A 56,012-nucleotide genomic window follows, 5' to 3' on the forward strand; every position below is an offset into this window, starting at 1 on the left:
AGTCGCCTCCGATCTCGAAAAACCGCATGGGTTTTCGGTGATTGGCAAGGGGGACACAGACGCGTTCCTGCGCGACAAGCCGGTGCGCCTGATCTGGGGCATTGGCCCTGCGGCACAGGCCTCGCTCGACAAGGCCGGGATTCTGCACCTTTTCCGATCTGCTGCGCTGGGATCAGACCGATCTGATCGCGCGGTTCGGGTCGATGGGCGACCGGCTCTGGCATCTGGCGCGCGGGCAGGACAAGCGCCGCGTGTCGCGCGATGCTCCGATGAAATCGATCAGCAACGAAACCACCTTTCACGACGACACGAACGATCCCGACATCCTTGACGGGCACCTGTGGCGCATGGCCGAAAAAGTGTCGGACCGGGCCAAGGCCAAGGGGTTGGCGGGGCGCGTGGTGACGCTGAAACTCAAGCGGCACGACCACACATCCCTGACCCGCCGTGTGTCCTTGCGCGATCCGGCGCAACTGGCTGACACGGTTTATCGCATTGCGCGCGGGCTGTTCGATCAGGTCGGGGATGAGGGGCCCTATCGCCTTCTGGGCTGTGGCCTGAGCGATCTGTGCAACGAGGATGAGGCCGAAGTTTCCGGCGATCTGCTGGATCCCGAGGCGCGCAAACGCGGGCAGGCCGAACGGGCCGCAGACGCGATCCGGGATCGGTTCGGACATGATGCGATCCTGAAAGGGCGCGCGCTGCGCTAGATCATTCCGCCGCCAGCGGCACCCGCATCTGGCCAATCTCGGCAATCTCGGCGATCACGGACTGCAGCCGCGTGCGCAGGGACTCAAAGCTGCCATTTGGTTTGATCAGCCGTTCGTCCATGTAAAGGGACCGGTCAATCTCGACCTGGATGGCGTGCTGGTTGCGCGACGGACGGCCATAGGCCTGCGTGATATAGGCCCCGGCAAAGGGCGCGTTGCGCGCCACGGTGAACCCGGCAGCGGCAAACGCCGCCTCGACATGATCCATCACATCGCCGCCCGCCGCAGCCCCGAACCGGTCACCCAGAACCACATCCGGGCGGGCCATACCGCCGCGTGCAATGCCATCCATCGCCTCATGCGGCATCGAATGGCAATCGATCAAAATCGCCTGCCCATGGTGCTGATGGGCACCATCCAGCAGCTTTTGCAGCATGTGGTGATAGGGGCGCCAATAAAGATCGATGCGACGATCCGCTTCGGCGCGGGTCAGTTTGCCTCGATAAATGGCGCGCCCATTGGCCACCACACGGGGGATGACGCCGAGGCCGCTGGCAATGCGCGGATTGTGCCCCTGTCGCCGGACCCCTTCGATCAGGCCCGGGTCCAACTCGTCCGCGCTGCGATTGAGGTCGATATAAGCGCGCGGCGCGCCCGCCTTGAGCAGTGGGGCACCCAGACGCGGTGCTGATGCAAACAACTGATCGACAAACGCATCCTCGGACGAACGCACTGTCATCTCGTCCAGAACTGTCTTGCGCAGAAAGCTCCACGGGTAGTCGCGCCCGGAATGGGGCGACGCGAAAACGACGCAACTTGTGCGACGCTCCGGGTGGACGACTTCGTAGGCGACTTTCGGCATGTGGCCTCCTCTTGTCGACCAACATAGCCTATCCAAGTCCAAAGCCAAAAGCCCTTGATCCCGGGATCGACTCCTTTTATAGCCCCCCTACCCGGCGCGGATTTCCGCGCCCGCTTTTATTGTGGGCCGTAAAAATGCGCAGGGGCAACGTGGGGGATTAGCTCAGCGGTAGAGCACTTCGTTGACATCGAAGGGGTCACAAGTTCGATCCTTGTATCTCCCACCACCGCATTCCGCCAGACGGGCCTTCCCGCCCCACGGCACCTACACCGGCGCGTCTCGTGCCAAAACGCAACCCGGCGCTGCTTCGCGCCATTGATAATGAGGAAGAAGCGCCATGAAGGTTCGCAACTCGCTCCGTTCGCTCAAGAACCGGCACCGTGATTGCCGCGTTGTGCGTCGCAAAGGCCGCGTATACGTCATCAACAAGACGCAACGCCGGTTCAAAGCCCGCCAGGGCTAAGGTCCAAGCGATAGAAGTCGAAAAAGCCGTTCCGGGATCCGGGGCGGCTTTTTTCGTTGGCGGGACGTTGTTGCGTGGGCGAGTGTCGGTGAGCGGTCAGTGTAGCGGAGCATAGTTGGCGTTCGCCACGGCTGGACGCGGCCATGTGGCCTATGTCCATGGGGGTGAATGTCACGCTGTCGCCGGGATCAGTGCCAGGCAGCGCAGATTCAAAGCAGTTCACCACATTGCATTGGCGTCGTTGCGATTGACGTTGAGGATCAGATCGTCTTTCCAGCCAACGATTTTGTCGAATGGATTCCATCGGTTGGGGGGCGACCGCATACATCATGCGGCCCTCACCCGGAATGATCGTGTCCGGCATTTCAGACAGCGTCACTTCGCACCCGGCGATATTACTCAGTGTCACGGCTTCAGCAGATGCATCAGGGGCTGATGCGATCATGGTCGCACTGACTGCTATGGCAAATGCGAAACCATGCACACGTTTCGTGTGGAACGCGGGCTTCTTTCAAGTGTGCGGTGGCGGAAACCGGCCACATTGATGTGATCTCTCAATATCTGACCAAAATAGTCAATTACTCTGTTGCTTTTTCTGACTGTTTCACTCAGTTTATTGTCACAGCCAGCCGGAACTGAGTCTTAGGCAAGCCAATCACCCGACATCCTGAAGGGAGTTGGACCATGCAATTTGCCAATGACGATGCGGCGCTGTGCCGACACGAATTGAACGAAACCCTCTATGCGGCGGTGTCTATGTGCCTGCCACAGCTGTTCAATCTGGAATGGCTGATCGATCGGGCCGAGCATGGTGAGTGGAGCGGGCTATGGTGGTAAACGTCGCCCGCGAAGCCACCGAACGACCCGAAGACAGGTTGCCGATCTACGAGGCAACGGATCTGACCAAGGGGGTGAACTGGCCCGGATCAAGCTGGACGACCAGATTTACACGCTCCGCATCACGCGGGCCAGCAAGCTGATACTCACCAAATGAATGCGATGACCCCACCACACCGTGGCGGTGCGCCCGTCGGCTTTGTCAGTGAACTGGGCCCGATCGAGGCCGGAGCGGTTCTGTACCTTCGGCTTTGGTGCGAAGACGCGGATGCCCGCACAGCCGTCTGGAATGACTTGGCCACCGCTCTTGGACCGGCACACGGACGCAAGGCTCTCAAGTCCTTCGAGACGTTGTGCGACCTGTGCGTCCGGCACGGGCGACGCCCACTCATGCGCCATCACGTGACCTGCAAGTGTCTCGGCGCGGACGAATCCTGTTTTGCGAATTTTGTAGGCTATGCCGCCGAGGGCGCGCGCGAGGACGCATTGCTGATCGCAACAACCATCGTACGCCCGGACATCGCACCCTGTCTTGTCGGGGTCGCGCAGGACTTTGGTCTGGCGCTCAAACGGATGGCCCTCAAGGCCCGACTGCCACTCGAAACACCGACAACGCTTCACTGATCAAAGGACTGAACCAAATGCGAACGCTAACCCTTGCCACGAGTGCTGCCGTACTGTGCTTCGGCACCGCCGCCATGGCGGACAAACAAGCCAGCAAAGCGGCTGTGCTTGAAACGTACGCAAACATCGCAGAAGCAAAATATTCCGACAGCCTCAGTGCCGCGCAACGTCTTGCGATCGCCATCGACACACTCGTGAACGCTCCGTCGGCGCAAGCCTTGCAGGCGGCAAAATCCGCGTGGCTGGCCGCGCGCGTACCTTATCAACAAACCGAGGTGTTCCGCTTTGGCAACGCCATCGTCGATGATTGGGAAGGCCGCGTGAATGCCTGGCCACTGGATGAGGGTCTGATCGACTACGTGGACGCCTCTTATGGCGGGCCGACGGACGAAAACGAAGCGGCGGTGCTGAACGTGATTGCGAATACCAGCTTCACGCTCTCTGGCGAGACGGTTGATGCCTCAACAATCACGCCCGCGCTTTTGCAAGAAACGCTGCAAGAGGCTGATGGAATCGAGGCCAATGTCGCCACCGGCTATCACGCCATCGAGTTCCTTTTGTGGGGCCAGGACCTGAACGGCCATGGCGCAGGCGCGGGCAACCGGCCCTGGACAGACTATGCCGCGGGCGATGCCTGCACCAACGGCAATTGTGAGCGTCGCAGCGCTTATCTGACAGCCGCAACCGACTTGCTGTTGTCGGATCTTGAATGGATCACGGCCCAATGGGCAGACGGCGGCGACGCCCGTGCCAATGTCATGGCGGACGAAGATGCCGGAATCGCGGCCATCCTGACCGGCATGGGGTCGCTGTCTTATGGCGAAACCGCAGGGGAACGGATGCGCCTCGGCGTGATGCTCAATGACCCCGAAGAAGAGCATTCCTGCTTTGCCGACAACACCCATAACGATCACTACTACAACGGTATCGGCATCCGTTCCGTCTATCTGGGCAGCTACACCGGGATCGACGGTCGGGTGATCCAAGGCCCGTCCCTGTCCGATCTTGTTGCGGCCACCGATGCTGATCTTGACGCCGAGATGCGGGCGAAATTGTCTGCCGCAATCCTCGCGCTTGGCCGGATCAAAACCGCCGCCGAGGCAGGGTTCAGCTATGACATGATGCTGGAGCGTGGCAACGCGGCGGGTGAGGCTCTGATCATGGGCGGCGTGAACGGGCTGATCGACCAGACCCGCAGCATCGAACGCGTGGTCGCGGCCCTTGGTACGTCCATCGAGGTCGAAGGGTCCGACAGCCTCGACGATCCCGAAGCCGTGTTCCAGTAAGACAGCAGGGGTCCGCCGTCATGATCATCTGCCATTGCCAGACGATTTCTGATTACGACATACACGCCGCAATCGACTGGATGCGGGCGGCGGACCCCGACACCCTTATCACCCCCGGCAAAGTCTACCGCGCTTTGGGCAAGGCCGCTGAGTGCGGCGGCTGCGTCCCGCTGTTTCTCGAAACGATGCGCGCGAACCCGAACCTGCCCATCACCCAAGACATCCCCATGCACCTCTGCACCCTGCGCGGAGCAACACAGGAAAAACCCAATGAACGGCGACAAAAAAGTTATTGAATACCTCAACGATGCCCTGCGCAGCGAACTCACGGCCGTCAACCAGTACTGGCTGCACTTCAGAATGCAGGAGGATTGGGGTCTGGGCCATATGGCCAAGAAATCCCGCGAGGAAAGCATCGAAGAGATGCACCACGCAGACAAAATCATCGCCCGCATCCTGTTTCTGGGCGGCCACCCGAACCTGCAAAAGCTGGATCCGCTGCGGATCGGCCAGACCCCCAAGGAGACGCTTGAATGCGATCTGGCTGCAGAGCACGGCGCGCGGGACCTTTATACCCACGCCTACAAGCATTGCGACAGCGTCGGTGATTTTGTCACCAAGGGAATTTTCGAAGAATTGCTGAACGACGAAGAAGGGCACATCGACTTTCTTGAGACACAACTCGATCTGGTGGCCAAACTCGGTGAAGAAAAATATGCACAGCTCAATGCCTCGAAAATGGATGAAGCCGGGTAAGCTTGGCCTTGTTGTATTGTGCGTCGGGTCTGCCGGGTTGGCGGGCCCACTGGACGAGCCGCACCTGAACATCGTGCCCCGAACGCAAGCCGAAGCCGCGCGGATCGCCGCAGCCACGGCCCTGGCGACAGAGTTCGACCGACCGCAGGCCTTCGAAGCAAAGTCCGCCGGGGCCGCCACGGTGCGCGCGACGTCGAACTCTGATGCGTTTTCCCGGCCCTCCGGCAACATCACTTTCGAGGACCAACTGACCTTCAGAGTCGGCAATGGGCTTTTCCGCAAGCTCTGGGTGTCTTCGCCCTCCTCCACTCTGGCCTCCGACGGGTTGGGGCCGCTTTACAACGCGCGGTCCTGCCAGCGCTGCCATATCAAGGACGGGCGCGGGCACCCGCCGGAAGGGCCTAAGGACAATGCCATTTCCATGTTCCTGCGTGTCTCGATCCCCGGCGGGCCGAACGACGCAGTTTCTGACATCAAAGGCTACCTCGCCACCCTGCCCGAACCAACCTACGGCACCCAGTTGCAGGATTTCAGCGTGGCCGGGCATCCGGCGGAATACCGGCTTCAGATCGACTATGAGGAGATCAAAGTGCCGCTGTCGGGCGGCGAGGTCGCATCGCTGCGCAAGCCGACGTACACCGCCGCTGATCTCGGCTATGGGCCACTGCACGCTCAGGCCATGCTCAGCCCGCGCGTCGCACCGCAAATGATCGGCCTTGGTCTGCTCGAAGCCATTCCCGCATCCGACATTCTGGCACTGGCTGACCCCGAAGATGCGGATGGGGATGGTATCTCGGGTCGGCCAAACATCGTGTGGTCTGTCGAATTCGGCCAGCCGATGCTGGGCCGTTTTGGTCTGAAGGCAGGCAATCCCACCATTCGGGAACAAAGCGCCTCGGCCTTCGCAGGCGACATCGGCATTTCCAACCCTCTCTTTCCCGCAGCGGCGGGCGAATGCACCGACCTGCAGGCTGAGTGCAAGGCCGCACCGCACGGAGATGGCGACAACCGGGTCTTTGAAATCGACGCCGGGGGTCTTGATCTTGTGACCTTCTACAGTCGTAATCTGGGCGTGCCTGCCCGGCGAAACGTGGACGATCCGACAGTGCTGCGCGGCAAAGAGGTGTTCTATGCAACCCGGTGCACCGCCTGTCACCAACCCGCTTTCGTCACACACCGGCTCGCGGATCGGCCCGAGCAAAGCTTTCAGCTGATCTGGCCCTACACAGATATGCTGCTGCACGACATGGGCCCCGGCCTGGCCGACAACCGCCCTGAGGCGCGCGCGACTGGAACGGAATGGCGCACGCCGCCACTTTGGGGGATCGGCCTGACGGCTCAGGTCTCTGGCCACACGTATTTCCTGCACGATGGTCGCGCGCGGTCTTTGCTGGAAGCCATCCTGTGGCATGGCGGCGAAGCGCAGAACCAGCGCGATGCTGTCGTGGACATGGACCCGGTGGATCGTGACGCCTTGATCGCATTTCTGGAAAGCCTTTAGATGCGTATCCTGTCCCTGATCCTTACAGCCCTGCTAGTTGTGCGCGCTGCTGCGCGGATCGACACCGAAAACTCTTGCGCCACGGGCCTCGCGACAGACTCCAAGCGTGGGAGTGTTGCAAGTCCTCACCTGATGAAGTGGCACAACCACCCGATCGCCTTGTGACATGTTCCTGCCATCGCTGGCTTTAACCACCGTTGAGCAACAGATGATGCAGCCGCAGCGCGCCGCGACGGCGAATTTGAAGTGAATGGGATGCCGGGGCCAAAGACTTTGCCCTGATAGGTTTAAAGGCGCTTTGCGGATCCCGAACTCCTGCGCATTGGGATCGCTCCATAGCCGTCAGCCTTGAAAATGGCGGCAGATTTGTCCAAGCTCATTCAAACTTAAGATACTTTGAATAAATCAGTTTAGCTTTTTCGTTTAACACCGCATCGCCGTTGCTGATTTGAGTACTTAGCTTAGAGAGGTGTGCGCCGTGGCCAAGAAGTCTCCGAAAGAACTCAAGGACGAGGGCGTAGCACTTGGTGCCCTGATCGCAAAAGCCCGCAAGAAACCGCATAACTTCGCCTTGGTCATCGCCAAGGATGAGGGTGTCGTTCTTGAGGCGGATCCGCGCAAGGCATCGGCGGTGATGTGGCGGCAGGCCAAGGCCAATGGCGGCACATCCAAAGGCACGATGGGTACCTTTTCGGTCAGGGGCAAACTGCTCGAATTTACCGTCGAAGGCGAAGACTCACCTCCAAAAGTGCTTCTCATGCAGACGAAAAAGCACCTCAAGGACAGAGGGTTGGCCTTTAAGGTCGCCTTTGTCATGCCGAGCGGTGAATCGATCTCAGATGATGGCGACGAAGACGACGAGGAACAACCGAAGGACATTGCCGAGGCAGACGCACCTGACGAACAAGAGGAAGACAAAAGCACGGATGATCGTGCTGAGGCACTGACAGCCAAGATCAAAGAACTGGCTGCCGGTGTCCAAAAGCTCGCCGCATCAAACCAGACAGCGGCGGCAAAAATGGCCGAGGGATTGAAACGCGCTTCGGATGCAGTGGCATCAGGCAATTATGGAGCTGCTGAATCAACAATCGCCAAGATCGAAAAGGCGCTGGGGGCTGCGAGTGCAGCAAGTGAAACGCCTGCCAAAGAAGATGCAGGTGGTCCTGGCCCTACGGTCCCGGACGTTGACACCGACGCCATGCGCGCCGCGGTCGAGAAAGCGTACAAGGACGTTGAAGGCAAGCTGGTCGAAATCAAACAGGCGGGCGGAACGGCCGTGTCCAAGAAGGCGGGACAACTCGAAGCCGCCTATGCCAATTTCCTCAAAAGCGACGATTTCCAGAAAGCGACGGGCCTGATCAATCTGGCCAAGACGTTTGTCGAAAAGGAATACGGAAAGCTGGAAAAATCTGCCTCCGGCTTCATGGATACCTTGTCGGAAATGGCATCTGATGCCGTTGAAACCGTCAAAGAGGTGGTATCGGATGTTGCCGAAGCGGCAGATGATTTTGTCGACAGTCTGACCGAGGATGGCCGCAAAAAGCTTGAACTTCAGAGGCTCGGTTATTCGGAGGAAGAGCAAGACAGCATTGTTGCGGCTCTCAAGACCGACCCCAATGCGGTGAAAAAAGCCAAGGAAAAGCTGGTTGATGAGGCCAACGTTCCCGATACCCAAAAGGCGGCCCTGAAAAAGCTCACAGAAAAGAACCCGAAGTCGTTTGAAGCGGCGATGAATACGCTCAAGGACCTTGAAGCCGACGGGCCGGTCGACGCCGGGCCGGAAAAGATCGCCGAAGGGAAGGCAGCGCTTGATACGGCGCAAAAGACCGAAGCCGAAAAGCTCGCCGTCTTCAATGTCGCAAACACCGCACTCAACGAGTTGAAGAGTGGCAACCCGGCACCGAATTCCGATTGGGCCAAGGGACTCGCCAAGGCAGACGCGGCAGAAAAAGCATGGAAAGACTTCAACGACGCGTTGCCTGATCCGGCCTCGATGACCGAAAGCGAGCGTAACGAAGCAATGCTCAAGGGCATGGAACTGGATCGACTGCGCAAGGAGGCCACGCAATCCGCCGAAGAGGCCAAGGCCCTTGACATCAAAGCGGCACAAGACGCTGCAGCGGCGGCCAAGGACAAGCATGACACCGCGAAAAAAGACACCGAAGCCGCCGCCGAAAGCCTCAAGAAGCAGGAAGCCAAGCAGGGAATTCTGAACGCGATCACCGTCGGGCCTTTGTCAGCCAATCACGGCGCACCCTTCGACGATGCGGTATCCGCCAAGTTTATCGAAGGCTTCCAAAAGGATCCCGGCCTGACCACAAAGGCCATCGAGTCAGCGACCGGCGCGCGTCATCCTGAGGCGGTGGCCAACGCCCTTGGCGGTATTGCCGACAAGCTGTCAGCCGGATTTGCCGACAAAGACGGCAAAACCTTGCCCGAAGGCGCAGACCCCCGTGCCTACGCCGAAAAGCTTATCCAAACCGGATCCTATTGTGGGCCGGAATACTTCGACAAATTGGATGCCTACATCGTGTCGGGCGCCCATCTTGAAGACTCAGGATTCAACGACGATCCGAACGACAAATCGAATGTCCGCGCACAAAAGCGCAGCGTTGCCACCGCGTCTGCGATGATCGACGGCGATGGCAACCTCGATGTCGAAAGCGAAGCCGCGCAAAAGGCTGTTGGCAATCTGTTGTTCCACCCGGATGCGATGGAACATCCGATGCCCACGATGAGCGACACCGCCCTGCGCACACTTGAGGAACTCAAGAAACCCAAAGCGGGCGAGATCATCAATGGAATGACCAAACCGACCGTTGGTGGTGGTGCCCAAGAACTTGTTGGGCGCGCCGTCGGTGTGACAGGTCCAGTCAGCGCGGATCAAGCCAAGACAGCGGTGCTGGCCACGATGCTGAAGTCGCTTGATCAGGGGCCGGTGGGGTCATGTTTTTCCACCGCGCCATCGCGCAATCTGCGCGAAGGGCAACCCTTGGTAGCGATGGAGAAATATGCCGAGATCGCTTCGACCGGCAAACTGACGACAGCCAAAGGGCCCAAAACCCCCGTCATCACGGAAACGCCCCCGGGCGAAGATCCGATCATGCGGTCTTTCGAATACACTTTGGCAACGGCCCTCGCGCGAAACGAAGCAAGCACGCAGTTTAATGCGATCAAAGGCCGTAACGAAGCCGGGGCAGCGGCGATCCGCGGTGATGTAGCCACTGCCATGGGCAAAGAAGAGCCCGAGGTCGGCAAGGACATTGCGAAAATCCTGCTTCAGATCCGCAGAGGATTTGAAATCCAGTATGATCCCAACGCCAAGCTCGATGGTGTTTCCGGCGACGGGCACTCGTCTCAGGGCCGCCATGTCCTCGTGGAAAAAGCGACCAAAACGGTGATCACATCGCGTGAAAAGTTCGTTGCGGCGGTCACACCCATGGTGCTCAAGGCCCTTGGCCTTGAAGCTGACAGCGATGCAGCCAAGGCGCTCAAGCCCAAGATCGAGGCAGAGTTTGTCGACGCGATGGTCACGACCAAACAGGTCACCAAACCTGATGGAACCACAGAAACCGTCGTTGACCGTGCGCCTTGGAAGATGGCGTCTGGTGGGCAAACAGGCGAGGCTGTCGAGCAGCTCTTTGGCGAGACGGACTACAACGTGGCTCTGGCGGAAAACTACGATTACAACGCAGACGGCGATCCAATCCCCAAGTCGAACACACGCGCCAAACAAGGGGCACGAACCGCCCAGGTTCTCGAAGATCTTGTCGGCACGTTCGGGGCCGATCCTGCAGATATGATAGTGATCCGGACTGTCGGCATTCATGGTTTCAACGCCATGCCCAATGATCCGTCCCTCAAACCCATCCTTGAGGGCGAGGGGACCGTCGAAGACCGGATCAAATCCACCTTGATTGACCCTGGCGCAAAGATTGCCAGCGACGACATGTCGGTCGAACAGACACAGCAATACTATGATGACAAGGTCGCAGCCTCGCGCAAACATGTTGAGCGTTGGATCAGCGAGGCGTCGACTCCGCATGAAAAACAACGGCTTGAGGGTTTTCTGGGTGATTTTGATACTGCCGCCAAAGACAACCGCCCCACCGAAGGCAAGACGCCGACGGAATTGGCCGATCTTATCAAAACCGTCCGCACAGCCGCCCATTTCTCAAAACCGGATGCCGGGCGGAATGCGATGGCCGCCGAACTGATAACAGATTTGGGCGCGCCAGAAGTGGTGATTGCTGATACCAACTGGGGAGACAGCACGTACCACGTCTACATTGTGGCCGCGCCCGATCCGATGTCTGGCGAAGTCATCTTGTGGAAAAAGTATGACCCCCTGGCACACGCAAGGTTCTCGAACCAAAATGGATCGATGCCTCCTGGGCAAGCATGATACCGAAGCCTTGAGCTGAAAAAAACGGAAGGACATGAGCCAATGTCAGAATATACCGATTTGATGGAATTCAGCGTGACGGCGCAGGGGGAATGGGTCGTTTTGATTGGCACCCAAGAGGCCCGCACGATTGCCGATGTGATGGCTCTGGCACCCAATGCCTCGCCGATGAACTGGGCCGACATTCTCAACGAACTTGCACATGGCGGTGATTTTGAGGTGATCGAAGACCCCGCTGCCTTTCGTGCGCAGTACGAGGCGACCCTGTCCGACGAAGACCCCGAAAAGGGCTGGAGCCAGGATGCGATGCGGTTGCGTGACTTTGGGATTCCCGATTTTGATGAGATCACCGTGCCGAAAATCAATGGCGGAACCTTGGTCTATTTTGTCCGCGATGTTTACACGGGCCTGCCCTACCGCGCGGAAATTCAACTTGGCGATGTCGGCGCAGAGCCCACCTACGCGCCACTCGACCTCAAACCCACACCAGAACCGGCAGCTTATGTTCCGCCAGTGATGGAAGTGCCGGGGGAGGAAGACGACGACGCGCGCCTCATCGGCGAACCTGCGTCTGTGCCTGACGAACCGACCGGCGACGAACGTTGAGTTGAAGTCAAAGGTGGTGGTGCAAGCGGCAAACGTGAGTGGACGGCAGCCTGTCAGACCCCAACCAAACGATCATTCACACTTTGAACAAAGCGTTACAAGCAGGTGCATCTGACCTGTTCAAGCACGCCGACGGCAAGCCGCCGGGGCGACAAGCAGACCCTGCGCCGCCACGTCACGTGAACTTCCGAAACAGCTTGGTCTGGTCGAACATCTCTTCCAGCCCTTCGATCCGGGCCTTCGTCTCGGGCCAGTTGAGTGTCTGGATAGACGAAATCATCGTCTCAAGCAGAAGCATGATGGTTGTGGCAGAATCCCATGCAGACGGCACAACGATCCGGTTGCTCAGGCAAACCGTCGCCAGTTGATGCACAGGCGAGCGCCATTGGTCCGTCATCAGCACGATCTTGGCGCCCCGTTGATGGGCAAGCTCGGCCAGCTTCAGCGTGTTGTTTTCATATCGCCGCACGTCGAAAATGACGAAAACGTCCCCCTCCTTGGCGTTCAGCAGGTAATGCGGCCATGTGTTCGAGGTCGTCTGTACATGTGTCACATCAGGCCGGATCACCTGCATGTGCAGGAACAGGTATTCGGCCAGCGTGTGGGTGATACGACCGCCTACGATATAAAGGTGACGACCCTGATCAGCCATCAGATCGCAGGCGTGGTCAAAGGCGTCCGGGTCAATTTGCCCAAGCGTGAGGCGTATGTTGTCGATGACGGCATCGGTGAAGCGGTTGAGGATATGGCCCGACGGCGCCGCCTCTGCCCATGTGTCATGTTTGGCAATGGGCGTTTTGACCTTCGCCTTCAGTTCCTCGCGCAGCGCGGCCTGAAATTCGGGATAGCCTTTGTAGCCCAGCTTTTGAACCATGCGGGCGACGGTGGGCACGGACACGGCCGCATCCTTGGCCAGTGCCGTCAGCGGGCCAAGGCCGGATGCCGGGTAGTTTTCAAGAACGGATTGCGCCAACTGCCGCTCCGCACGTGTCAGCACATCAAGCATTTCGTGGATGCGGTCTGAAATCGTTTGTGTCGCGTCTGCCATCGCTGCCTCCATCTTGTTCGCAAATATAACAGAGCAATTCGGCTTGTGAAAATTATCTCACAATTGTGTTGACATCGCGGTGTCATGGCAACCACCTTATCGGCAGGGGTGGCTGTGATCTTGCATCAGGATGATTCAAATATTGTAGAGGTTTCGCGCCGCAATGGCCGCTCTCCGATTGTCCTCGTCTGTGAACATGCCAGTGCGCACATTCCTGCGGACTTGAAGGATTTGGGGGTCAGCGCCGCCGCGCGCCGCAGTCATGTGGCGTGGGATCCGGGCGCGATGGCGGTGGCCCGGGCGATGTCGCAAACCCTTGATGCGACCCTTGTGTCCTCAACGATCTCCCGCCTCGTTTATGACTGCAATCGCCCGCCCGAGGCACCAGATGCGATACCTGTGCGCAGTGAGGCCTATGATGTGCCCGGCAATCGCGGCCTGACTAACGCAGACAGACGGGCACGGGTGGCACGTTACTACGCGCCGTTTCGCGACAGGCTGGCGTCAGAGATTGCCCGCCGCACCGACCCCATCATCGTGACGATCCACAGCTTCACCCCGGTCTACAACGGCCAGACGCGCGAGGTCGAGATCGGGATTTTGCACGACAGCGACAGCCGCCTTGCCGATGCCATGCTGCGCAATGCCCCGCGTCGCGACGTGCGCCGCAACGCCCCCTACGGACCCAAAGACGGCGTGACCCACACGCTGAAAGAACATGGCCTGAAACATGGGCATCTGAATGTGATGATCGAGGTGCGCAACGATCTGATTGCTGATGACGCATCGCAAAAGACCATGGCGCAGATGCTGACGGATTGGATGGGCCGCGCGCTGCAAGACGTGGGGGCGGACGCTTGCAAAGGGTGATGCGGGGATTCATTCGCGGCGTCGACGCTGTGAACCATCGGCTGGGCCGGGTCGTGATGTACGGGATTTTCGTACTCATGGGGATTCTGCTGTGGTCCTCAATCAGCAAGACGTTCTTTGTGCCGACCCTCTGGACGCTGGAAATGGCCCAGTTCGTGATGGTCGGCTACTATATTCTGGGCGGTCCTTATTCGCTGCAACTGGGCTCGAATGTGCGGATGGATCTGCTTTATGGCGACTGGTCGGTGCGGCGCAAAGCGTGGTTTGACGCGATCACCGTCCTGTTCCTGATCTTTTATCTTTGCGTCCTGCTCTACGGGGCCGTCAGTTCGACGGCCTACTCGCTGGGTTACTGGAAAGACGCACCATTCTCGTTTCTGGCCGGTGTCGTGATCGGCACCGAAGAGGTCGGGACGCTGGAACGCTCCCCTTCTTCGTGGCGCCCTTACATGTGGCCGATCAAGATCGTGATGATCGTGGGTTTCATCCTGATGCTGCTGCAATGCGTGTCGGAGCTGTTCAAGGACATCCTGCGCCTCAAAGGGGCTGAAATCTGATGTCCTACGAGTTGATCGCAACCCTCATGTTTTCGACCATGATGCTGATGCTGCTGACCGGGCAGCGGGTGTTTGGCGCGATTGGCTTTGTGGCCGTGGTCGCCGCGCTCTTGTTGTGGGGTGACAGGGGCGGGTTCGACATCGGCTTTGCCGCCGCGATGAAGCTGATGAAATGGTATCCGCTGCTGACCCTGCCGATGTTCATTTTCATGGGCTACGTGCTGAGCGAATCCAAGATCGCAGACGACCTCTACAAGATGTTCCATGTCTGGATGGGGGGCCTGCGCGGCGGGCTGGCCATCGGGACGATTGGGCTGATGGTGCTGATTTCGGCGATGAACGGCCTCAGCGTTGCGGGCATGGCCATCGGGGCAACCATCGCACTGCCTGAGTTGCTGAAACGCGGATACGACAAACGCATGGTGACAGGCGTCATTCAGGCGGGATCGTCCCTTGGAATTCTGGTGCCGCCATCCGTGGTGCTGGTGCTGTATGCGATGATCGCGCGCCAACCGGTGGGGCAGCTTTGGCTGGCCGGGGTTGTTCCAGGTCTGATGATGGCGGGGCTGTTTATCCTCTATATCGTTGTGCGCTGCTGGAAAAATCCGGCGTTGGGGCCTGCGCTCAACGCAGAAGAACGCGACTTGCCCATGGCAGAAAAACTGCGGCTGTTGCGGGCGGGCCTGCTGCCACTGGTGATCTTTGCAGTGATGATGGTGCCGTTTGTGAACGGCTGGACGTCGCTGGTCGAAAGCTCGGCCATCGGGGCGATCACGGCGTTCATGGCGGCTGTGCTCAAGGGGCGCATGACGCGCGAGGTATTCGAAAACTCGGTCCGCAACACACTGGGCATCACCTGCATGTTCATGTGGATCATCCTCGCCGCGCTTGCATTCGGCGCGGTGTTCGACGGCCTCGGTGCCGTCAAAGCCATCGAAAGCCTGTTTACCGAACGGCTTGGCCTGAACCCGTGGGTGATCCTGATCCTGATGCAGCTTTCGTTTATCCTGATGGGCACGTTCCTGGACGACACCGCAATGCTGGTCATCGTCGCCCCGCTTTACGTGCCGCTGGTCGGCGCGCTGGGATTCGATCTGATATGGTACGGCATTCTTTACACGATCACCTGCCAGATCGCCTATATGACGCCGCCTTTCGGCTACAACCTGTTCCTGATGCGGGCCATGGCCCCGCCAGAGATCAGCATACAGGACATCTACCGATCCATCGGGCCATTTGTGCTGGTGATGGTCGGGGCGCTGATCCTCGTGATGGTGTTCCCGCAACTGGCCCTGTGGCTGCCCAATTATGTTTACGGAAACTAAAACAAAGAACTCCGCCAACGGAGCTTAACCCAAACAAGGAGAGTATTATGACCACGAGACGTAATTTCATCAAAAAGGCGGGCCTTGCCGGTGCCGCGACGTTGGCGGCACCTTCGATTGCCCGCGCGCAAGACGCGATCAAATGGCGCTTTCAGACCTATGCCGGGTCTGCATTGGGCGAACATGTGACCAAACCGGTCATCGACTACATCAACACCGCCGCCAATGGCGAGCTGGAGGTCGAGTTGTTCTATGCCGACCAGATTGTGCCCACAGGAGAGCTGTTCCAGGCCTTGCAGCGCGGCACCATTGACGGCGTCCATTCTGACGACGACTCAATGGCGTCCCCTACCCCGCTGCAGCAGTTCGGCGGGTATTTCCCCTTCGCGACCAAGCATATCCTCGACGTGCCTGTGCTGTTCAATCAGTACGGCCTCAAGGAAATCTGGGAAGAGGAATATGCCAAGGTTGGTGTCAAATGGCTGTCGGCTGCCGGGCAGGACCCCTGCAACTTCAACACCACCAAAGAGATCACCAGCGTTGCCGATCTGGATGGTCTGCGCCTTTATACCTTCCCCACGGCGGGCCGGTTCCTGTCGAAATTCGGCGTCGTGCCGGTGAACATCCCATACGAGGATGCCGAAGTGGCCGTGCAGACGGGCGAATTGGACGGCATGGCATGGTCCGGCATCACCGAGGATTACACCGTCGGCTGGGCGGATGTGACCGACTACTTCCTGACCAACAACATCTCGGGTGCGTGGATCGGGTCGTGGTTCGTGAACGAGGAACGCTGGGCTGACCTGCCCGATCACCTCAAGGCGATCGTGATGGCCGCGACCGAGGCCGGTCACACCTATCGCAACCAGTGGTACTGGGGCGGTGAAGCGGCATTGCGCGCCAATGGCGACAAGCTGCAATTGCGCTCTGTCCCGGCCGCCGAATGGGCCGAGGTCGAAAATGCGGCCAAAGAGTTCTGGGAAGAAGTCGCCCAGGAAGGTGAAGTGCACCAGAAGATCGTCAACATCTTCAAAGAGTACAACGCCGTCATCAACCAGGCCGGCGCCCCTTACAACTTCGAGTAAGGCCGCGCAAAACACTCACGGTCACCCCGCGTATTGCGGGGTGGCCATCATACGAAAAAGGACACGCACCATGGCCGGAAACATGACCTTTGAGGCCCTCAAAGCCGCCGTGAAAGACGGGACAATCGACACCGTCCTGACCTGTTTCCCGGACATGCAGGGCCGTCTGATGGGCAAGCGGTTTCACGCGGTGAATTTCGTGAAAACGTCATTCAAGGAAACCCATTGCTGCAACTACCTGCTGGCCACAGATCTGGAAATGGCAACACCGGATGGCTATGCCGCCACCAGTTGGCAAAGCGGCTATGGGGACTACATCATGGCCCCCGACCTGACCACGATCCGCAGATTGCCGTGGCTCGAAGGGACGGCGATGGTGTTGTGCGACATCCTTGATCATCACTCCCATGAACCCGTGCCCCATTCCCCCCGTCAAATGCTGAAAAAGCAGGTGGCGCGGCTGAAGGCGCTGGGCTTTGACGCGATGATGGCGACAGAACTGGAATTCTTTCTGTTCGCGCAGTCCTTCGACGATATCCGCAAAGGCGGCTTTCGCGACATGCAGCCGATCAGCGGCTACAACGAAGATTACCACATCTTCCAGACCACCAAGGAAGAAGGCGTGATGCGCCCGATCCGCAATCACCTGTTCGACGCAGGGCTGCCCGTCGAAAACTCCAAAGGTGAGGCCGAAACCGGGCAGGAAGAGCTGAACATTCGCTACGCCGACGCCCTCGATTGCGCCGATCACCACACGATTGCAAAGAATGCAATCAAGGAAATCGCATGGCAGCACGGCCATGCCGCGACGTTCCTGCCAAAGTGGCATCATGACAAAGTGGGCAGTTCCTCACATGTGCACCAATCGCTGTGGAAAGACGACGCGCCCGCGTTCCATGATACTGATGGCGACCTCGGCATGTCGGACCTGATGCGGCATTACATGGCCGGGCTGATCGCCTATGCCCCTGATTACACGTTCTTTCTGGCCCCCTACATCAACAGCTACAAACGCTTTGCCAAAGGCACCTTTGCCCCGACCAAGACGGTATGGTCCGTCGACAACCGCACTGCCGGTTTCCGTCTGTGTGGCGATGGCACCAAGGGCATTCGCGTGGAATGTCGCATCGGCGGCTCTGACTTGAACCCCTATCTGGCGCAGGCCGCAATGCTGGCCGCGGGGATCAAGGGGATCGAAGACAAGATGGACCTCGCCCCACCGACAAAGGGCGACGTTTATGAAGATGCCAAGGCGCAGGACATCCCGCAAACCTTGCGGGCGGCGACAGAAACGCTGCGCAACTCCGCATTCCTGCGCGAAGCGATGGGGGATGATGTGATCGCCCACTACACCCGCTGTGCGGAATGGGAGCAGGAAGAATTTGATCGCGTGGTGACCGACTGGGAAATCGCACGCGGCTTTGAAAGGGCCTGAAGATGATCCGATGCATATCTCCGATTGACGGGTCGGTTTACGCCGAACGCGCCGTTATGTCCGCCCAACACGCCAAGGCCGCTGTGGCACGCGCGCAGGCGGCGCAGTCCGCGTGGGCCACGCGCCCCCTCGCAGAACGGATTGCACTGGTGCAGGCCGGTGTCGCCAATGTCGGCGCGATGAATGACGACATCGTGCCGGAACTGGCCCACCAGATGGGCCGCCCCATTCGCTACGGCGGTGAGTTTGGCGGCTTCAACGAACGCGCGACCTACATGGCCGACATCGCGCAAGACGCCCTGGCCGATATCGTGATCGAAGACAGTGATGCCTTTCGCCGCGTGATCAAACGGGTGCCGCATGGTGTCGTCTTGGTCGTCGCCCCGTGGAATTACCCCTACATGACCGCGATCAACACGGTGGCTCCGGCCCTGATTGCGGGCAATGCCGTGATGCTGAAACATGCCAGCCAAACCCCGCTGGTGGGTGAAAGGATGGCGCAGGCCTTTCATGCCGCAGGTATCCCCGAGGACGTGTTCCAGAACGTGTTTCTGGACCACCAGACCACCTCTGATCTGATTGCGGCCAAATCCTTTGGCTTTGTGAACTTCACCGGATCGGTCGGCGGCGGTCAGGCAATGGAACGGGCCGCCGCAGGTACCTTTACCGGTGTCGGTTTGGAACTGGGCGGCAAAGATCCCGGCTATGTCTGTGACGACGCAGATATTGACGCAGCGGCCGACACGCTGATCGACGGGGCGATGTTCAATTCCGGCCAATGCTGCTGCGGCATTGAACGGATTTACGTGGCACAGCAGCACTTTGATGCGTTCGTTGAAAAGGCCGTGGCGATTGTCAGCGCCTACAAGCTGGGCAATCCGCTGGACAAGGACACGACGCTTGGGCCCATGGCGCATGTCCGCTTTGCCGATGAGGTGCGCGCGCAGATTGCCGAAGCGGTGGCGGACGGGGCAAAGGCCCATATCGCAACCTTCGCCGAGGATGACGGCGGTGCCTATCTGACCCCCCAGATCCTGACAGACGTCAGCCACGACATGCGCGTGATGCGCGACGAAAGCTTTGGCCCCGTGGTGGGCATCATGCCCGTCAAGGACGATGCAGAGGCGATTGCCCTGATGAATGACAGCCACTTTGGGCTGACCGCTTCGGTCTGGACCAATGACGTGGCCCGCGCCGAGGCGATTGCCGATCAGATCGAAACCGGGACGGTGTTCATGAACCGGGCCGACTACCTCGACCCCGGCCTTTGCTGGACCGGGTGCAAAGACACCGGGCGCGGCGGGGGCCTGTCGCTGATCGGCTATCACAACCTGACCCGCCCGAAATCATATCACCTCAAGAAAGCCTGAACATGTCGCTGACTGCCAATTGGTCCTATCCGACCGCCATTCGTTTCGGGGCGGGTCGCATTTCGGAAATAGCGGATGCCTGCCAAGCCGCCGGTATCAAAAAGCCTCTGCTGATCACGGATCGCGGCCTGGCCGACATGGCCATCACCACACAGACGCTGGATTTGCTTGAGGCTGCAGGCCTTGGTCGCGCGATCTTTGCGGATGTGGACCCAAACCCAAACGAAAAGAACGCCGCCGCTGGCGTGCAGGCCTACAAAGACGGCGGCCACGATGGTGTTGTGGCCTTTGGTGGCGGCTCGGGACTTGATCTGGGCAAACTGGTCGCGTTTCTGGCCGGGCAAACGCGGCCCCTGTGGGATTTCGAAGATATCGGCGATTGGTGGACCCGCGCGGATGCGGACGCCATCGCACCCATTGTCGCTGTCCCCACAACTGCTGGAACGGGATCAGAGGTGGGGCGCGCATCTGTCATCACGAACTCGGAAACCGAAGAGAAAAAGATCATCTTTCACCCCAAAGTCCTGCCAACCGTCGTGATCTGCGACCCGGAACTGACAGTCGGCATGCCCAAGTTCATCACCGCTGGCACGGGGCTCGATGCATTCGCTCATTGTGTCGAGGCGTACTGTTCTCCGCATTATCACCCGATGTCGCAGGGCATGGCGCTGGAAGGGATGCGGTTGGTCAAGGACTACCTGCCGCGCGCCTATGCGGATGGGACGGACATCGAGGCGCGCGCGCATATGATGTCGGCGGCAGCGATGGGGGCAACAGCATTCCAAAAGGGCCTTGGCGCAATTCACGCCCTGTCCCATCCCATCGGGGCGATCTATCACACGCACCATGGCACGACGAACGCCGTGTGCATGCCAGCCGTGCTGCAATTTAACAAACCGGCCATTACTGGCGTGATTTCACAGGCCGCTGACTACCTCGGGATCAAGGGCGGGTTTGACGGGTTTTGCGCTTATGTGGACGACCTCAATGCGTCGCTTGGCATACCAAAAACGCTGACCGACCTGGGTGTGACCGACCCCGACATCGACCGCATCGTTGCGGGCGCATTGCGCGACCCCAGCACCGGCGGCAACCCGGTCGAGATGACCGAGGACAACACGCGGGCCTTGCTGCAGGCGTGTCTCTGATGCGGGCAGAAAAAGAGAAATGACTTAAAAGCGTTACCGATATCCGTTCTAAAACAACCAAAGCGAAACCAAAAAAGGGAGAAAGACCATGAAAACTTCAATCGTCTCTACACTGGCCGTGATCGCGGCACTCAGCGCACATGGGGCACAGGCAGACACGCTGCGCCTGCTGACATGGGGTGGCTACGCCCCCGAAGAGGTGATCGCGATGTTTGAGGCCGAAACCGGCCACACCGTCGAAGTCACCACCTCCAACAACGAGGAAATGATTGCCAAACTGCGCGCCACCAACGGCGGCGGTTTTGATCTGGCCCAACCCAGCCAGGACCGGATCGCCAGCGCTCAGGAAGAGTTCGGGATCTACAAGCCCATCGATATGACAAAGGTGAACGCGGATCAGTTCATCCCGTCGATGCTGGTCGCAACGGCCACGAACACCACCTATGACGGCGAAATCTACGGCCTGCCGCACGTTTGGGGCACCAGCGGCCTTGTGGTGAACACGGCCATGGCGGGCGATGTGACCGACTACACCGATCTGTGCGATGCGTCCGTGGCGGGCAAAGTGTCCTACCGCCTCAAGCGCCCGACCCTGATCGGGTTTGCCTATTCCATGGGCCTTGATCCGTTCGCGGCGTACAGCGACCCCGACGCCTACCAGGGCATTCTGGACCAGGTCGAAGCCAAGCTGACCGAATGCAAACCCAACGTGAAGACCTATTGGGATGGCGGTGACGAGATCAAGAACCTGCTGCGCTCGGGCGAGGTCGTCGCCTCGATGGCCTGGGACACAGGGGGCTGGCAGCTCAACGCGGATAATCCCGACATCACCTTTGTCGCACCAGAGGCCGGGGCACTCGGTTGGATCGACACGTTTGTTCTGCCCGCGCGCGGCCGTGCCGATGACGCCGCCTATGACTGGATCAACTTTGTGATGCGGCCCGAGATTGCGGCGATGATCACCAACACGGCCGGGAACTTCACCGCCGCCGTGGACGGTGATGCAGGCGTCAGCGCAGACCTCAAAGCGCGCTATCAGGGCAGCTTTGATCAGGCCGCGATTGACAACATCAAGTGGTATCCGCCCGTGCCCGCCGGTCTGGAAACTCTCGAAGGCGCAACGCTCGACCGGATCAACGCCGCGAACTAAACCGAATTGAAACCACCATAAAGGGCGCCGCACGGTGCCCTTTATCACCTTGCGAGGGTGCCACGTGTCCGACCCCCATCCCGATCTTGTTTGCAGCGATCTGACCAAGGACTTCGACGCATTTCGCGCCGTCAATCACGTCAGCTTTGAGGTGCCACAGGGCTCGTTCTTTTCGATCCTCGGCCCGTCCGGCTGTGGCAAGACCACGCTGCTGCGCATGATCGCAGGCTTTCAGGAACCCACCAGCGGCGATCTGCGGATCAAGGGCAAGTCGATGATTGGCGTGCCCCCCAACAAACGACCCGTGTCGATGGTGTTTCAGCACCTCGCCCTCTTCCCGACCATGAACATCGGCGACAACGTCGGCTTTGGCCTGCGCCAGCGCGGTGTCGGCAAATCAGAGATCAAGACGCGTGTGGAACAGGTGCTTGACCGCGTCGGCCTGCCGGGCGTGTCCGAACGGCGGATCGACCAGATCTCCGGCGGGCAAAAGCAGCGGGTGGCGATTGCGCGCTGCATGGTGCTGGAACCGGACGTGCTGCTCTTGGACGAACCGCTGGGTGCGCTCGATCTGAAGCTGCGCGAACATATGAAGGTCGAGCTGAAGTCGCTGCAGGCCGCATTCAACACAACCTTTGTCTACATCACGCACGACCAGTCCGAAGCGCTGGTGATGAGCGACAATATCGCCGTGATGAACCACGGCCAGTTCGAACAGATCGGCACCCCGCATGAGGTTTATCATGCCCCAAGCACCGCCTTTGTCGCGGGTTTTGTCGGGGATGCAAACAGGATCGACGGAAAAGTCGCCGCACTGAACGGCACAGCGCTGACACTGACATCAGACGGTGGCACAGAGATGAAAATCGACGCACAGGCCAAGGCTCTGAGCGTCGGACAACGCGCACAAGTCTATCTGCGGCCCGAAGCCATCGAACTGGTCACCTCGGGCGACGGTGTGAACGTGTCGGGCGGTGTGATTGACTCCGTCCTGTTCAACGGGGCCAACAGCAGCGTGACGGTCAAGGATCAATCCGGCAGCCTGCTCAAAGTCGCCCTACCCCAAACCGGGGCCTTCGCAACTTTGCGCAAGGGCGACAAGGTCTTCACCCGCTGGGACCCCAGGCAGGCGCGCTGTTATCCCGTGGCGGGGGCCTGAGCGATGCAGTCTGACGCCTCTCGCCTTGGCTTCTACCTGCTGCTGGCCCCGATCCTGCTGTGGCTGGTGGTGCTGATCATCCTGCCCCATATCGGGCTGTTCGTCGTCTCGATCAGTGAAAAGATCGGGCCGCGTGACTACGAGACTGGCTTTGGCAACTATGCCGCCTTTTTCACAGAGCCGCTCTATTGGCGGACCTTTGCGCGCACGGCGACCATGTCGATCCTGGCAACAGCCCTGACGCTAATCCTCGGCTTTCCCATCGCCTATCACATTGCGAAACTGACGCGGGGCCGGACCAAGACGACGCTTTTCCTGATGTGCATGATCCCGTTCTGGGTCTCTGAACTGGTGCGCACCTTTGGCTGGATGATCCTGCTGCGGGAAACCGGAGTGATCTCGAACCTGCTGCAGTCTCTCGGCCTCGTCGATGGGCCGGTCGAAATGCTGTATAACGATGCGGCCATCATGGTGGGCCTCGTTTACACGTCGATCCTGTTCATGGTCGTGCCACTGGTCACCACACTCGACAGCCTTGACGACAGCCTGATCGAGGCGGGCTATGATCTGGGCGGCACCAGCATGGCCGTCATGCGCGAGATCGTGATACCCCACGCGATGCCCGGAATCGTTTCGGGCTGTATCGTGGTTTTCATGCTGTCCTTGGGGAACTACCTGACGCCGATCCTGTTGGGCGGCAAGGACAGCCTGTGGTTCACCGGCATGATCTACACCCAGTTCATCACCCGGTTTAACTGGGAACTTGGATCAGCCTTCGGGTTCCTGCTGCTGGCGCTGTCATCGCTGGTTGTGTTCGCGGGCCTCAAGCTGTCGCGCCAGTCGCTGACGAACACGATGGGGCGCTCATGATCCCCACCGTCCCCCAACCCGCTTTCGCCAAATGGTGCTATCGCGCCTATGTGACCGCGTTCTTCATCTATCTCGCCCTGCCGCTGACGGTTGTCTGCGTCTTTGCGTTCAACAACAGCGTCTTTCCGTCACTGCCGTGGGAGGGGTTCACCCTCGCGTGGTTCTTCGGCACCGACGCCCCGTTCATCGGGGTGTTCCACGAACGCGCGATCATTCGCTCCATCGGCACATCGGCCTTTGTCGCGGCATGGGTGTCGGGCCTTGCCGTGGCGGTGGGCACCTGCAACGCCTTCCTGTTCGTGCGGCATGATTTCCGGGGCAAGGCGCTGCTTTATGTGTTGATGCTGCTGCCCCTGATCATCCCCGGCGTGATCCTCGGGATTTCGATCCTCGTGTTTTCCAGCGCCATCGCCAACACGCTCGAAGATGCGACCGGCTTGTGGTTCGACGGATTGCGACCCGGCCTGATCCTCGTCATTCTCGGCCAGTTTTCGTTCATCACGACCTTTGCCACCCTGGTGATCTCGGCGCGTCTGCAAAAGTTTGACCCCAGCCTGGAGGAAGCCGCGCTGAACCTTGGTGCCAGCAAATGGGGCGCGATCCGTCAGATCACCCTGCCCTTCCTGCTGCCCGCCATCGTCGCATCCGCAGTCGTGGCAACATTGATGAGCTTTGAGAATTTCAACACGACGCTCATGTTGGTGGGATCGGATTCGCCGCTGACGATCACGATGTTCGACAAGCTCAAACAGGGCTCGACACCAGTGCTGAATGCGGTGTCCTTGCTGTTGATCATGGTGTCAGCAGCGCTTGGGATTTTGTCGTTACTGTTCCAGTCGGGAAAGCGGTAGAAGGGCGGCAAGGCCGTCGTTGGTACCGGAAGGCGCACCAGACAGCGTGGGTTCAAAGCGATCCTTCGGCGCGCATTATCACGGCCCCCCTCTCACAGACAAAAGGACACGTCGCAGCGACGTGTCCCTCAAATCCTTACAAATGGTTAATCCGCCTCTGTAAGCCCTTGAAATGTCTAGGCCCGCCCGATGTCCCAGCGTGGGACACCGGGCGGACCGCTTCACAAACCGATGAAATGATCCGCAAGCGCCATGAAGACAGGGATGCTCAGGATCGCCACCGGAGTGCCAAGGCCCGTCGAAGTGCCCACATAGGCCGAAGGGTTGGCATCCGGCAGCGCAGCCCGCATGGTCGGCGGGCCCGAGATGTCCGAGCTGGACGCCGCCATCACCGCCAGCAGCACCACACCACCGCCCGAGAAACCGGTCAGGTGATGGGCGATCAGCCCCACACCAAAGCCGAGAGCGCCGTGCACGACCGGAGCCGCCAACCCATATAGCAGGTAGGCATGAGCCACGCCGCGCAACTCGGACAGCCGCGACCACGCCTCCATCCCCATGATCAGCATCAGGATCGACAACAGCCCCCGGAACAGCGGCTCGTAAAAGCTGTCATAGACACTCTCGGGCCGCGCAAAGAGGCCAAGCGCGAGACCGAGCAGCAGGGCCGAGATCGCAGGGCTGCGCACGGTATCCGTCAGGATGCCGCGCACAAGGCCGGGTTCGACTGCGTCACCCATACCACCGCCCCCGGACCCGCCGCCCATAACCATGGTGCCGCCCTGCGCCGAGGCCGAGGCCGCCTTGCGTGCAGCCGCCAGCCGCGCCAACACGATGGCCGTGACCAATGCTGCTACATCCATGAAGGGGTAAAGCGCGCCGATAAAGCCTTCATAGGCGACGTTCGCATCATCCAGCATCGCCATGCCGGCAGCCAGGGTCGAGGCGGACACGGCACCAAACAAGCCTGCCGTCGCCATGCCGTCCATTTGCGAGACGCCTTTCAACCGCCCCAGCGTGACGCGCCCCAGCAAGACGATGGCGATCCCGACGGCCGCCGCCAGCAACGCGGGCACGGCCAGTTCGACGAAATTCGCCTCGCGCACCGAGATGCCCGCTCCGATACCGACTTTGAGCAGCAGCAGGATCACGATGAACTTGTAGACCGGCTCCGGCACTTCCAGCTTGCTGCCAAGGGCCGCAATCATCATGCCGCCGATCAGAAAAGCCAGCGTGGGTTTTTGCATTTGTTCTACGATGGTCGTGCCGATGCTGAGGATAATGTCCATGGCCTACGCCTCCTTGTTCCTGAAGTGCGAGATAGCGCAGGGCTCAGTAACTAAAAAATAGATGTTTTGTCATTTTACGTTCTATAAAATAGAACGATGGATCAATTGAACTACCACCACCTGCGCTATTTCCGCGCCGTCGCCCATGAAGGTAACCTGACCCGCGCGGCCGAGCGGTTGAACCTGTCCCAATCAGCCCTGTCGACGCAGATCAAAGCGCTGGAGGCACGGCTGGGCCACGATCTGTTTGACCGTGTCGGGCGGCAACTGGTGCTGACCGAGGTGGGCCGCATCGCACTGGACCACGCTGACCGCATCTTTGGCACCGGGCGAGAGTTGATGGAGACGTTGTCGCGCACGTCCGGCACGGTGCCCCCTTTGCGCATCGGGGCGTTGTCGACCTTGTCACGCAACTTTCAGATGCAGTTCCTGCGCCCTGTTTTGGCCAACCCGGCCCTCGACCTTGTCCTCAAATCCGGCAGTGCCGAACAATTGCTGGCTGATCTGTCCGACCTGGCGTTGGATGTTGTGCTGACAACGGATGCCCCACGCAGCGCCGCAGGGCAGGACTTCATCGCGCATCAACTGGCGGAAACCGCTGTGGGCTTGCACGGCGTGCCCGCGCGGATGCACCACAAGACCCTTCGCGACCTGCTGGCACATGAACCTGTGATCGTGCCGACCGAAAGCGCCATTCGCACCGGGTTCAACAGCCTCACCGCGCGGCTGGGCGTGCAGCCGCGCATACTTGCGGATGTGGACGACATGGCCATGGTCCGGCTGTTGGCAAACAGTGGGGCAGGTCTGGCGCTGGCGCCCCCCATCGTCCTCAAGGACGAAATCGCGTCCAAAACCTTGGTCACCGCGCCTTTCGATCTGGGCATGACCGACCGTTTCTTTGCGATCACAAAGCGGCGCAGTTTTGCCCATCCGATGCTTGAAACGCTGTTGCCCTGAACCCCAGGCACAGACCACTCTGCCGCGATGCACAGACCTGCCCATTGCACATGCCCACCTTTGGCATAGGTTTCAGCCCAACATGACGCATCCGAAAGGCCCTGAAAAATGAGCGATACGACCTACACGCCCCCCGCCAAATGGACATGGGACAAGGAGTCAGGCGGCACCTTCGCCTCGACCAACCGCCCCGTCGCTGGCGCGATGAAAGACAAGGAATTGCCCATTGGGAAACACCCCTTCCAGCTTTATTCACTGGGCACGCCCAACGGTGTCAAAGTCACCATTCTATTCGAGGAATTGCTGGCCGCCGGCGTCAAGGAGGCCGAATATGACGCGTGGCTGATCAAGATCGGGGACGGCGATCAGTTCGATTCAGGGTTTGTCGCGGCGAACCCGAATTCCAAGATTCCGGCCCTCATGGATCATTCCGGTGACACGCCTTTGCGTGTCTTTGAATCCGGATCGATCCTGATCCATCTGGCGGAAAAGTTCGGAATGTTCCTACCCAGCGAAGGCCCCGCGCGCACCGAAGTGATGAACTGGCTGATGTGGCAAATGGGATCTGCGCCCTTCCTTGGGGGCGGCTTTGGCCACTTTTATGCCTATGCGCCCGAGAAGTACGAATATCCCATCAACCGCTACGCGATGGAGACAAAGCGACAGCTTGACGTTCTGAACCGCGAACTGGCGACACGGCCCTATATCGCAGGTGATGACTATACGATTGCCGATATGGCGATCTGGCCGTGGTACGGACAATTGTGCCTTGGGCGGCTATATTCGGCTGGGGAGTTCCTGGACGTCGAAAGCTATACTAATGTCGTGGCCTGGGCGAAAAAGATCGATGCACGCCCTGCGACACTGCGCGGCCGCATGGTCAACCGCACCTCGGGCGAACCGGAATTGCAGTTGCACGAACGCCATGACGCATCTGATTTCGACACACAGACGCAGGACAAGATTGGGACTGAAAGCGCGGACTGATCTGCAAAGTTGCCGATCCCGGGTGGCAGGCTACGTGATGGTGCGAAACCAAAGGATATAGCTATGCGTATTGCCGCCCTCCTCTCTGCATTTTGTGTGGCCAGCCCTGCGCTGGCCGCCGATCTGACCGTCACCTTCCGTGATGGCGCACCCAGGGACAGATTCACACTGTCATATGACGGTTCGTGCGCAGCCCCTGCGATGCAGGTCGATATCGATCTTGGGACAGCGCCTGCTGGCCTGATCTTTGACATCACTGGTGCGGGGGCCGGGGTGGAGGTGTTCCAGCCGCTTGAATGGGTGGTGGGCACGGCGCGCACATCTGCATTGAGCGATGGCGACACTGTTGTCAGCCTCGAACTCGACACGCTGGCACCGGGCGAAACGCTCGCCTTCACGGTCGATATCGATGACACGACCAGCACCCGCCAGATCACGGTCGATGGGTCTGAAATGAAGGGCGCAACGCTGCGCGCGGGCGGGCAGGAGGCGATGTTTGACGCCACTGGCACGGCGCGCGTCGCATTGCCACCCTGCCTGTCCTAACGGCGTCCCACCTGACGGCAGATCAGGATGACAGGCAGCAGGCCGACGGCAACGATCACAAGGCTGGGCACTGCCGCCCCGTCCAGCCGTTCGTCTGACGCAAGGCGATAGGCCTGAACCGCAAGCGTATCAAAATTGAACGGGCGCATGATCAGCGTGGCTGGCAATTCCTTCATCACATCCACGAACACGATCAGCAGGGCCGTCAGCAGGCTTGGCGTGAGGATCGGCAGGTGTATCCGGCGCAGCGTGGCAAACGGGCCCTTGCCCAGTGACCGGCTGGCTGCATCCATATTGGCGTGCACACGCGCCTGCCCGCCCTCGTAAGCCCCCAGCGCCGCTGCCAGAAACCGCACCATGTAGGCAAAGACCAGCAGCCAGATCGACCCTGTGATCAGCAGCCCCGTCGAGATATCAAAGGTGGCCCGCATCCACGCATCCAGCGCATTGTCAAAGGCCGCAAAAGGCACCAGCAACCCCACCGCAATCACCCCGCCCGGCACCGCATAGCCCAGACGCGCCACATAGGTGGCCGCCGCCGATATGCGCCCAGGCTGGGTGCGCTGGAAGAACCCAAGAACAATCGCTGCAACCAGCGTGAGCAGAGCCGCCAGCGACGCAAGCATCAGTGAATTGCGCACGAACCCGACATAACGTGGGCTGAACAGATCCTGACCCGACCCAATGCCAAGACTGAGCAGGGCAATCACGGGAATGACCGCTCCAAACAACACAGGCACGCCGCACAGCGTCATTGCCGCCACAGCCTGCCAGCCTTTGAGGTCGATGGGCGGGTGTTCCTTTTGTCCGCGGCTTGGATCATGGTACTTGGCCCGCCCTCGCTGTTTGCGCTCCAGCATTGCCAACAACAGCGCGAAGGACAAAAGACACAGCGCCAACTGCGCCGCACCCGCACGGTCCGCCAGTGAAAACCAACTGGTGTAGATGCCGGTGGCAAAGGTTTGTACGCCGAAATAGGCCACTGTTCCGAAATCCGCGATCGTCTCCATCACGGCCAGCAAGACACCGGCGGCAATGGCGGGGCGGGCAAGCGGCAGACTGACCCGCCAGAACGCCGCCCATGGGCGCGAGCCAAGTGCACGTGCGGCCATAAAGGTCGATCCGCTCTGTTGCAGGAAAGACGCGCGGGCCAGCAGGTACACATATGGATAAAGCACAAGCACCAGCATGGCCGCCGCCCCGCCAAGGCTGCGGATTTCCGGAAACCAGTAGTCGCGTGGCCCCCAGCCCATCACCGCCCGCAACGTCGTCTGCACGATGCCCGGGTGATCGAGGACATGAGTGTAGCCATAGGCAAGCACATAGGCGGGGAAGGCCAGCGGGATGACCAGTGCAATTTCCAGCGTTTTCACACCGGGAAAGCGCGTCATCGTCACCAGCCACGCCGCCCCGACGCCGACGGCAAACGTCCCAAGCGACACCAGCGCGACCAGAAGAACTGTGTTGGCGATGTAGCGCCCCAGGACACTGCTGGCTAAATGGGCCACCGTGTCCGTGCCACCCGACAGCGCCGCAATGACCACGGCCAGCATCGGCAACAGGCAGATGCCAGCCACCAGAAGGGCCGTCCAGGACAGCAACCGGGGCGTGGTGCGCATGCGTGGAACTGCAGGGGAGAGTGACACGTCAGGACGTCCTTGGATCAACGCCTGTGCTTATCTTACGTTTTCGCTCGGGTTTCCAGCCCCGCATCCCCGACCGGTCAAAGTCTTGACGGTTTTGGTAACCCCATGACACCTTTGAACCCTCTGAACATTTCAATTCAGCAGGAAAGGATATCCCTTGGCCTATATCGACATGTTCGTCGCGCCCATTGCCCCCGGCAACAAAGAGGCGTTCACCAAATTCTCAAAAATCTGCCACGAGGTGCTGATCGACTGCGGTGCGCTTTCGGTTCTCGACGCGTGGGACGATGATGTACCCGAAGGTGACATCACATCCTTTCGTAAGGCGGTGCAGGCAAGTGCGGACGAGGTTGTGACCGCCGGTTGGATCATCTGGCCGGACAAGGCCACCCGTGACACAGGCATGGAAAAGATGATGAGCGATCCGCGCATGAACGACGCCAACCCGATGCCCTTTGATGGGAAACGGATGATCTTTGGCGGGTTCAACCCGATTGTCGAAACGCCTGCGCAAGCCTAGTCGTAGCTGCGCTGATCCTCGATGACGAGGCCATCCTTGGGCAAGCTGCCGGGGGTGTGGATTTCAACGGTGCCCTTGAGTTTCAGCGTATCGGCGACGCTGCTGGCATAAGCATTTGCATCGCTGTTTGTGCTTTCCAGTTGCACCACCATCGCATCCTGTTGCCCATCGCGTTGCGCGATGACCCGGGCGCGCGTGACTTCGGGATGTTTAGCGACAAGCGCTGCGACCTGTTCGGGACGCACGAACATGCCCTTGATCTTGGTTGTCTGATCTGCGCGTCCCATCCAGCCTTTGATGCGCATGTTCGTACGGCCACACGGGCTTTGACCCGCCATAACCGCACTCATGTCGCCCGTGGCAAATCGGATCAGGGGATAGTCGGGGTTCAGGGATGTCACGATGACTTCGCCAACCTCTCCTTCGGCGACAGGGTCGGCCGTGCCGGGGGTCACGATTTCGACAATCACGCCTTCATCAACGATCATGCCTTCAAGGGCGGGCGTTTCGTAGGCGATATTGCCCAGATCAGCGGTGGCATAGGATTGCATGCAGGTGATGCCGCGATCCGCATATTCCTGACGCAAAGAAGGGAACAGCGCACCCCCACCCACGGCCGCCTTGGAGAATTTGAGGGTCACGCCCATCTCATCCGCCTTGTCGAGGATGACCTTGAGGTAGTCAGGCGTGCCCGCATAGGCCGTCGTGCCGATGTCACGTGCCGCCGTGACCTGCAATTCGGTCTGGCCGGTGCCGGCAGGCAGCACTGCAGCACCCACAGCCCGCGCACCGGATTCAAATATCATGCCCGCAGGGGTCAAATGATAGCCAAAGCAGTTCTGCACGATGTCATCGGCCCCGATCCCCACCGCATGCAGAAAACGGCCCATGCGCCACCAGTCGTCGCTGATGCCGCCGGGTTCATAGATGGGGCCAGGGGATTGAAAGACGTGCGCGACGTTGAGCACGGGAAACCCGCCGAACGGCGGCGCTTCGGCCTGTCGGGCCGCCAGTTCGGATTTGCGCAGCACCGGCAGATTGGCCAGTTCCGCCAAATCCGTCACCGCGGCCACACCATGCGTTGCCAACTGGGCGTTGAGACCCACGAGCTGCGCCGCCGCGCGTTCATCCGCACTGCGGGTTTCGAGATCGTCATAAAAACGCGTGTTGGACATCGTTCATACCGCCCTGATCTGTTGTGGTCCCCGTGTGTCGAGGCGTTCAATCTCGCCCCGCACTTCGAGTTCCAGTTTTACCGTCACCACATGCCACCCGAGCTTGCCAAGCTTTGCAAGGGTGTCCGCATCCAGCCTGTCAGCAACCTCTTCGTTCAGGTGCTTGTACAACATCGGCCCGTCACCGAGCGCATCAAGGATCGCCGCGCGCACCGCATCGAATTTCCATGCCGGAATATTGGTGACCCCGGTGCGCCCCGCAGCAGGGGTGCGGCAGGTCACCTTCTCCATCAGCTCAGCCAGCGCTTGCGCCGACGATAGCTGCGCACATCACGGAAGGACTTGCGGCCCTCATCGGACATACCGAGGTAGAATTCCTTGACGTCCGGGTTCTCGCGCAACTCGGCTGCGGGGCCGTCCATGACCACACGGCCCGATTCCAGAATATAACCGTAATGTGCAAAGCGCAGGGCGACGTTGGTGTTCTGCTCGGCCAGCAGGAATGTCACGCCCTCATTCTCATTCACCGATTTCACGATCTCAAAAATCTGTTCAACAAGTTGCGGGGCCAGACCCATGCTTGGTTCATCCAGCAGGATCGTTTCGGGGCGCGACATCAGCGCGCGGCCAATTGCCGTCATCTGTTGTTCGCCCCCGGATGTGTAACCCGCCTGGGATTTGCGCCGCTCGCGCAGGCGGGGGAAATAGTCATAAACCATCTCAAGGTCGGCGGCGATCGCACCCTTGCCATCGGCACGGGTATAGGCGCCGGTCATCAGGTTTTCCTCGACCGTGAGGTGTTCGAAACAATGCCGCCCCTCCATCACCTGCACGACACCGCGCTTGACCAGATCGGCTGGGTCGGCATGGGCGGTGTTTTCGCCGTGATACAGGATCGAGCCTTTGGTCACCTCACCGCGTTCGGACGCAAGCAGGCCTGAAATGGCCTTGAGAGTCGTCGTTTTGCCCGCACCGTTGCCACCCAGCAGGGCAGTGATGCCGCCTTTGGGGACCTTCAGGCTCACGCCCTTCAACACAAGGATCACGTGGTTGTAGATCACCTCGATATTGCTGACCTCAAGAACCGTTTCAGTCTTGGATTCGGCGTCCAGCATGGCGGGCATTCCTGTCATTCCAAAGTTCGCAAAACCCCGGCGGCGACACAGACCGCCGCCGGGAAAGATCGCTTAGCCGCAGTTGGGCTCGATCCCGTTTTCGTTGGCATATGCCGCACTGTCTTCTTCGATCAGTGGCCCGATGATGTCGCCATCGGTGGGCTTGAAGTCAGAAATCAGGGACCAGCTTTGCGCAGATGCATCCCACTGGGTCACACCAACCAGGGCGTCACCACCATGGTTCTCGCAGGACACAGAGAACTCGGGGCCAAAGTTGGGCAGACCCAGTTCGGCCATCTTGGCTTCTGTGATCTCAAGCGCCTCCATACCGTCGCGCATCATGGCGGGCGTGATGTCAGCCGTACCGTGGATGGCCTGTGCCGTCTTGACCGCCTCAGCTGCAAGCATCGCCGCATAGAGACCACGGTTGTAAAGGACCGTACCGATCTGATCACCGGAACCGGCAGCCAGACCCTTGTCGACCACGTGTGTCGCAATGTCCTCAAACACGGGGAAGTCCGCACCCACGCCGTGGAACGTCAAAGCCTTGTAGCCCGTCGCCGCATCACCCGCAGGCAACACATCGTTTTCGGAACCGGACCACCAGATGCCGATAAAGTTCTCCATCGGAAAGCGGATGTTGGCCGCTTCCTGAATGGCAACCTGGTTCATCACACCCCAGCCCCACATCAGGACATTGTCAGGACGCTCGCGGCGGATTTGCAGCCACTGCGACTTTTGTTCCTGACCGGGGTGATCCACGGCCACTTCCATCAACTCGAACCCGTGCTTTTCAGCAAGACCCTGCAATGTGCGGATCGGCTCTTTGCCGTAGGCCGAGTTGTGATAGACCAGCGCAATTTTCTTGCCGCTGATATCGCCGCCGTTGGCTTCCAGCAGATAGTTGATCGCCCCGGATGCCCCATCCCAGTAGTTCGCAGGGTAGTTAAAGACGTGGCTGAACACGTTGCCGTTCTTGGCCGATGTCCGACCGTAGCCCATCGAGTGGACAGGGATGCCGTCAGCGGTTGCCTTGGGGATCAACTGGTAGGTGATGCCGGTGGACAAGGGCTGATAAACAAGCGCGCCTTCACCTTTGGTGGACTCGTAGCACTCAACACCTTTTTCGGTGTTATAGCCCGTTTCGCATTCCAGCACGCGCGCCGGAACACCACCGATGCCACCATCGCGTTCGTTCAGCATGGTGAAATAGTCCGCATAGCCATCCGCGAACGGAATACCGCCCGCCGCGTAAGGCCCGGTGCGATAGCTCAGCGATGGGAACACAAGGTCCGCCATCACAGGGCTGGCGGCCATCATGGCGGCTGTGGCCCAGGTTGCCAGTTTCATATTCATCGGTTTTCCTCCCGTTGGTTTTATCCGATATGCGGCCCGTTTTGGACCATTCCGTAGGGCAGGGTTCACCCCGCCATTGTTGGTGATCGCCCCGCTAATGCGGGAACGGCCACAATCTCAACTTCTCCTTGGCCAGACGCCACAACTGCGCCAGCCCGTGGGGTTCAAGGATCAGGAACATGATGATCAAACCGCCGACAATTACCAGATTGAAATGCGCCACGATATCCGTGGGCCAGCCAAGCATGTCGACACCTACCACCTTGAGGATCACGGGCAGGACCACCAGAAAGGCCGCCCCTGCAAATGAGCCAAAGATCGACCCAAGCCCCCCGATGATGATCATGAACAGCACAAGGAACGACTTTTGAATGCCGAACACTTCGCCCACTTCGACAGCACCCAGGTAGACGGCAAAGAACAGTGCCCCCGAAATCCCGACAAAGAACGAACTGACCGCAAAGGCCGTCAGCTTGGCCTTGAGCGGGTTCACCCCGATGATTTCAGCCGCGATATCCATATCCCGGATTGCCATCCACTGACGGCCCACCGATCCCCGCGTGAGGTTGCGCGCCATCACAGCCGCCCCGACGGTAAAGACCAGACAGAACAGATACGTCGCCCACGCTTCGGTGTTGGGGCCCGTCACCGCGATGCCGAACACAGAGCGTTCAGGCGCGTTGATCTGACCGGAGGCCGAATAATTGTAAAACCAGCTCACCTTGTTGAAGAGCCACACCAGGAAAAACTGCGCCGCCAGCGTTGCCACAGCCAGATAGAACCCCTTGATCCGCAAGGACGGCAGGCCAAAGGCCGTGCCCACCAGCGCCGTGATCCCCCCTGCGATGATCACGTGGAAAAAGATGTTCACGTCCGGAAATGCCGTCATCAGCTTGTAACAGGCATAGGCCCCCACAGCCATGAACCCCCCGGTGCCAAGGCTCACCTGCCCGCAATATCCAGTCAGAATGTTCAGGCCAATGGCCGCAATGGCGTAGATCAGAAAGGGGAGAAAGATCGAATTGACCAGATAATCGGTCATCACGAAGGGCAATACCAGAATGGCGATCACAAGCACCACGTAGTAGCGATACCGATCGAACCTGATGGGGAACGTCTGGCTATCTTGCGGATATGTCGTCGAAAAATCGCCCGCTTCACGATAAAGCATTACGTATCCCCCCTGCGCCATTCATGCTGAACGCGCCGTTTACCACCATCTTCGGTTCTGCTGTTTCGCCACATTTCGCCCCAATCCACATGCCACCTTTGGGTTGGGAAAATGGAGTGGGAACCATGACTGCTATTCTGGACGACATGCGTCGTCTCGATGCCGCGCATGCACGCGGCGAACTCAGCGCAATTGATCTGGCCGCCGCCAAGGCGCACCTGCTGGATTCCGTGCCGGACGCGACAGAACCGGCGCGCAAACCAGAGCCAAAGCCGCGGGTGCGGCGGGCAACCGTCTGGCCAATGTTGATGTTGTGCACAGCTGTTGTGACTGTCTGCGCGGGTGCTGCACTTGCGTTGACCGGTGACATCATGCTGTCGGCAACGCTTGCCATCACCGTACTGGCGGCCATCACGGTCATGCTGTTCCGCCAGCTGGATAGCTGATCATACCCGTTCAATGATCTTCTCCCCGAACAGGCCTTGCGGGCGGAACACAAGGAAGATCAGCGCCAGCACGTAAGCGAACCAGTTCTCGGTCGCATTCATGGTGAAGCCGAACAGCGCCCCGGCCAGGTCGCCCGAGGACATGAAGAATTCGAACAGCTTTTCGCCAACGCCGATGATCAACCCGCCCACGATAGCGCCGGGGATCGACGTGAACCCGCCCAGCATCAGCACAGGCAACGCCTTGAGCGCGATCAGGGACAGAGAAAACTGCACCCCCGATTTCGCGCCCCACATGATGCCCGCAACCAGCGCGACAAAGCCTGCCACTGACCACACGAGGATCCAGATGTAGTTCAGCGACACGCCAACAGACAAAGCCGCCTGATGGTCGTCAGCAACGGCGCGCATGGCCCGGCCCTGCTTGGTGTATTGCGAAAACGCGACCAATACGGCCACGAGGATGATCGCGATGATCGTCGCCGTGATGTCCAGATTGTCGATGAAAAACCCGTAGCCGAATATGTTGAGGGTCGCCTCGTCAATTGCGAGGTTCATGCCCTGCGGCAGGCAGGTGCTGTCGGTCAGGCAAACATCCAGCTTCTTGATCTCGGACCCCCACATCAGGTCCGCAACCCCTTCGAGCAGATACGCAAGACCAATCGTGGCCATGAACAGGATGATGGGTTCCTGCCCCACCAGCTTGGAAAAGATGAACCGTTGCACGGCCCAGGCCAGCAGGATCATCACCACGACCGTCAGCACGATGGCGATGATCGAATGAATTTCCCACCCGAAATAGTGGATGTTGGTGCCAAAGACGGCGTTGATCAGATGGTAAAACGGCACCTGTCCGGTCTGGATGCCGACCAGTGTCATCGCGGCAAACAGCGCCATGACCCCTTGGGCAAAGTTGAAAATGCCCGACGCTTTGAAGATCAGGACGAAGCCGAGGGCCACAAGGGCGTACATCACCCCAGCCATCAGCCCGTTGAGGAACACTTCCATCGCATAGATTAACTGATCCGGCATGACTTAACCCTTCCATCCCATAGAGGAGCAGAACGCGGCCGCCGTAGGCCCCGTTGTTGCGGCAAAGACGACGCGGTCGCCCTCGCCTGCATTGAATAGGACGTAGACATCCGCGGCCTCTGCCGTGCAATTGGCATAGGCACGTTGCGGCGGCGGGAACTTCAACTCCACCAGCCCCGCAGCGCGCAGACGTGCATCCGCACCGATCCAGCCGGTGACGGTGAATTGGGGCCACTGCGGTGACTTCGGCCCAACGCCCGCACAGCTCCATGTGCCGGGGGTCGTCGAAGTGCCCTTTGTATGGGAATAGCTGACCGCGAAGTCAAAGTTGCCACCCGATCCCGCAGGATACACCACACTGGCGTCCGTCCCGCCCTCATCCTGATCGACGCTGGCAGGTGCCGTCTGGAAATTCCAGTCCGCTTCGGGCTGCGCCACGACATAACGTGCGCACTCGGCAAGCGCGGCTTCGAAGGCCGCCTGATCCTGCGCAAGACCGATCTGGGGCGCAATCAGGGCAAATGTCAGGGCCACCCACCTCATTTCACCGCAACCCCCATCAGGTCCGCGGTATGGTCGCGCAGCGGCTGGTAACTGACCCGCAGCCGCGTCAGCCCCTCAAACGTCAGGTTCCAGTTCAACGTGATTTCGGTCACGCGCCCGTCCCGGCGCGGGGCGGCCAGAAAAGCGGCGGCATAGGCGCGCGGCATGGTCATGCGGCTCACCGGCTCGAACCCCGTGGTTGACACGAACCGCGCGCCGGCGCCGTCACGCCATTCCGTAAACGCCAGCAGCAATTCGGAATAACTGAGCCCGCTTGAAATGATCTCGCAGGCCGGTTCGTCATACATGAACACAACCAGCGTTCGATCCAGATCGGTTTCCTGATAGCCCAGCGCATAGGTGTTCAGAGTGCTTTCGAAATAGCGGCGGAACGTACGTGGGATTGGCATGATGTCGCGAGGCGACAGGCTTGCCGGATCGTCCAGATAGGGCAGGCAGCGCGCCTCGATCACACCGCACAACCCGGCCATACCCGGCTGGGATGCGTCGCAAATGGCAGGTTCATCCGCCAGGGCGGGACTGGCCCAAAGGGCCGCACATATAACCAGCGCCTTAATGCGCAAGGTCTGCTCCATAGGTTGTGGCGCTGCCCAAACCTTCAGTCATGCGACACCCCAAGATAGGCATCGATCACGTCCTGATTGTTGCGCACTTCGTCCGGTGTGCCATCGCCGATTTTTTTGCCGTAATCCATCACAACCACACGGTCAGACAGGTCCATCACCACGCCCATGTCGTGCTCGATCAGCGCGATCGTCGTGCCAAATTCGTCATTCACGTCGAGGACAAAGCGGCTCATGTCCTCTTTCTCTTCCACGTTCATGCCCGCCATCGGTTCGTCCAGCAGCAGCAGCGACGGCTCGGCGGCCAGTGCGCGCGCCAGTTCGACACGCTTTTTCAAGCCATAGGGCAGGCGCGATACAGGCGTCTTGCGGATGGCCTGGATTTCAAGGAAATCAATAATCTTTTCAGCGACTTCCCGGTTCGCCGTCTCTTCAGCTTCCGCTTTGCCCTTCCAGAAGGATTGGGCGAACAGCCCGGTCTTCATATGAGTCAGACGACCCGTCATGACGTTGTCCAGAACGCTCATCCCCTCGAACAGGGCGATGTTCTGGAACGTGCGTGCGATGCCCTGGCGGGCAACCTCGAAAGGCTTCATCGGAGGGCGCGGCGCACCCTTGTAATACACTTGCCCCTCTTGAGGGATGTAGAAACCCGAGATGACGTTCAGCATCGAGGACTTACCGGCCCCGTTGGGGCCGATGATTGCGCGGATTTCACCCTCGCGAATGTCGAACGAGATGTCCTTGATCGCCTCAACCCCGCCGAAACGAAGGGTAATATTCTTCATCTCCATGACGACGCCACCGATTTTGCGGCCATCTTCGGTGGTGTAGCCTTCGACCTGATCAAGCATATCCTGCCTCCATCGTGCGACCTTTCAGCAAGATGTTAACTCTTTTCTGCGCAACCTTCATGCATGCCAAGTCGGAGGGCCGAAGATGTTTGACAAAATGGAACGCCGCTATCTGCTGAACCTTGCATATGACTGTCATCAAAAGGGGCTGAGCGCCCGGGCAACGCGTCAGATCATGCGCAACAGCATCGGTGCCTTTACCAATGACAACCGCCTGCGCTGTGCAGTGCGGCATGTGTTCGAGAGCCACTGAGCCGGTCCGCATCACTCCGCCGCCATCTTTTGAACTGCGGCCGAAGTCTGCGCAGTCTGGATCAGCAACGTCGCCGAAATCGCGCCTTTGCGCCCATCCTCGTAAGTCACCTCTGTGGTCGTCGACACTTGTTCTGACCCATCGTATAGCGCGGCAATGATGTCGGCATATTTCTCTTCGATGATCCGGCGACGCACCTTTTGCGTGCGGGTCAATTCGCCATCATCCGCATCCAGCTGTTTGTGCAACACGACAAAACGGTGCACCTGACAGCTTGACAGCATCTCGTCCTGCGCGACAGATGCGTTTACCTCTTCCACATGCCCCTTGATCGTGGACAGTACCTGTGGGTGCTGGGCGAGTTCCTGATAAGACGCATAACCGATATTGTTGCGCTCGGCCCAGTTGCCCACGGCGGTGAGGTCGATGTTGATGAATGCCGTGCACTCATCACGCCCATTGCCGAATACGACAGCTTCCAGAATGTTGGGAAAGAACTTCAGCTTGTTTTCAACATATTTGGGCGCAAATAGCGCGCCCGACGCCATCTTGCCCACGTCCTTGGCGCGGTCGATGATGCGCAGGTGCCCGGTGTCTTCCTCGATGAATCCGGCGTCGCCGGTGGCGACCCAACCTTCGGGGTCTTTGGTGTCTGCCGTGCTTTCGGGGTTCTTGTAATATTCGACAAACACGCCGGGCGAGCGATAGAACACCTCGCCGTTGTCCGCGATTTTCAATTCCACACCGGGGCATTTCACCCCCACTGTGTCACTGCGCACCTCGCCATCGGGTTGGGCCGTGATGAACACGGTCGCTTCGGTCTGACCATATAGTTGTTTCAGGTTGATGCCCAAAGAGCGATAGAAATCAAAAATCTCCGGACCAATCGCCTCACCGGCTGTGTACCCGACGCGCACGCGGCTGAACCCCAGCGTGTTCTTGAGCGGGCCAAACACCATCAACTCGCCCATGCGGTACTTGAGCCGGTCCATGACCCCGACATCCTTGCCGTCCAGAATGGCCGGACCCACCTTGCGCGCGTGTGCCATAAAGTAGTGGAACATGCGCTGTTTGAACGCGCCCGCATCCTCCATCCGGATCATCACATTTGTCAGCTGGTTTTCAAAGACGCGCGGCGGGGCAAAGTAGTAGGTCGGCCCGATCTCGCGCAGGTCCACGTGCATCGTCTCGGCGCTTTCCGGGCAGTTCGTGCAAAACCCCGTCCACAGCGCCTGACCCACGGAAAAGATAAAATCCCCCACCCACGCCATCGGCAGATAGGCAAGGATGTCATCGGACTGACGCAGCCCGTCAAACTCAGATGAGGATTTGGAGGTTTCGATCACGTTGCGATTGCTCAGCACAACGCCTTTCGGCTTGCCCGTCGTGCCAGACGTGTAAAGCATCACACAGGTGCTGTCGTAATTCAGCTTGGCGATCCGACGCTGCATTTCCGGGGTCAATTCATCGCGTTTGGCGCGGCCCACATCCTGTACATGAGAATACTGATGCAGTTTGGAATGGTCGTATTTGCGCAAGCCCCGCGGATCGAGATAGATCATCTGCTCGAACTGCGGCAAGTCGGCCTGCACTTCGATCACCTTGTCCACCTGCTCCTGATCGCCCACGATCACGAACCGCGCGCCGCAATGACCAAGGGTATAGGCCATCTCTTCGGCTGCCGCGTCCTGATAGAGCGGTACCGGGACCGCCCCGCACATCTGCGCCGCCATCATCGCCCAGTACAGCGTTGGCCGGTTGCGCCCGATCACGGCAATGAAGTCACCTTCGGCCAGTCCAAGATCGATCAGCCCCAGCGCAAGCGCTTCGATTTCCTCTCGGGTCTCAGCCCAAGTCCAGCTTTGCCAGATGCCGAATTCCTTTTCGCGGTACGCAGGCGCGGACCCGAATTGCGTGGCATTGCGGTGCAGCAGCGCCGGGATGGACGACAGGTCCTTCCCGCTCACAGGCGTTTCAACCAATTTCTTTCCTCCCATGCGCGCCCCGGTCAATGGATGCCGGGCCCACGCGATCGCTCAGGCGATTCTATCTTACACAAGGATGTTGCTCTATTGATCGAGGTCAACATTTTCCCGATGTTTTCCCAATCCTTGCAGGTTTCCCCACGCCAGATCAAGAGCGTAGGACAGAACCGCCCGACAGAGTACGCAACGCTCAGCCGATCCCGGCGGCACGCGCCAGAACACGCAGCCCGGCGACAAGGTCATCCTCGGCTGTATCTTCTTCAAATGCATGGCTGATCCCGTTGATAGACGGGACGAACACCATGGCCACCGGCAGAACCCGCGATACGTTCGTTGCGTCATGCAACGCGCCCGATGGCATGCGACGCCACTTGCCCGGTGCAACGGCTTCGGCCCCCGCCTCCAGGCGGGCGCGCAAGTCACTGTCCATTGCGACCGGTTCCAGCCCCAACAGATCGCCCATTTCGATGTCGAGCTGCATGTCCTGCGCCACTTCATGCAACACGTCCAGAATGACCGCTTGCATCCGTCCAAGGCGCTCCGCATCCCCGTCGCGCCACTGCATCGAAAACCGAACTGTCCCCGGTACGATGGATGACGCATTTGGTCCAAGGCTCACATGCCCAATTGTCCAGACAGTCTGCGGCGTCACCACATTGCGCAATCGCTCATTGAGACGGGTATTGAACGCGCTCAACCCCTGAAACGCGTCACGACGCAACGCCATGGGCGTGGTGCCCGCATGGTTCTGTTGCCCTGTCAGCGTGATGACCTGATCGCGGATGCCGACGATGTCGGTGACAATCCCGATCTGTTCACCAGCCGTATCAAGGGTTGGGCCCTGTTCGATGTGCAACTCGATAAAACCGGTGAACTGGGACGGTGCCACATCTGCACCCACGCGGTGTCCAAGCGCCGCACGGGCATCCGCCAACAAAACGCCATCGTGATCGCGCAATTTGTCGGCCTCGGCCAATGACAACCCGCCGCTCCACACGTTCGATCCGGTTGTGACCCCGAACCGGCCTTCCTCATCCTGAAAAGACACGACCGAGATGGCAGGCCCACCGCTCTCCTGCGCCGCGCGTGCAACTTCGAGTGCGGCAACAACACCAAGGGCACCGTCCAGCCACCCGCCGGTCGGCTGGCTGTCCGAATGCGATCCCAGCAACAGGGACGGCCCATTCGCCAGACCAAAGAGATTGCCCATCGCATCAAAACATGGGCGTAGACCGGCATCGCCCATCCGATCAGCCAGCCAGTCGCGCGCGGCGATGTCCGGCGCGCTATAGGCCGGGCGGACAACGCCCTTTCCTACGCCCGACGCACCAAACTGGCGCAAGCGATGCAAGTCAGACAAAAACCGTTCAGGATCAAGCGCCATCGCCATCCCTTCTTCTGACCAGAAATACCACGGGGAGTTTGAGGGGCAGAGCCCCTCATTCCCAACATAAAATCGCGTGCGCCGTCAGGCGCGCAATCAGATCATTCCGCAGCAACCGCTCCCGTCACCGCTTCAACCTTCACGGCCGAAAACTTGAACTCGGGGATCTTGCCATAGGGATCGACCGCCGGGTTCGTCAGGATGTTCGCCGCCGCCTCGACAAATGCAAACGGCAGGAAAACCATGTCCGGTGCCACCGCTCGATCCTCGCGCGCCATGATCTCGATCGAGCCGCGCTTGGTTGTCAGGCGCACAACCCCACCTGCAGGCACACCCAGCTTGCGCAAGGTCGACGGGTGCAGCGAACAGTTCGCCTCGGGCTCGACCGCATCCAGCACCGATGCGCGACGCGTCATCGACCCTGTGTGCCAGTGTTCCAGTTGCCGCCCCGTGGTCAGGATCATCGGGTATTCTGCATCAGGCACATCATCCGGCGGGATCACCGAAGCAGGTGTAAACCGGGCGCGCCCGTCAGGACGGGGAAAGCCGTCGCCAAACACAATCGCCTGTCCCGGGTCTTCGGGCGACAGCGAAGGGTAAGTCACAGCATTCTGCGCCTCCAACCGGTCCCACGTGATGTTCTCCAGCGACTTCATATTCAGCTTCATCTCGGCAAAGACATCCGCCGGGCTTTCATAGCTCCAGCCAAGTCCAAGCCGTTTGGCCAGTTCCACCTCGATCCACCAATCCTCGCGCGCATCCCCGGGCGGGGGCAGTGCGGGGCGGCCCATCTGCACCTGACGATTGGTGTTTGTGACGGTGCCCGACTTTTCGGCAAAGGCAGAGGCCGGCAGGATTACGTCCGCATAGTTTGCCGTCTCGGTGATAAAGATATCCTGCACCACCAGATGGTCGAGTTTGGCCAGAGCTGCCCGCGCATGTTCCACATCCGGGTCCGACATGGCCGGGTTTTCGCCCAGCACATACATCGCCTTGATATTGCCCGCGTGGACATCATCCATGATTTCCGTAACCGTCAGGCCCTTCTCATTCGAGAAATCCCCCGACTGCCAGACATCGGTAAAGGCTGACCGCACGCCGTCATCTGTGACCGGCTGATAATCGGGCAGGAACATCGGGATCAGACCGGCATCCGACGCACCCTGCACGTTGTTTTGCCCACGCAAAGGGTGCAGACCCGCGCCGGGCCGCCCCACCTGTCCGCACATCAGCGCAAGGCTGATCAGGCAGCGCGAATTATCCGTCCCGTGGATGTGCTGGGACACGCCCATGCCCCAGAAGATCATCGCCGACTTGGCCCCGGCAAAGGTGCGGGCCACATCGCGCAGCACGTCAGCGTCGATCCCGCACATCTCGGCCATCTTTTCCGGCGCAAAGCCTGACAGATGCGCCTTCTCCGCCTCCCAATTCTCGGTATAGGCGTCGATGTATTGCTGGTCGTACAGCCCTTCTTCGACGATCACATGCATGATCGCGTTCAGCATGGATACGTCCGCGCCGGGGCGGAACTGCAGCATGTGGGACGCAAAGCGTTTCAGCGCCTGCCCGCGCGGGTCCATCACGATCAGCTTGCCACCGCGCTTGGTGAACTGCTTGAAATAGGTGGCCGCGACGGGGTGGTTTTCGATCGGGTTGCAGCCGATGGCAATTGCCACGTCCGCATTCTCGATCTCGTTGAAGGTGGCGGTCACGGCACCCGAGCCGACATTTTCCATCAGCGCCGCAACGGAGGAGGCATGGCAGAGCCGCGTGCAGTGATCGACGTTGTTATGGCCGAAACCCTGGCGAATCATCTTCTGGAACAGATACGCTTCTTCGTTCGTGCACTTGGCCGACCCGAAACCGGCCACCTCGCGCCCACGACCCTTGAGGCCCTTGGCGGCAAAATCCAGCGCCTCGTCCCAGGACGCTTCGCGGAACACGTCACCCCACTTGCCGGGATCCACATTCAGCCCTTTGGCCGGGGCATCGTCGCGACGGATCAGTGGCTTGGTCAGGCGATGGTCGTGATGGATGTAGTCAAAACCAAAGCGCCCCTTGACGCACAGCCGCCCCTCGTTTGCGGGGCCGTTGATACCCTCGACATATTTGACCTTGTTGTCTTTGACCTTCAATGAGATCTGACAGCCCACGCCACAGAACGGGCAGATGCTTTCGACCTCGGAATCGAACTCAGCACTGTCGCCAACCTGTCGATCGTCGACAACCGAGGAAGGCATCAACGCGCCCGTCGGGCAGGCCTGCACACATTCACCGCAGGCCACACAAGTGCTGTCACCCATGGGATCCGCCAGATCGAAAGTCGGATAGCTGTCATGCCCACGCCCGGCCATGCCGATCACGTCATTGACCTGCACCTCGCGACAGGCGCGCACGCACAACCCGCACTGGATGCAGGCATCCAGATTGACGGACATCGCCACGTGGCTGTCATCCAGCAGCGGGATGCGCCCCTCTTCCAGTTTCGGAAACCGGCTGGTCGTCACGCCGTTCGCGTCGGCCATGTTCCAGAGATGGGCAGATTTATCATGGGCAACGTCACGCTCCGGCTGGTCGGCAACAAGCATCTCGACCACCATCTTGCGGGCGTTTTCCGCGCGCGCCGAGTTGGTGGTGACAACCATGCCCTCGGACGGTTCGCGAATGCAGGATGCGGCCAGAACACGCTCGCCCTCGATCTCGACCATACAGGCGCGGCAATTGCCGTCCGGGCGATAGCCGGGTGCCGGTTTATGACACAGATGCGGGATGACAAGGCCACGGCCATTGGCCACTTCCCAAATGGTCATGCCCGCCTCGGCCTCGACCTGCGCACCGTCCAGCGTAAATGTCACCTTGTCCGTCATCGCGCACAACTCCCTGTCTTTGTGCGCAAGCTAGCCGATCATGGACGGTTTCGGGACTCCCATTCCCGACACCAAAACCCGTTTTCGCGGCTTCGGCGTTTCCGATGCACCACATCGCGTCCATCTACTTTGATTTAAAAAGTCCCCGCCGGAGGCTCCTGCGCTTTCCACCACCGGGACGCTGCCCTAGAACAAGGCAAAGAATAAGCCAAAGGCACCAATGTCCCACATTACCCTTATCCGCCACGGTCAGGCCAATTCGCAGGCCACTGACGAAGCAAGCTATGATCAGCTCAGCACCCTTGGCCATCAACAGGCGGCGTGGCTTGGGGATCACCTGCGCGACACGCACCAACACCACCTGCGCCTGTACACAGGCACCCTGCGCCGTCACCGCGAAACAGCCGCCTCCATGGCGACCGGGCTTGATCCGGTCGAGGACGCACGGTTGAATGAACTGGAATACTTCACCCTAGCCGCGGCGCTGCGGGACGAACATGGTGTGCCAATCCCCTCTGAGCAAGCGCATTTCACCAAACATCTGCCGCGCGTTTTCGCAGCGTGGCAGGACGGCATCCTGCAGGGTGCGCCAGAATCGTTCCAAAGCTTTGAGACACGTGTGCGGGAGGCATTGCGCGAGATTGCGGCAGGCGACGGGCCTGCGCTGGTGGTCACGTCTGGCGGGTTGATCTCAATGGCGATGCGCCAGCATCTGGGGCTGACCATCGATGCGATGGCCAATGTGGCGCTCGCCATCATGAACACCTCCATCCACCGACTGCACCCCATCGGCGGGACGTGGGCGCCGGTGATGTTCAACGCGGTTCCACACCTCGAAGCGCCGGATCGCCACCACGCACAGACCCACGTTTGAAAGGGAGCCGGATGAAACTGTATTATGCCCCACGAACCATTTCCATTGCCGTTGCGATTGCGCTGAATGAGGCCGGGATCGACTACGAAACCCACAAACTGGACTTTGCAGCCGGTGAGCAGAACAGTGACGGCTATGCCGCCATCAACCCCAAGGGCCGCGTGCCCGCGCTGGAGCTGGATGGCACTATTCTGACAGAGACGGGGGCGCTTCTTGAGTACGTCGCGACGCTCGCGCCTGCCCTGATGCCCGCTGACGCGGTGGCGGCGGCACAGGCGCGCAGTGTGATGTACTACCTTGCCTCGACCATGCATGTGAACCACGCCCACAGGCTGCGCGGGCATCGATGGGCGGACAATGAGGCAAGCTGGGCCGACATGGCCGCCAAGGTGCCGCAAACCATGACCGACAGCGCTACCTTTATCGAAACGGAGTGTCTGGCTGGCCCGTTCGTGCTGGGCGACACCCTGTGCATCGCGGACATCTACCTGTTTGTCGTCTGCGGTTGGCTGGAAGGTGACGGCGTCGACCTTGCCCCATTCCCCAAACTGCGCGCCTTCATGGCCGCGATGGAGGAGCGGGCCAGCGTTCAGGCCGTGCGCGCCAACGGTATGCTGCCATGACCCACCTGTGGGTGCGCGCCGAACAGCGCGACAACGAAACCCGGGTGGGTCTGACGCCCGAAGGGGCTGGCAAGCTGATCGCCGCAGGCATCCAAGTCACGGTCGAAGACAGCCCGACCCGCTGCTTGCCTACCGCGCGTTACGCCGCCACCGGGGCGCAAATTGCAGGCCAGAACACGTGGCCGAGCGCGCCCAGCGATGCAATCATCTTTGGCCTCAAAGAGCTGCCAGAGGATGGCACGCCATTGCCACACCGCCACATCATGTTTGGCCACGCGTTCAAGGGGCAACCGGCGGGTCAGCGATTGTTGAGGCGGTTCAAGGACGGCGGGGGCGCCCTTTACGACCTCGAATACCTCGTGGACGCAGACAACCGACGCGTCGCCGCCTTTGGCTATTGGGCCGGGTATGCAGGTGCAGCGGTTGCCCTGAAATGCTGGATCGCCCAGCAAAAGGGGCAGGTTGCAGGCCCGGTCGCGCCCTACCCAAGCTCCAATCACCTACTCGCCGATCTGCAATCCGAACTTGTGGGCACCGGGTCACATCGCCCAAACGCACTGATCATTGGTGCCTTGGGACGCGTCGGTACAGGGGCGGCCGACCTGTGCACCGTGATGGGCGTCGCGACCACCCGCTGGGACATGGCCGAAACGGCGCATGGGGGCCCTTTCCCTGAGGTTCTGGCCCATGACATCTTTCTCAACTGCATACTCGCACGTCCCGGCACACCTGTGTTCGTCCCTGCAAATGCAACACATCAGCCGCGCCGCCTGAGCGTGATCGGAGATATCGCATGCGATCCGGACAGCGACTTTTCCCCGATCAAGGTCTATGACCGCACCACCACGTGGGACGCTCCAGCCCTGCGGGTGCACACGTCACCCGTTCTGGATGTCACAGCGATCGACAATTTGCCGTCGATGCTGCCGGTGGAATCCTCCGAAGATTACGCAGACCAACTGCTGCCCAGCCTACAGGCGCTTGGTGACCTCGACGCAGGGGTTTGGGGGCGGGCCAAGGCCACGTTTGATCAGGCCGTATCACAGACATGAAAAAGGCGGGGAAAATCCCCGCCTCTTACGCCTTATGTTTTGTGTAGGTCAGATACGCGCGAAGCGCTGTGCGATTTTTGGAATAAGCCCCTGGAATTGCAGCGGTGCGTCGGTCACGGCCAGGCAGATACAATCCTCGTGAATATCTGCCACCGGTGTGTGATGCATGTCACTGTCCGCAACCTCGACATCGCCTCGGGCGAAGTAATCGTCATCGTCCTGGAACGCGCCTTGTAAAACCAGCGTCATCTCCGTGCCGTGGTGACCATGATCGGGCATTGCCGCACCAGCAGGGATATACAACAGGCGGGCCGATGCGTCCCGCGACGTCGGCAAGATTGCCTGTTTCACACCCAGGCCGATGCTGCGCCATTTCACGCTGTCCAGGTCGCCGCCCACATAATCCTGCAAGGGACCGGGCAGGATGGAATCCGGCTTGCGCGACACAGATATTTCATCCACCGGGCCGCCTGCGATCAGCGCCATCGTTGCCGCAAAGCTGCCGGGCGCGAGGGCGATTTCGTTGGACGGTTCCTGTGCCAGAATTTCGCCACCGACCGCGTCGTAGCTTTCGACAACCGCGCGGCACACGTCACACATGGACACGTGGCTGGCCACCATCAGGTTGAACGCTTCGGGCAATGTGCCCGCCGCGTACCCCATCAGGATGTCTTCGGTCAGATGTTGTTTAATGTTCTGTTTCATCTCGCTCATCATTTCATTGCATGGCGCAAACGTTCCAGCGCCAGACGTATCCTACTTTTGATCGTGCCGAGGGGCAGACCGGTTTTCTCGGCGATTTCGCTGTGGGACATGTCCCCGAAATACGCCTGTTCTATCAGTTCTCTCTGGGGTGCTGGCAATTCTGCGATTGCCTGACCCAACTGTTCGCTTTCCTGTTGCAAGGCCATCACATCGGCCTGATCAGGTTCTTCTTCGGGACCCCAGGTCAATTCTTCCGGCTCGGGGCGGCGCTGCTTGCGCAGCACGTCGATCTTTCGGTTCCGCGCGATGGTGAAGATCCAGGTCGCCACCGAGGCCCGCGCGGGGTCAAACATATGTGCCTTGTGCCAGCACGTCGCCAACACCTCTTGTGCGCACTCTTCTGCCAGCGAGGCATCAGAGCCGGATTTGATCAAGAACCCTTTGACCCGGGGGGCAAAGTGTTCAAACAGTTCGGCAAAGGCCGCCTGATCCTGTGTGTCCCGGATGCGGATCATGTGGCTGACCCACAACATCCGCTTACCGTCATTGTCATTCATACGTGCAGGTCCTGTAGCAGCCCCCGGGACCATACCCATCGGCGGCTGTGCATCTGTCTGAGCCGTGTCTAAACCCGCATACATGAGAGGTCTACGACTGCTCTGTTCACTTGGATCAAAAAATAAATGTCTGGCGTTTCTTCATCCGTTTTGCGCACTGGGCCGTAGACACTAGCAATACTGAACTACAGGGACGCCCCAAAGATATGCCATTTGAAACTTCTGCCGCCATCCGCAAACGCATTGCAGTGATCGGAGGGGGCATTTCAGGGATGGGTGCGGCCCATATGCTGGCCACCGACCACAGTGTCACCCTGTTTGAATCCGAGCCCCGCCTTGGCGGCCATGCCCGCACCATCATGGCGGGCAAGAATGGCGATCAGCCCGTGGACACCGGGTTTTTGGTGTTCAACTACGCCAACTATCCGCACATGGCCGCCCTTTTCGACGAACTTGACGTCCCGGTGGTCAAATCGAACATGAGCTTCGGGGCCTCTATTGATGGCGGCAGGCTTGAATACGGCCTCGCGAGCCTTGATGCGCTGTTTGCCCAGCGCGCCAATGCGATCAATCCACGTTTCTTGGGCATGGTGCGCGACATTCTGCGGTTCAATCGCAATGCTTTGCGCGTGGCGAACGATGACCGGACGCGCACGCTTGGCCAGTTTCTGGATGTGCTGGGCACGGGCGCGTGGTTTCGCGATTACTACCTGTTGCCGCTCAGCGGCGCGATCTGGTCCACGCCCACTGAAAAGATCATGGATTTCCCGGCACATGCCATGATCCAGTTTTTTGAAAACCACGCACTGCTCAACACGACCGGCCAGCACCAGTGGTACACAGTAAAGGGCGGCTCCATCGAATATGTCCGTCGGCTTGAGGCTGCTATGCGCCGCAACGGCGTCGACATTCGTCTTGGTGCCCCAACCCAATCGGTGCGCCGCACGGAAACGGGCGCCGAGGTCAAAGCCTGGGGCGGTGAGTGGGAACACTTTGACGAGGTGATCCTTGCCACCCATTCCGACGACAGCCTGCGCCTTCTCTCTGATCCGACCGAGGCTGAGAGTGCGGCACTGGGAGCCGTCAAATACCAACCCAACGACGTCATTCTGCACCGTGATGAAAGCATCATGCCCAAACGCCGCCAGACATGGTCCAGCTGGGTCTATACCGAAGACGCAGGCGCACGGAGCGACCGGATTGACCTGACTTACTGGATCAATTCGCTCCAGCCTGTGCCGATGGACGATCCGCATTTCGTGACGCTGAACACCAAACGCACGATCCGGGATGAGTTGATCTATGACAAGACTGTGCTGCGCCACCCGGTCTATGATCTGGCGGCCCTGGCCGCACAGACCAGCGTGCGCGCGATGAACGGTGCCAACAAAACCTGGTTCTGCGGCGCATGGATGCGGCACGGGTTCCACGAGGATGGGTTGGCCAGCGCAGTCGATGTCGTGCGGGCGCTAAACCGGACTCCGACACTGCAGGTGGCTGCGTAAATGACCACAACGGTCGATCATATCTCGGGCGTGACCTATCACGGACGCAAGGGCGAGGTGACCAACGCCTTTCGCTACTCCGTGGACTACATGCTGTTGGATGCCGAGGCGACCGTTACAACGCCATCGCTATTTGCGCGCAATGGACGCGGTGTGATGGGACTGGACGATATCGACCACGGCGGCCCGCCCAAGGATGGGCGTGGCGCGCGATGGGTCCGGGATGTGCTTGAGGCCCATCAGGTCACCGGCGTCGCCCGCATCGAACTGCTGGCCCAACCCAAAGTGCTGGGACACGTGTTCAATCCGGTCAGCTTCTGGCTGTGTCGACGCAGCGACGAGGCGCTGATTGCCGTGATCGCCGAAGTCACGAACACGTTCGGGGACCGCCACAGCTATCTGGTGCATCACTCCGATCTGCGCCCCATTGAACCAGATGACCGCCTGCAAGCGACAAAGATCCTGCATGTGTCACCTTTCCAGCCGGTCGAGGGCGGGTACGAGTTTCGTTTCGACATCCGCGACGACCGTATCGGGATCTGGATCGACTATACCCGCGGCAATGGCGGTCTGGTCGCCACGTTGACCGGCAAGCGCGCCGCCCTGACCAACCGATCCATTCTGCACGCCTTGCTGCGTCGCCCCCTTGGCGCACGCCGTGTGCTGGCGCTGATCCACTGGCAGGCGCTCAAGCTGTGGATCAAGCGCGCCGTCTACCGTGCCCGCCCCTTGCCCCCCACGGACGAGGTGTCGCGTTGAGCAACACACAGCCCCATCGTTTGTCAGCTTATGCGGTTTTTGCCGCGCTGCTCGCCTCGGCGGGTCTGCCGATCTATATTCACGCGCCCAAATTCTACGTGGATGAATATGGCGTGTCGCTGGCAGCGCTCGGGGCCGTCCTGTTCGGTCTGCGCCTTCTGGACGTGGTGCAGGACCCGCTGTTTGGCCGCCTCAGCGAAGCATTGCGCAGCCGTCGGGGCCTTGGTGTGCTGATCGGCTGTTCAGTCATGGCGTTTTCGATGCTGGGCCTGTTTGCCGTCCCGCCACTGCTGCCCCTGTTGATCTGGTTCGCACTGATGCTGACGGGGGTGTTCTCTTCTTTCAGCTTTCTGACGATCAACTTTTACGCACAAGGCGTGGTCAAGGCCGACCGGTTGCCCGGCAACGGGCACCTGTCACTTGCGCGCTGGCGCGAAACCGGGGCGCTGCTTGGGGTCTGCGTTGCGGCAATTGCACCCGTCATGTTGGGCGGGATCATGGGCGCACCGTTCGCTGGGTTCGCGGTTGGCTTTTGCGTGCTGGCGCTCGCCGCCGTGGTGATGATGCGCGGTGAATGGGTCAGCGATGGCCTGCCGCCGTCCGTCGGGTTTCGTGCCGTTCTGGGCGACGCCCTTGCGCGCCGGCTTTTGTTGATTGCGCTGGTCAACGCGGCGCCCGTTGCGGTCAGCTCGACACTTTTCCTGTTCTTCGTGGAAAGCCGTCTGCTTGCCCCCGGCTTCGAAGGACCACTGCTGCTGCTGTTCTTCCTCAGCGCTGCGGTAGCGGCCCCTGTCTGGGGCAATCTGGCCGAACGCTACGGAACGAAACCCGTCCTGCTCAGCGCGATGGTGCTGGCCATCGCAGCCTTTGGCGGTGCGATGCAGTTGGGGCCCGGCGACTGGATCGCCTTTGCTGTCATCTGCGTTCTGTCCGGCGCCACTTTGGGCGCGGACCTGACCCTGCTGCCGGCCGTCTTTGCCAACCGCATGGCCCGGATCAGCCCCTCGGCCGCCGAAGGGTTCGGCCTGTGGTCGTTTGTATCGAAATTCACGCTGGCTTTTGCCGCTGTCACCCTGCTTCCGCTTCTGGAAAATGCCGGGTTTGACAGTGGGGCAGCCAGCAACACGCCCGAAGCGCTCGCGCTTCTCACGCTGCTGTATGCAGCTGTGCCTTGTGGCCTCAAGCTTGTCGCCATCCTTTTGCTGGCGACAACAGATCTGAAGGAGACGTGACATGGACGGACTGATCTATGCGCTGATCGGCGCAGGAGTCATAATTGCACTGAATTGGGCATGGACCCGTTATGCCGGGTTTCTCGCGCAAGCCCCCGAAGACTACGCCGAGGATGGAACGGTGTTTGACATCCGCACCCACCTGAACGGGCCAATCATCTGCGAGGGCGTCATTTATGGTCCCACAGGGCGCGTGTCATCGCGGTTCGTAGGTGAATTTGACTGCCGTTGGGATGGCAACCGCGGCGTGATGGATGAACATTTTCGCTATTGCGACGGATCAGAACAGGCCCGCAAGTGGGACCTGACCATCGGCAATGACGGGCGCATCCGGGCCCTTGCCGATGATGTCGAGGGCGAAGGCACGGGCCAGCAGGCCGGAAACGCGGTGCAACTGAAGTATCGTTTCATCCTGCCGGAAAAATCCGGCGGTCACGTGCTGGACACTGTGGACTGGATGTATCTGGCCCCGAATGGAACCATTGTGAACCGGTCACAGTTTCGCAAGTACGGGGTGAAGGTGGCTGAACTGGTCGCAACAATGCGCCCCGCCCCGGCAGCAGAACTGAAAGAAGCAGCATGAGCGATACAAATTTGCACGGTAAACGGTATTGGCTGGTTGGCGGTGGTGACGGTCTGGGCAAGGCCCTTGCCCATCACATGAGCCGTGCCGGCATCGAGGTCATCGTTTCGTCGCGCAGCGAAGACAAGCTTGCCGCTCTGGTCGAGGAACTGCCGGGCAAGGCATCCTATCAGACGGTGGACATCGCGGACGATGACAGCGTCAAAGCAGCGGCAGAGGCAATTGGTGAGATTGACGGCGTGGTCTTGCTGGCCGGTGTCTACTGGCCCTTTTCGGCGCAAAAGTGGGATGCCGAACAGGCCACAGCGATGGCGAATATCAACTTCACGGGGTTCATGCGTGTTCTGGGTCAGGTCGTTCCGAAATTCGTGGAACGAGACGCGGGCCACATCGTGATCACCTCGTCCCTGACGGGATTCCGTGGGCTGCCCGGCTCCATCGGGTACACCGCATCCAAGGCTGCCACGATGTCGCTGGCCGAATGCATGTATGCAGACCTTCACAAGAGCGGCGTGCGAGTGCAGGTGGCAAACCCGGGGTTCATCAAGACCCAACTGACCGAAAAGAACGACTTCAAGATGCCGTTTATCATGGAGCCCGAAGACGCCGCGCGTGAAATGTTCGAGTTGATGCTGACAGATCAGTTCAAAAAGAGTTTCCCGACTTTCTTCTCACTCTTGTTTCGCGGTTCGCAGTTCTTGCCCGACTGGCTCTATTATCGCATCTTCGCCTGATCACGTGCCGCATGGCTGAACGACGCCCATGCCCGCACCACGGAGGGTTCGCAGATGGATCAGGTCAAGTTCACAGCCATGAAAGACGGCGATCGCGAAGACTATGCGTTTTTGACAGAGCATGAGGTCGCGTTCACCAAAGGCACGGCAGATCGGCTGATGACTGCCCTTGAGACACTGGATGAAGGGCTGTCGGGCTATAAGGTCACGCGGCTTGGGCACTCGCTGCAGTCAGCAACGCGCGCGTGGCGCGATGGGGCGGATACGGATTGGCTGGTGTCCACCCTTTTGCACGATATCGGCGACATCTTTGCACCATTCAACCACGACGAATACGCCGCCAGCATCCTCAAACCTTTTGTGCGCGGACAATGCACATGGGTGGTGGAAAAGCACGGCGATTTTCAGATGATCTATTACGGCGAACATGTTGGCGCGAACCCACACAAAAGGGACGCTTACGCAGGCCATCGCTATTTCGATGATTGCGCCACGTTTTGCGAACGCTGGGATCAGGCGAGCTTTGATCCGGCCTACGACACCCTGACACTCGATCACTTCCGCCCGCTGGTGCGCGAGGTGTTCGCGCGCGCACCTTACGATCCGGCGGTTATACGACCCGGTGCGCGTGAGCCGTTGGTCGATGCAAGTGTCGCCGCGACGCGCGCCTAGCTGTCCGGCGCTTGCAGCGGCACGACGTTCTGCGGTGTTTCCTCAATCTCTTCAAAATCAAAGTTGTCGAGGCGGTTGGCACGTTTGCCTGCCTTGTCTGCGCTGATCTTGATCTCTTCGATGTCCTTTGAGGCTTGCGAGAAGTGGCGGTCAAGGTTGCCGACACGATTGCCCAGCCGGTCCACATCTTGCACCAGCATGGACAGTTCCTTGCGGATCGCACCCGCCTGTTCGCGCATCCGCGCGTCCTTGAGGATGGCGCGCATGGTGTTCAGAGTGGCCATGCAAGTGGTGGGTGAGACGATCCAGACCCGCTTGTCGAACCCCTCGCGCACAAGGTCGGGGAAGTTTGCGTGCAATTCGGCATAGACGGCTTCGGACGGCAAAAACATCAACGCGCCGTCGGCGGTTTCACCCTCGATGATGTATTTGTCCGAAATATCCCCGATGTGCTTTTTCACCGCCACCTTCATCTGCGCCACCGCCGCCTTCAGCGCGTGATCCGTGTCGGCAGCGCGCAGGGCCTCGTAGGCCTCGAGGGGGAATTTACTGTCGATCACGATGGGGCCGGGCGGGTTGGGCAGGTCAATCAGGCAATCCGCCCGCTTTCCGTTGCTAAGAGTGTGCTGCAAGGCGTAGCTGTCGCTGGGCAGCGCCTTGGACACGATGTCGCGCAGCTGGATTTCGCCAAACGCACCGCGCGTCTGTTTGTTGGACAGGATGTCCTGCAGGGACAGCACGTCGCCGCTGAGCTTGGTGATATTGTCCTGTGCCTTGTCGATAGCAGCGAGCCGTTCCTGCAACTGCGTCAGGCTGGTTGTGGTCTGCTTGGACGACCCGTGCAGCGTTTCCTTCATCCGTTCCTGCATTTCGGTCAGGCCGCGCTGGCTGCGCATCGCGTTGTCGGCCAGCCGGTCCTGCATCTGCTGCTGCACATGGGCGAGGCGCTGTTCGATGGTTTGCGCCAGTTGCGCCTGCCCGGTGGTCGAGGTGTCCGATACCGTCTGGATCGAGGCGCGCAAGCCCTCCTGCCCTTGCGCCAAACCTTGCACGTGCTGGCCAAGATAGCCAAGTTGCTGAGCCAGTGG

General features: G+C 59.9%; 56 protein-coding genes, 1 tRNA gene and 2 pseudogenes (2 of these 59 cut by a window edge). 39 read left to right on the forward strand and 20 right to left on the reverse strand.

Translation table 11 applies throughout. The features are described 5' to 3' along the window. Positions 1-710, forward strand: a pseudogene (locus ACERZ8_RS03925) (DNA polymerase IV); it begins 545 nt to the left of the window's first position. 1 nt (position 711) lies between these two features. Here ACERZ8_RS03925 and ACERZ8_RS03930 read toward each other — a convergent pair. Continuing rightward, positions 712-1,572, reverse strand: coding sequence for an N-formylglutamate amidohydrolase (locus ACERZ8_RS03930; RefSeq protein WP_407590820.1), 861 nt, complete (start codon positions 1,570-1,572; stop codon positions 712-714). Between the two features lie 151 nt (positions 1,573-1,723). Here ACERZ8_RS03930 and ACERZ8_RS03935 point away from each other — a divergent pair. Together ACERZ8_RS03935 and ykgO are read left to right on the forward strand one after the other, a co-directional pair. Further along, positions 1,724-1,798, forward strand: a tRNA-Val gene (locus tag ACERZ8_RS03935). A gap of 111 nt (positions 1,799-1,909) precedes the next feature. After that, positions 1,910-2,035, forward strand: coding sequence for a type B 50S ribosomal protein L36 (gene ykgO / locus ACERZ8_RS03940; RefSeq protein ID WP_005850168.1), 126 nt, complete (start codon positions 1,910-1,912; stop codon positions 2,033-2,035). Here the strand turns inward: ykgO and ACERZ8_RS03945 are convergent. Beyond that, on the reverse strand, positions 2,016-2,480 hold the full coding sequence (locus ACERZ8_RS03945; protein WP_407590822.1) for a cupredoxin domain-containing protein: 465 nt from the start codon (positions 2,478-2,480) through the stop codon (positions 2,016-2,018). The genes ykgO and ACERZ8_RS03945 overlap by 20 nt on opposite strands. A 239-nt stretch (positions 2,481-2,719) precedes the next feature. Between ACERZ8_RS03945 and ACERZ8_RS03950 the strand changes: the two genes are divergently transcribed. From ACERZ8_RS03950 to ACERZ8_RS03995, 10 genes and pseudogenes are all read left to right on the forward strand, one after another. Next, the gene (locus ACERZ8_RS03950; protein WP_407590823.1) at positions 2,720-2,872 is read left to right on the forward strand and encodes a hypothetical protein; all 153 of its coding nucleotides are present in this window, start codon (positions 2,720-2,722) and stop codon (positions 2,870-2,872) included. Continuing rightward, positions 2,866-3,029: pseudogene (gene hemP / locus ACERZ8_RS03955) on the forward strand (hemin uptake protein HemP). The gene ACERZ8_RS03950 and the pseudogene hemP overlap by 7 nt, the downstream one beginning before the upstream one ends. A 5-nt stretch (positions 3,030-3,034) precedes the next feature. Then, positions 3,035-3,496 (forward strand): hypothetical protein, encoded by a 462-nt coding sequence (locus ACERZ8_RS03960; RefSeq protein ID WP_407590824.1) that lies wholly within the window; start codon positions 3,035-3,037, stop codon positions 3,494-3,496. Positions 3,497-3,513: 17 nt separating this feature from the next. Further along, a complete protein-coding gene (locus ACERZ8_RS03965; protein ID WP_407590825.1) occupies positions 3,514-4,782 on the forward strand; it encodes an imelysin family protein in 1,269 nt (422 codons plus the stop codon). Positions 4,783-4,802: 20 nt separating this feature from the next. Next, complete coding sequence (locus tag ACERZ8_RS03970) at positions 4,803-5,078, forward strand: (2Fe-2S)-binding protein (protein WP_407590826.1); 276 nt, start codon at positions 4,803-4,805, stop codon at positions 5,076-5,078. Continuing rightward, positions 5,053-5,538, forward strand: coding sequence for a bacterioferritin (bfr, locus tag ACERZ8_RS03975; protein ID WP_407590827.1), 486 nt, complete (start codon positions 5,053-5,055; stop codon positions 5,536-5,538). The genes ACERZ8_RS03970 and bfr overlap by 26 nt, the downstream gene beginning before the upstream one ends. Next, entirely contained in the window at positions 5,525-7,039 is a 1,515-nt protein-coding gene (locus ACERZ8_RS03980; protein ID WP_407590828.1) for a di-heme oxidoreductase family protein, read from the forward strand. Before bfr ends, ACERZ8_RS03980 begins: the two co-directional genes overlap by 14 nt. Continuing rightward, positions 7,040-7,204 (forward strand): hypothetical protein, encoded by a 165-nt coding sequence (locus ACERZ8_RS03985; protein ID WP_407590829.1) that lies wholly within the window; start codon positions 7,040-7,042, stop codon positions 7,202-7,204. Between the two features lie 313 nt (positions 7,205-7,517). After that, positions 7,518-11,444 (forward strand): hypothetical protein, encoded by a 3,927-nt coding sequence (locus ACERZ8_RS03990; RefSeq protein WP_407590830.1) that lies wholly within the window; start codon positions 7,518-7,520, stop codon positions 11,442-11,444. 42 nt (positions 11,445-11,486) lie between these two features. Further along, positions 11,487-12,050, forward strand: a complete 564-nt coding sequence (locus ACERZ8_RS03995; protein WP_407590831.1) for a hypothetical protein — start codon at positions 11,487-11,489, stop codon at positions 12,048-12,050. A gap of 175 nt (positions 12,051-12,225) precedes the next feature. On the opposite strand, the gene ACERZ8_RS04000 is transcribed toward ACERZ8_RS03995, so the two are convergent. Further along, complete coding sequence (locus ACERZ8_RS04000) at positions 12,226-13,098, reverse strand: MurR/RpiR family transcriptional regulator (protein WP_407590832.1); 873 nt, start codon at positions 13,096-13,098, stop codon at positions 12,226-12,228. 84 nt (positions 13,099-13,182) lie between these two features. Between ACERZ8_RS04000 and ACERZ8_RS04005 the strand changes: the two genes are divergently transcribed. The 11 genes from ACERZ8_RS04005 to ACERZ8_RS04055 all read left to right on the forward strand — a co-directional run bounded on the left by ACERZ8_RS04005 (position 13,183) and on the right by ACERZ8_RS04055 (position 24,918). Then, positions 13,183-13,968 (forward strand): N-formylglutamate amidohydrolase, encoded by a 786-nt coding sequence (locus ACERZ8_RS04005; RefSeq protein ID WP_407590833.1) that lies wholly within the window; start codon positions 13,183-13,185, stop codon positions 13,966-13,968. Continuing rightward, positions 13,968-14,525, forward strand: coding sequence for a TRAP transporter small permease subunit (locus ACERZ8_RS04010; protein WP_407590834.1), 558 nt, complete (start codon positions 13,968-13,970; stop codon positions 14,523-14,525). The genes ACERZ8_RS04005 and ACERZ8_RS04010 overlap by 1 nt, the downstream gene beginning before the upstream one ends. After that, positions 14,525-15,850 carry a TRAP transporter large permease gene (locus tag ACERZ8_RS04015; RefSeq protein ID WP_407590835.1) on the forward strand — a complete coding sequence of 442 codons (1,326 nt, stop codon included), beginning with the start codon at positions 14,525-14,527 and terminating at the stop codon, positions 15,848-15,850. The genes ACERZ8_RS04010 and ACERZ8_RS04015 overlap by 1 nt, the downstream gene beginning before the upstream one ends. 47 nt (positions 15,851-15,897) lie before the next feature. Then, positions 15,898-16,935, forward strand: coding sequence for a TRAP transporter substrate-binding protein (locus ACERZ8_RS04020; RefSeq protein WP_407590836.1), 1,038 nt, complete (start codon positions 15,898-15,900; stop codon positions 16,933-16,935). 70 nt (positions 16,936-17,005) lie between these two features. Further along, entirely contained in the window at positions 17,006-18,370 is a 1,365-nt protein-coding gene (locus tag ACERZ8_RS04025; protein ID WP_407590837.1) for a glutamine synthetase family protein, read from the forward strand. Positions 18,371-18,372: 2 nt separating this feature from the next. After that, positions 18,373-19,740 (forward strand): aldehyde dehydrogenase family protein, encoded by a 1,368-nt coding sequence (locus tag ACERZ8_RS04030; RefSeq protein ID WP_407590838.1) that lies wholly within the window; start codon positions 18,373-18,375, stop codon positions 19,738-19,740. Positions 19,741-19,742: 2 nt separating this feature from the next. Further along, positions 19,743-20,888 carry an iron-containing alcohol dehydrogenase gene (locus ACERZ8_RS04035; protein ID WP_407590839.1) on the forward strand — a complete coding sequence of 382 codons (1,146 nt, stop codon included), beginning with the start codon at positions 19,743-19,745 and terminating at the stop codon, positions 20,886-20,888. An 88-nt stretch (positions 20,889-20,976) separates the two neighbouring features. Further along, a complete protein-coding gene (locus ACERZ8_RS04040; RefSeq protein WP_407590840.1) occupies positions 20,977-22,038 on the forward strand; it encodes an extracellular solute-binding protein in 1,062 nt (353 codons plus the stop codon). Positions 22,039-22,102: 64 nt separating this feature from the next. After that, entirely contained in the window at positions 22,103-23,197 is a 1,095-nt protein-coding gene (locus ACERZ8_RS04045) for an ABC transporter ATP-binding protein (RefSeq protein WP_407590841.1), read from the forward strand. A 3-nt stretch (positions 23,198-23,200) separates the two neighbouring features. Further along, positions 23,201-24,067: an ABC transporter permease gene (locus ACERZ8_RS04050; RefSeq protein WP_407590842.1), complete on the forward strand. Its 867-nt coding sequence runs from the start codon at positions 23,201-23,203 to the stop codon at positions 24,065-24,067. Then, complete coding sequence (locus ACERZ8_RS04055; protein WP_407590843.1) at positions 24,064-24,918, forward strand: ABC transporter permease; 855 nt, start codon at positions 24,064-24,066, stop codon at positions 24,916-24,918. Before ACERZ8_RS04050 ends, ACERZ8_RS04055 begins: the two co-directional genes overlap by 4 nt. A 221-nt stretch (positions 24,919-25,139) precedes the next feature. Here the strand turns inward: ACERZ8_RS04055 and ACERZ8_RS04060 are convergent, their stop codons facing one another. Continuing rightward, positions 25,140-26,207 carry a sodium-dependent bicarbonate transport family permease gene (locus tag ACERZ8_RS04060; protein WP_407590845.1) on the reverse strand — a complete coding sequence of 356 codons (1,068 nt, stop codon included), beginning with the start codon at positions 26,205-26,207 and terminating at the stop codon, positions 25,140-25,142. Positions 26,208-26,303: 96 nt separating this feature from the next. Between ACERZ8_RS04060 and ACERZ8_RS04065 the strand changes: the two genes are divergently transcribed. From ACERZ8_RS04065 to ACERZ8_RS04075, 3 genes are all read left to right on the forward strand, one after another. After that, the gene (locus tag ACERZ8_RS04065; RefSeq protein WP_407590846.1) at positions 26,304-27,164 is read left to right on the forward strand and encodes a LysR family transcriptional regulator; all 861 of its coding nucleotides are present in this window, start codon (positions 26,304-26,306) and stop codon (positions 27,162-27,164) included. Between the two features lie 108 nt (positions 27,165-27,272). Further along, the gene (gene yghU, locus ACERZ8_RS04070; RefSeq protein WP_407590847.1) at positions 27,273-28,151 is read left to right on the forward strand and encodes a glutathione-dependent disulfide-bond oxidoreductase; all 879 of its coding nucleotides are present in this window, start codon (positions 27,273-27,275) and stop codon (positions 28,149-28,151) included. A 63-nt stretch (positions 28,152-28,214) separates the two neighbouring features. Next, entirely contained in the window at positions 28,215-28,697 is a 483-nt protein-coding gene (locus ACERZ8_RS04075) for an aggregation factor core (RefSeq protein ID WP_407590848.1), read from the forward strand. Here the strand turns inward: ACERZ8_RS04075 and ACERZ8_RS04080 are convergent. Further along, the gene (locus ACERZ8_RS04080; RefSeq protein ID WP_407590849.1) at positions 28,694-30,316 is read right to left on the reverse strand and encodes an ABC transporter permease; all 1,623 of its coding nucleotides are present in this window, start codon (positions 30,314-30,316) and stop codon (positions 28,694-28,696) included. The two genes, ACERZ8_RS04075 and ACERZ8_RS04080, sit on opposite strands and share 4 nt — an antisense overlap. Before the next feature lie 184 nt (positions 30,317-30,500). On the opposite strand from ACERZ8_RS04080, the gene ACERZ8_RS04085 reads away from it, so the two are divergent. Further along, the gene (locus tag ACERZ8_RS04085) at positions 30,501-30,863 is read left to right on the forward strand and encodes a DUF1428 domain-containing protein (RefSeq protein ID WP_407590851.1); all 363 of its coding nucleotides are present in this window, start codon (positions 30,501-30,503) and stop codon (positions 30,861-30,863) included. Here ACERZ8_RS04085 and ACERZ8_RS04090 read toward each other — a convergent pair. The 5 genes from ACERZ8_RS04090 to ACERZ8_RS04110 all read right to left on the reverse strand — a co-directional run bounded on the left by ACERZ8_RS04090 (position 30,860) and on the right by ACERZ8_RS04110 (position 35,680). Then, positions 30,860-32,038, reverse strand: a complete 1,179-nt coding sequence (locus ACERZ8_RS04090) for a phenylacetate--CoA ligase family protein (protein WP_407590853.1) — start codon at positions 32,036-32,038, stop codon at positions 30,860-30,862. The two genes, ACERZ8_RS04085 and ACERZ8_RS04090, sit on opposite strands and share 4 nt — an antisense overlap. 3 nt (positions 32,039-32,041) lie before the next feature. Then, positions 32,042-32,329: a DUF6958 family protein gene (locus ACERZ8_RS04095; RefSeq protein ID WP_407590854.1), complete on the reverse strand. Its 288-nt coding sequence runs from the start codon at positions 32,327-32,329 to the stop codon at positions 32,042-32,044. After that, on the reverse strand, positions 32,329-33,153 hold the full coding sequence (locus tag ACERZ8_RS04100) for an ABC transporter ATP-binding protein (protein WP_407594151.1): 825 nt from the start codon (positions 33,151-33,153) through the stop codon (positions 32,329-32,331). The genes ACERZ8_RS04095 and ACERZ8_RS04100 overlap by 1 nt, the downstream gene beginning before the upstream one ends. A 72-nt stretch (positions 33,154-33,225) precedes the next feature. After that, positions 33,226-34,509 carry an ABC transporter substrate-binding protein gene (locus ACERZ8_RS04105; RefSeq protein WP_407590856.1) on the reverse strand — a complete coding sequence of 428 codons (1,284 nt, stop codon included), beginning with the start codon at positions 34,507-34,509 and terminating at the stop codon, positions 33,226-33,228. Positions 34,510-34,603: 94 nt separating this feature from the next. Then, a complete protein-coding gene (locus ACERZ8_RS04110; protein ID WP_407590858.1) occupies positions 34,604-35,680 on the reverse strand; it encodes a branched-chain amino acid ABC transporter permease in 1,077 nt (358 codons plus the stop codon). A gap of 125 nt (positions 35,681-35,805) precedes the next feature. Between ACERZ8_RS04110 and ACERZ8_RS04115 the strand changes: the two genes are divergently transcribed. Beyond that, positions 35,806-36,126 carry a hypothetical protein gene (locus ACERZ8_RS04115; protein WP_407590859.1) on the forward strand — a complete coding sequence of 107 codons (321 nt, stop codon included), beginning with the start codon at positions 35,806-35,808 and terminating at the stop codon, positions 36,124-36,126. On the opposite strand, the gene ACERZ8_RS04120 is transcribed toward ACERZ8_RS04115, so the two are convergent. The 4 genes from ACERZ8_RS04120 to ACERZ8_RS04135 are packed head-to-tail and all read right to left on the reverse strand — an operon-like array spanning position 36,127 to position 39,139. Then, positions 36,127-37,158, reverse strand: a complete 1,032-nt coding sequence (locus ACERZ8_RS04120) for a branched-chain amino acid ABC transporter permease (protein WP_407590860.1) — start codon at positions 37,156-37,158, stop codon at positions 36,127-36,129. It abuts the gene before it with no gap. Positions 37,159-37,161: 3 nt separating this feature from the next. Further along, a complete protein-coding gene (locus ACERZ8_RS04125) occupies positions 37,162-37,701 on the reverse strand; it encodes a hypothetical protein (protein WP_407590861.1) in 540 nt (179 codons plus the stop codon). Then, positions 37,698-38,297 carry a hypothetical protein gene (locus ACERZ8_RS04130; RefSeq protein ID WP_407590862.1) on the reverse strand — a complete coding sequence of 200 codons (600 nt, stop codon included), beginning with the start codon at positions 38,295-38,297 and terminating at the stop codon, positions 37,698-37,700. Before ACERZ8_RS04130 ends, ACERZ8_RS04125 begins: the two co-directional genes overlap by 4 nt. Before the next feature lie 23 nt (positions 38,298-38,320). Continuing rightward, positions 38,321-39,139 (reverse strand): ABC transporter ATP-binding protein, encoded by an 819-nt coding sequence (locus tag ACERZ8_RS04135; protein WP_407590863.1) that lies wholly within the window; start codon positions 39,137-39,139, stop codon positions 38,321-38,323. Positions 39,140-39,224: 85 nt separating this feature from the next. On the opposite strand from ACERZ8_RS04135, the gene ACERZ8_RS04140 reads away from it, so the two are divergent. Next, positions 39,225-39,392: a hypothetical protein gene (locus ACERZ8_RS04140; RefSeq protein ID WP_407590864.1), complete on the forward strand. Its 168-nt coding sequence runs from the start codon at positions 39,225-39,227 to the stop codon at positions 39,390-39,392. An 11-nt stretch (positions 39,393-39,403) separates the two neighbouring features. Here ACERZ8_RS04140 and ACERZ8_RS04145 read toward each other — a convergent pair whose 3' ends face one another. The 3 genes from ACERZ8_RS04145 to fdhF form a co-directional block, all read right to left on the reverse strand. Then, positions 39,404-41,389 (reverse strand): AMP-binding protein, encoded by a 1,986-nt coding sequence (locus ACERZ8_RS04145; protein WP_407590865.1) that lies wholly within the window; start codon positions 41,387-41,389, stop codon positions 39,404-39,406. Between the two features lie 178 nt (positions 41,390-41,567). After that, positions 41,568-42,761 (reverse strand): hydantoinase/carbamoylase family amidase, encoded by a 1,194-nt coding sequence (locus tag ACERZ8_RS04150; protein WP_407590866.1) that lies wholly within the window; start codon positions 42,759-42,761, stop codon positions 41,568-41,570. Between the two features lie 101 nt (positions 42,762-42,862). After that, positions 42,863-45,628, reverse strand: coding sequence for a formate dehydrogenase subunit alpha (gene fdhF, locus ACERZ8_RS04155; protein WP_407590867.1), 2,766 nt, complete (start codon positions 45,626-45,628; stop codon positions 42,863-42,865). A 220-nt stretch (positions 45,629-45,848) separates the two neighbouring features. Here fdhF and ACERZ8_RS04160 point away from each other — a divergent pair, with 220 nt between their 5' ends. Genes ACERZ8_RS04160 through ACERZ8_RS04170 form a run of 3 tightly spaced genes read left to right on the forward strand, consistent with a single transcriptional unit; the run spans position 45,849 to position 48,177 of the window. After that, positions 45,849-46,502: a histidine phosphatase family protein gene (locus ACERZ8_RS04160; RefSeq protein ID WP_407590869.1), complete on the forward strand. Its 654-nt coding sequence runs from the start codon at positions 45,849-45,851 to the stop codon at positions 46,500-46,502. An 11-nt stretch (positions 46,503-46,513) separates the two neighbouring features. Next, on the forward strand, positions 46,514-47,125 hold the full coding sequence (locus ACERZ8_RS04165; protein WP_407590870.1) for a glutathione S-transferase family protein: 612 nt from the start codon (positions 46,514-46,516) through the stop codon (positions 47,123-47,125). Beyond that, entirely contained in the window at positions 47,122-48,177 is a 1,056-nt protein-coding gene (locus tag ACERZ8_RS04170; protein WP_407590871.1) for a saccharopine dehydrogenase, read from the forward strand. Before ACERZ8_RS04165 ends, ACERZ8_RS04170 begins: the two co-directional genes overlap by 4 nt. A 48-nt stretch (positions 48,178-48,225) precedes the next feature. Here ACERZ8_RS04170 and ACERZ8_RS04175 read toward each other — a convergent pair whose 3' ends face one another. Then, on the reverse strand, positions 48,226-48,882 hold the full coding sequence (locus ACERZ8_RS04175; RefSeq protein WP_407590873.1) for a ChrR family anti-sigma-E factor: 657 nt from the start codon (positions 48,880-48,882) through the stop codon (positions 48,226-48,228). Positions 48,883-48,890: 8 nt separating this feature from the next. After that, on the reverse strand, positions 48,891-49,439 hold the full coding sequence (locus ACERZ8_RS04180) for a sigma-70 family RNA polymerase sigma factor (protein WP_407590874.1): 549 nt from the start codon (positions 49,437-49,439) through the stop codon (positions 48,891-48,893). Between the two features lie 206 nt (positions 49,440-49,645). On the opposite strand from ACERZ8_RS04180, the gene ACERZ8_RS04185 reads away from it, so the two are divergent. The 6 genes from ACERZ8_RS04185 to ACERZ8_RS04210 are packed head-to-tail and all read left to right on the forward strand — an operon-like array spanning position 49,646 to position 54,924. Continuing rightward, positions 49,646-50,944, forward strand: a complete 1,299-nt coding sequence (locus ACERZ8_RS04185; RefSeq protein ID WP_407590875.1) for an NAD(P)/FAD-dependent oxidoreductase — start codon at positions 49,646-49,648, stop codon at positions 50,942-50,944. Further along, positions 50,945-51,703: a DUF1365 domain-containing protein gene (locus ACERZ8_RS04190; RefSeq protein ID WP_407590876.1), complete on the forward strand. Its 759-nt coding sequence runs from the start codon at positions 50,945-50,947 to the stop codon at positions 51,701-51,703. Further along, a complete protein-coding gene (locus ACERZ8_RS04195) occupies positions 51,700-52,935 on the forward strand; it encodes an MFS transporter (protein WP_407590877.1) in 1,236 nt (411 codons plus the stop codon). Before ACERZ8_RS04190 ends, ACERZ8_RS04195 begins: the two co-directional genes overlap by 4 nt. Position 52,936: 1 nt before the next feature. Beyond that, positions 52,937-53,518: a DUF3833 family protein gene (locus tag ACERZ8_RS04200; RefSeq protein ID WP_407590878.1), complete on the forward strand. Its 582-nt coding sequence runs from the start codon at positions 52,937-52,939 to the stop codon at positions 53,516-53,518. Beyond that, positions 53,515-54,252 carry an SDR family NAD(P)-dependent oxidoreductase gene (locus tag ACERZ8_RS04205; RefSeq protein ID WP_407590879.1) on the forward strand — a complete coding sequence of 246 codons (738 nt, stop codon included), beginning with the start codon at positions 53,515-53,517 and terminating at the stop codon, positions 54,250-54,252. The genes ACERZ8_RS04200 and ACERZ8_RS04205 overlap by 4 nt, the downstream gene beginning before the upstream one ends. A 54-nt stretch (positions 54,253-54,306) precedes the next feature. Further along, complete coding sequence (locus ACERZ8_RS04210; protein ID WP_407590880.1) at positions 54,307-54,924, forward strand: HD domain-containing protein; 618 nt, start codon at positions 54,307-54,309, stop codon at positions 54,922-54,924. Here the strand turns inward: ACERZ8_RS04210 and ACERZ8_RS04215 are convergent. After that, positions 54,921-56,012, reverse strand: partial view of a DNA recombination protein RmuC gene (locus ACERZ8_RS04215; protein WP_407590881.1) — the 3' portion only. It continues 144 nt past the right edge of the window; 1,092 of the gene's 1,236 nt are visible here — the last part of the coding sequence; the start codon falls outside the window, past its right edge; it ends in the stop codon at positions 54,921-54,923. The two genes, ACERZ8_RS04210 and ACERZ8_RS04215, sit on opposite strands and share 4 nt — an antisense overlap.

It is taken from the genome of Tateyamaria armeniaca, from assembly GCF_045797845.1.
In the GTDB taxonomy this organism is placed as follows: Bacteria; Pseudomonadota; Alphaproteobacteria; order Rhodobacterales; family Rhodobacteraceae; genus Tateyamaria; species Tateyamaria armeniaca.

Bases quoted from the DNA above. Each gene is read 5' to 3' on its own strand.
- ACERZ8_RS03930 (WP_407590820.1), bottom strand. From the start codon at position 1,572: ATGCCGAAAGTCGCCTACGAAGTCGTCCACCCGGAGCGTCGCACAAGT.
- ykgO (WP_005850168.1), top strand. From the start codon at position 1,910: ATGAAGGTTCGCAACTCGCTCCGTTCGCTCAAGAACCGGCACCGTGAT.
- ACERZ8_RS03945 (WP_407590822.1), bottom strand. From the start codon at position 2,480: ATGATCGCATCAGCCCCTGATGCATCTGCTGAAGCCGTGACACTGAGT.
- ACERZ8_RS03950 (WP_407590823.1), top strand. From the start codon at position 2,720: ATGCAATTTGCCAATGACGATGCGGCGCTGTGCCGACACGAATTGAAC.
- ACERZ8_RS03960 (WP_407590824.1), top strand. From the start codon at position 3,035: ATGACCCCACCACACCGTGGCGGTGCGCCCGTCGGCTTTGTCAGTGAA.
- ACERZ8_RS03965 (WP_407590825.1), top strand. From the start codon at position 3,514: ATGCGAACGCTAACCCTTGCCACGAGTGCTGCCGTACTGTGCTTCGGC.
- ACERZ8_RS03970 (WP_407590826.1), top strand. From the start codon at position 4,803: ATGATCATCTGCCATTGCCAGACGATTTCTGATTACGACATACACGCC.
- bfr (WP_407590827.1), top strand. From the start codon at position 5,053: ATGAACGGCGACAAAAAAGTTATTGAATACCTCAACGATGCCCTGCGC.
- ACERZ8_RS03980 (WP_407590828.1), top strand. From the start codon at position 5,525: ATGAAGCCGGGTAAGCTTGGCCTTGTTGTATTGTGCGTCGGGTCTGCC.
- ACERZ8_RS03985 (WP_407590829.1), top strand. From the start codon at position 7,040: ATGCGTATCCTGTCCCTGATCCTTACAGCCCTGCTAGTTGTGCGCGCT.
- ACERZ8_RS03995 (WP_407590831.1), top strand. From the start codon at position 11,487: ATGTCAGAATATACCGATTTGATGGAATTCAGCGTGACGGCGCAGGGG.
- ACERZ8_RS04000 (WP_407590832.1), bottom strand. From the start codon at position 13,098: ATGGCAGACGCGACACAAACGATTTCAGACCGCATCCACGAAATGCTT.
- ACERZ8_RS04005 (WP_407590833.1), top strand. From the start codon at position 13,183: ATGGCAACCACCTTATCGGCAGGGGTGGCTGTGATCTTGCATCAGGAT.
- ACERZ8_RS04010 (WP_407590834.1), top strand. From the start codon at position 13,968: ATGCGGGGATTCATTCGCGGCGTCGACGCTGTGAACCATCGGCTGGGC.
- ACERZ8_RS04015 (WP_407590835.1), top strand. From the start codon at position 14,525: ATGTCCTACGAGTTGATCGCAACCCTCATGTTTTCGACCATGATGCTG.
- ACERZ8_RS04020 (WP_407590836.1), top strand. From the start codon at position 15,898: ATGACCACGAGACGTAATTTCATCAAAAAGGCGGGCCTTGCCGGTGCC.
- ACERZ8_RS04025 (WP_407590837.1), top strand. From the start codon at position 17,006: ATGGCCGGAAACATGACCTTTGAGGCCCTCAAAGCCGCCGTGAAAGAC.
- ACERZ8_RS04030 (WP_407590838.1), top strand. From the start codon at position 18,373: ATGATCCGATGCATATCTCCGATTGACGGGTCGGTTTACGCCGAACGC.
- ACERZ8_RS04035 (WP_407590839.1), top strand. From the start codon at position 19,743: ATGTCGCTGACTGCCAATTGGTCCTATCCGACCGCCATTCGTTTCGGG.
- ACERZ8_RS04040 (WP_407590840.1), top strand. From the start codon at position 20,977: ATGAAAACTTCAATCGTCTCTACACTGGCCGTGATCGCGGCACTCAGC.
- ACERZ8_RS04050 (WP_407590842.1), top strand. From the start codon at position 23,201: ATGCAGTCTGACGCCTCTCGCCTTGGCTTCTACCTGCTGCTGGCCCCG.
- ACERZ8_RS04055 (WP_407590843.1), top strand. From the start codon at position 24,064: ATGATCCCCACCGTCCCCCAACCCGCTTTCGCCAAATGGTGCTATCGC.
- ACERZ8_RS04060 (WP_407590845.1), bottom strand. From the start codon at position 26,207: ATGGACATTATCCTCAGCATCGGCACGACCATCGTAGAACAAATGCAA.
- ACERZ8_RS04065 (WP_407590846.1), top strand. From the start codon at position 26,304: ATGGATCAATTGAACTACCACCACCTGCGCTATTTCCGCGCCGTCGCC.
- yghU (WP_407590847.1), top strand. From the start codon at position 27,273: ATGAGCGATACGACCTACACGCCCCCCGCCAAATGGACATGGGACAAG.
- ACERZ8_RS04075 (WP_407590848.1), top strand. From the start codon at position 28,215: ATGCGTATTGCCGCCCTCCTCTCTGCATTTTGTGTGGCCAGCCCTGCG.
- ACERZ8_RS04080 (WP_407590849.1), bottom strand. From the start codon at position 30,316: ATGCGCACCACGCCCCGGTTGCTGTCCTGGACGGCCCTTCTGGTGGCT.
- ACERZ8_RS04090 (WP_407590853.1), bottom strand. From the start codon at position 32,038: ATGTCCAACACGCGTTTTTATGACGATCTCGAAACCCGCAGTGCGGAT.
- ACERZ8_RS04095 (WP_407590854.1), bottom strand. From the start codon at position 32,329: ATGGAGAAGGTGACCTGCCGCACCCCTGCTGCGGGGCGCACCGGGGTC.
- ACERZ8_RS04100 (WP_407594151.1), bottom strand. From the start codon at position 33,153: ATGCTGGACGCCGAATCCAAGACTGAAACGGTTCTTGAGGTCAGCAAT.
- ACERZ8_RS04105 (WP_407590856.1), bottom strand. From the start codon at position 34,509: ATGAATATGAAACTGGCAACCTGGGCCACAGCCGCCATGATGGCCGCC.
- ACERZ8_RS04110 (WP_407590858.1), bottom strand. From the start codon at position 35,680: ATGCTTTATCGTGAAGCGGGCGATTTTTCGACGACATATCCGCAAGAT.
- ACERZ8_RS04115 (WP_407590859.1), top strand. From the start codon at position 35,806: ATGACTGCTATTCTGGACGACATGCGTCGTCTCGATGCCGCGCATGCA.
- ACERZ8_RS04120 (WP_407590860.1), bottom strand. From the start codon at position 37,158: ATGCCGGATCAGTTAATCTATGCGATGGAAGTGTTCCTCAACGGGCTG.
- ACERZ8_RS04125 (WP_407590861.1), bottom strand. From the start codon at position 37,701: ATGAGGTGGGTGGCCCTGACATTTGCCCTGATTGCGCCCCAGATCGGT.
- ACERZ8_RS04130 (WP_407590862.1), bottom strand. From the start codon at position 38,297: ATGGAGCAGACCTTGCGCATTAAGGCGCTGGTTATATGTGCGGCCCTT.
- ACERZ8_RS04135 (WP_407590863.1), bottom strand. From the start codon at position 39,139: ATGCTTGATCAGGTCGAAGGCTACACCACCGAAGATGGCCGCAAAATC.
- ACERZ8_RS04140 (WP_407590864.1), top strand. From the start codon at position 39,225: ATGTTTGACAAAATGGAACGCCGCTATCTGCTGAACCTTGCATATGAC.
- ACERZ8_RS04145 (WP_407590865.1), bottom strand. From the start codon at position 41,389: ATGGGAGGAAAGAAATTGGTTGAAACGCCTGTGAGCGGGAAGGACCTG.
- ACERZ8_RS04150 (WP_407590866.1), bottom strand. From the start codon at position 42,761: ATGGCGCTTGATCCTGAACGGTTTTTGTCTGACTTGCATCGCTTGCGC.
- fdhF (WP_407590867.1), bottom strand. From the start codon at position 45,628: ATGACGGACAAGGTGACATTTACGCTGGACGGTGCGCAGGTCGAGGCC.
- ACERZ8_RS04160 (WP_407590869.1), top strand. From the start codon at position 45,849: ATGTCCCACATTACCCTTATCCGCCACGGTCAGGCCAATTCGCAGGCC.
- ACERZ8_RS04165 (WP_407590870.1), top strand. From the start codon at position 46,514: ATGAAACTGTATTATGCCCCACGAACCATTTCCATTGCCGTTGCGATT.
- ACERZ8_RS04170 (WP_407590871.1), top strand. From the start codon at position 47,122: ATGACCCACCTGTGGGTGCGCGCCGAACAGCGCGACAACGAAACCCGG.
- ACERZ8_RS04175 (WP_407590873.1), bottom strand. From the start codon at position 48,882: ATGAAACAGAACATTAAACAACATCTGACCGAAGACATCCTGATGGGG.
- ACERZ8_RS04180 (WP_407590874.1), bottom strand. From the start codon at position 49,439: ATGAATGACAATGACGGTAAGCGGATGTTGTGGGTCAGCCACATGATC.
- ACERZ8_RS04185 (WP_407590875.1), top strand. From the start codon at position 49,646: ATGCCATTTGAAACTTCTGCCGCCATCCGCAAACGCATTGCAGTGATC.
- ACERZ8_RS04190 (WP_407590876.1), top strand. From the start codon at position 50,945: ATGACCACAACGGTCGATCATATCTCGGGCGTGACCTATCACGGACGC.
- ACERZ8_RS04200 (WP_407590878.1), top strand. From the start codon at position 52,937: ATGGACGGACTGATCTATGCGCTGATCGGCGCAGGAGTCATAATTGCA.
- ACERZ8_RS04205 (WP_407590879.1), top strand. From the start codon at position 53,515: ATGAGCGATACAAATTTGCACGGTAAACGGTATTGGCTGGTTGGCGGT.
- ACERZ8_RS04210 (WP_407590880.1), top strand. From the start codon at position 54,307: ATGGATCAGGTCAAGTTCACAGCCATGAAAGACGGCGATCGCGAAGAC.